Origin of the sequence: Mesorhizobium sp. CA6 (assembly GCF_020165035.1) — a bacterium.
In the GTDB taxonomy this organism is placed as follows: domain Bacteria; phylum Pseudomonadota; class Alphaproteobacteria; order Rhizobiales; family Rhizobiaceae; genus Mesorhizobium.
The window spans coordinates 1-56305 of record NZ_JAIUHI010000003.1 but is presented as its reverse complement, the minus strand read 5'-3'; the positions used below and the strand labels follow the sequence as shown (position 1 = coordinate 56305).

Here is a 56305-nt window from a genome sequence, read left to right as displayed (position 1 = left end):
CATGTCAGCTATGGCTGTTTGCCTAATGATTTCAAACCCGAAGACAGGATTGCCCGTGCAGGTACTCGTCCGCGATAACAACGTTGATCAGGCGCTTCGCGCGCTGAAGAAGAAGATGCAGCGCGAAGGTATTTTCCGCGAAATGAAGATGCGCGGTCACTACGAGAAGCCATCCGAGAAGCGTGCCCGCGAGAAGGCCGAGGCCGTGCGCCGCGCCCGCAAGCTGGCCCGCAAGCGCGCCCAGCGCGAAGGCCTGCTGCCGATGACCCCGCGCCCGGCTCCGGCTGGTGCCGCCGGCGCATCGCGCTCGCCGCGCTCATAACGCCTATTTTTCGTCCTTTTCGAAGGATACCGAAGGTGGCGCGATGCGGAATCGCCGCCACCTTTTTGTTTATGTATTGGAGCCGGTTCGGAGAGGGAACGGACTGACGGCGCTGCGGCAGTGAGGACAAAGATGAACGCAATTACCGTGGAGCGCAAAACCGCTTTTCGCGGCTTCGCCCTGACGGCGGCCCTGCTTTCGGGTCTGACGCTTGCAGCATGCCAGACGACCCCGACGGGTGAGTTCAACTCGATCGACAAGGCGCAGGCGTCGAGCGAGAACATCTCCTCGCTTTCGGCGGTCATCCAGCGCAATCCGCAGGATCCCGAGGGCTATAACGTGCGCGGCTCGGCCTATGGCCGCGGCGGCCAGTACCAGGCGGCGCTCAAGGACTTCAACCAGGCGATCCAGCTCAATCCGAACTTCTACCAGGCCTATTCGAATCGCGCGCTGATCCAGCGCTTCCTCGGCAATCAGGAAGCCGCTTTGGCCGACTACAACCGCTCGATCCAGATCAACGCCAGCTACGACGCAGCCTATATCGGCCGCGGCAATCTCTACCGCAAGGCGGGCCGCACCCAGGATGCCTTCAACGACTTCCAGAAGGCGATCCAACTCGACACCACCGATGCCCGCGCCTACCACAATCGCGGCCTGATCTATCAGAGCCAGGGCCAGCACAAATTCGCCATCGAGGATTTCTCGACCGCGATCTCGCTGGCGCCGGACGCCGCCGAGCCCTACAACGGCCGCGGCCTCTCCTATCTGGCGACAGGCGACGAGGACAACGCCTTCTCCGACTTCAACATGGCCATCAAGCTCGACGGCAAGAACGCAGAGGCCTGGGCCAACCAGGCGCTGATCTACGAAAAGCGCGGCGACAAGGGAAGGGCCGCGAAGTCCTATCGCGAGGCTGTCCACCTCGACCCCAACTACCAGCCGGCTAAGGACGGTCTGTCGCGCACCGGCGGCAACGCCAGCTGATCAAGCCGACGCCGGAAGGGTGTATTGCACGGCGCCTAGGCGTCGTTCCCGGTCGCCGTCGGCGGCCGCGATGATGCGCTGCGGAGACGCCGATAGCGATCCGTTAACCGCCCAGGGCAATGCGGTAACCCTTGCCATGTTCGCGTCAAAGTTTCGGCGGAACGCTCCGTGCACCTCGATCGTTTAAGCCGGGGCCAAGATTTTCGCGAAAGGGACTTTCCAATGATCAAGACACTTGCCTGTGCCGCTGCCGCGCTTGCCGCCACGGTCCTCGCTTCTCCGGTCAGCGCCGGCACGCTCCGGCTCGGCACGCTCGATTGCACCATCGACGGCGGTGTCGGCTATGTCATCACGTCGAACAAGGGCGTCTCCTGCGTCTTCCGCCCCTCCCATCACGGCCCGGCCGAGATTTATACCGGGATGATCTCCAAGCTCGGCGTCGACGTGGGCAAGACGCATCAGGGCCAGCTCGTCTGGGCGGTGCTTGCCGCCACCCGCAGCCATGACGCGGGCGATCTCGCTGGCAGCTATTACGGCGTCAACGCCGAGGCGAGCGTGGTGACCGGCGGCGGCGCCAACGTCCTGGTCGGCGGCTTGGACAGCGCCTTCATGCTGGAGCCGCTCAGCGTCCAGGCACAGACCGGCCTCAACCTGGCCGTCACCGTAGCGTCGCTGGACCTCGTCCACTCCTACAAGTGAGCCCTCGGCTTTTCAAATTCATTGCGCCGCACTCGGCCCGGAACATCTGTTCCGGGCCGAGTGCTTTGGAAAGCCCTTCGGCGCCAATGGTGGCTTGCCTCGAAATCCGCGAAAAAGCCTCTTGAGCTCAACTGCGCTTGAGGTTCTACAAGCCCTGCCGAACTGGATCTTGCCCCTCGTTCGCAACGCGGATGAGGTGCGCAAAACAAGCAGGAGATCGGCGTGACGGCAGCGAGCGGCAACAAGGTGGCCAGCAACAGGGTGGCCAGCAAGAGGGTGGATTGGCGGGCGCTGTGGGCAAGTGGCGATCTGGCGCGCTTCTGCTTCGTCAGCCTCGGCATCCTGCTGCATGCCACCAACGAAACAATGGTGGCGACGGTGATGCCGGCCATGGTCGGCGAACTGGCGGGCGTCCAGCTGGTCGGCTGGTCGCTGGCGATCTACGAGCTCGGCGCGATCGTCGCCGGCGCCGCTGCGGGCCGGCTGGTCAGTTATGTCGCCCTGCGCTCCAACATGATGGTCGCCGCCCTGCTCTACGCGACCGGCGCGCTGATCTGCGCCGCCGCGCCTTCCATGCCCTTGTTCCTCATCGGGCGTCTGGTCGAAGGGCTTGGCGGCGGCGCGCTGGTATCGCTGGCTTTCGTCTCGGTCGAGCGCCTGTTTCCACGCAACATCTGGCCGCAGCTCTTCGGCATCATGTCCGCGATCTGGGGCGTCGCCGCCTTCAGCGGCCCGATGCTCGGCGCTCTCATGACCGAATTCCTGTCGTGGCGATGGGCTTTCGGCGTATTCACCTTCGGCGGCGCGGCGATGGCGCTGGCAAGCTTCGTCGTGCTCGACACGCCTGAAGCGAGGAAGCCGCAGGCGAGCGGCGGCAAGGCACCGCCCTTTCCCTATCCCGCGCTTGCCTGTCTCGCCCTCAGCGTCGTGCTGATCGCCGCCGCCGGCATCGATATCGCCCTGTTGCGCTCGTCGCTGCTCCTCTTCCTCGGCCTGATCGGCCTAGCGCTTTTCTTCCACGTGGATGCGCTTAGACCGCAATCCCGGCTCTTCCCGTCGCCTCTGTTTTCATGGCGCTCGCCGCTTGGCAGCGGCATGACGATGGTTGCGGCTTTCTCCGTGGCGACCTGCACCTTCACCATTTACGGGCCGCTGCTTCTGACCACGTTGCACGGCATTCCGATCCTGACCACCGGCTACATCATCGCCGCAGAATCGATCGCCTGGTCGATCCTGTCGATCCTCATCGCCAATGCACCGCTGGAGCGCGAGAGGCTGATCATCGTCGTCGGCGCCTTGATGATCGCCTCCGGCCTCGCCGGCTTCGCCTACACAATCCCGGCAGGCTCGATCCCGCTGATCCTGCTCTGCGCCCTTTTGCAGGGCGGCGGCTTCGGCGTTTGCTGGCCCTTCCTCACGCGCGTCATCGTCGCCTCGGCCCGCGACGGTGAGCAGACCATCGCCTCGGCCGCCGTGCCGACCATGCAGCGCATCGGCTATGCGGTAGGCGCAGCGCTTGCCGGCATCGTCGCCAATGCCAGCGGCTTCTCGGAAGGTCTGAGCCGTGAAGCGGCCGCAGGCGTCGCCAGCTGGCTGTTTCTGGCCTTCGTGCCCCTCGGCGTGTTCGGCTGCCTGGCGGCGCTGAGGATATTTTCAGCGACAAACCGCGCGAGATTGGCAGCGGGTTGACGGGGATGTCACGGCGGCCGCGGCCGAGGCGCCGGCTTGCCGCTCGGGCTCAGACGACCACAGTCTGCTGCAGCCGCTCGGCAATCAGCGCGGCGAGCCGCGCCGCCACTTCGTCCTTGCCCATTTCCGGCCATTCCTCGACGCCGGTCCTGGACACGATGCGCACCTTGTTGCGGTCGCCGCCCATCACGCCGGATGGACCGATGCCGCTTTCATGCGAAACGTCATTGGCGACGATGAAGTCCGCGCCCTTTTTCCTGAGCTTCGCCTCGGCATTGGCGATGAGGTCCTGTGTCTCTGCGGCAAAGCCGACGACGAGTCTGGGCCGCTGAACGTGATGGCCGATGCCGGCGAGGATGTCGGGGTTCTCGACCATCCGCAGCGAAGGCGGTCCCTTGCCCACAACCTTCTTGATCTTCTCGCCGGCGGCGTTTTGCGTGCGCCAGTCGGCGACGGCGGCAACGAACACGGCGGCATCCGCCGGCAGCAGGCTCTCGACCGCTTGCTTCATCTGCGCGGCCGTTTCGACGTGGGTGGTCGCGACACCGGCCGGATCGGCGACGGTGACCGGGCCGGAGACAAGCCTGACATCAGCGCCGAGCTTAGCCAGCGCGGCCGCGATGGCATGGCCCTGCTTGCCCGAGGAGCGGTTGGCGATGTAGCGCACCGGATCGATCGGCTCATGCGTCGGACCAGAGGTGACGATGATCCGGCGCCCGGCAAGCAGTTTCGGCTTCTCGTCGAGCATCGCCTCGATGGCAGCGACGATCTCCAGCGGTTCGGCCATGCGGCCCTCGCCCGCTTCGTTGCTTTCGGCCATCTCGCCCTTGGCGGGGCCGACAAAGGCGACGCCGTCCTTCTGCAAGGTGGCCCGATTGCGCCGCGTTGCCGGATGCCCCCACATCTTCGGGTTCATCGCCGGCGCCATCAGCACCTTCTTGTCGGTGGCCAGAAGCACCGTCGAGGCGAGGTCGTTGGCATGGCCGTTGGCGAGCTTCGCCATCAGGTCGGCGGTGGCCGGCGCGACAACCAGCAGATCGGCCTCGCGCGACAGCCTGATATGGCCGACATCGTGCTCGTCCTTGCGGTCGAACAGCTCGGTGAAGACATGGTCGGCCGAAAGCGCGCCGACCGACAGCGTGGTGACGAATTCCTGCGCGGCCGACGTCATCACCACCCGCACCGACGCGCCCCGCTCGCGCAACCGCCGGATCAGGTCGAGCGTCTTGTAGGCGGCAATGCCGCCGCCGATGATGAGCAGGATGCGCTTGCCGGAAAGAGAACCTCGCGAAACTGTTTTGGCGGATGCGGCGACAATCGGCGCCGCCCGCTCCTTTGAGCCTGTCAGCGCACGCAGCTTTTCTTCGATCTGACCGATGCGGTCGGCCTGCCCTGCCCGGCCTTCGACCGCGGCGCGTATCATCGCTCGTGCCTGCTCCTCCATCGAGCAGCCATTTTCGGCCGCGAGTTGCCGGAGCAGGTCCTTCACCTCGTCATCCAGATTGCGGATCGTGATGCTGGCCATGTGATTGCACTCGCGTGAGGTAGCGCTTGCAATGATAGCAATGCAATCAACCGGCGACAAGCCGCATGGCAGTCAGAGCAACTTCCAAGTGATATAGACCAGCGTCAGCGCGATCACCCACAGCGCGACTCGACCGGAGCGGGTGTGGCGCGCTTCCGCCCTGCCTATCGCGCGCGCGGTCGCTTCGTCGAAGCGCAGGCCGTTTTCCGCCATCAAATCGATCTCGCGCGACAGCCGCTCGGTGCGGGCCACAAGATCCGGCGCCTGCCTTGCCAGCGACACAAGGGCTCTGCCCGCGTCGCGCACGTCGGTGAGCATGCCGCGCGGGCCGAGATTGCCCGCGATCCAGTCGCTGACCACAGGCTCGGACGTCTTCCACATGTTGAAGGCCGGATCGAGCGTGCGGGCGACGCCTTCGACAACCACCATGGTCTTCTGCAAAAGCACCAGCTCAGTCCGCGTCGCCATATCGAACAGCTCGGTGACTTCGAACAGCAGCGTCAGCAGCTTCGCCATCGAGATGGTCTCCGCCGACTGGCCGTGGATCGGCTCGCCGATGGCGCGGATCGCCTGCGCGAAGGCCGAGACATTGTGTTGGCGCGGCACGTAGCCCGCCTCGAAATGCACCTCGGCGACGCGCTGATAATCGCGCACGATGAAGCCGTAGAGGATCTCGGCGAGGAAGCGGCGCTCCTTCCTGCCGAGCCGACCTGCAATGCCGAGATCGACGGCAACGATGGTGCCGTTCGCCTCGACGAACAGATTTCCAGGATGCATATCGGCATGGAAGAAGCCGTCGCGCAACGTGTGCCTGAGAAACGACTGGACCAGATTGGCGGCGATCGCCTTGAGGTCGTGGCCGGCGTCGGCAAGACCGGCGAGATCGTTCATCTTGATGCCGTCGATCCACTCCATGGTGAGGACATCGCGGCCGGTCCGCTCCCAGTCGACCGCCGGCACGCGGAAGCCCGGATCGTCCTTGGTGTTCTCGCCGAGTTCGGAAAGCGCGGCTGCCTCGAGCCTCAGATCCATCTCGATTCTGGTGGTCTGTGCCAGCGTCTCGGTCACTTCGACCGGGCGCAGGCGACGCGACGCGGGGATGTATTTCTCCTGCAGGCGGGCGGCAAGGAAATAGCTTTCGAGATCCTGGAAGAAGCGGTGCCGCACGCCGGGCCGGATAACTTTCACCGCCACCTGCGAAGCGCTACCCTCGCGCACGATTTCGGCGCCGTGCACCTGCGCGATAGAGGCCGCCGCCACCGGTTCGCCGAAGCTCGAATAGAGATCGTCGATCCTGCGACCGAGCGAGGCTTCGATCGCATGGACCGCCTCCGCTCTCGGGAAGGTATGCATCTTGTCCTGCAAGAGCGCGAGGTCCAGCGCCATGTCGTTGCCGACGACATCGGGCCGCGTCGCCAGGAACTGGCCGAGCTTGACGTAGGAAGGTCCGAGCCGCACCACCGCCCGCGCCAGCCTGTCGCCCCGCTGATAGCTCAGCGCCCGGCGGCGGGTGAAAAGCCGCGCCACGCGCCAGCCGAATTTCGGCATTCCGGAAAGCTCTTCGCCCGGCAGCGCCGCGACGACGCCCTCGCGGACCAGCACCCAGCCGGCCCTGGCGAGCCTGAAGGCGGCAGCGACGCTGCTCATAGCGCTGCCTGCTTCAAAGCGGCCTGCTGCAAGGTGCCGCGCCTCAAAGCTTCCAGCCGGAATGAAGGGCGGCGATGCCGCCCGAATAGTTGCGGAAGGTGACGCGGTCGAAGCCGGCGCGGGTGATCATTGCTGCGAAATTCTGCTGATTGGGGAACTTGCGGATCGATTCGACGAGATAGGAATAGGGCTCGCCATCGCCGGTCACCGCCTTGCCGATTTTGGGGATGGCGTTGAACGACCAGGCCTCATAGGCCTTGTCGAGTAGCGGCATGTCAACCTCGGAGAACTCCAGGCACAGAAACCGTCCGCCCCGCTTCAGCACCCGATAGGCTTCGTCAAGAGCGACCTCGATGCGCGGCACGTTGCGTATACCGAACGCAATCGTATAGGCATCGAAGCTGTCGTCCTCGAACGGCAATTCCTCGGCATTGGCCTCGACGAAGTCGGTGTTTGCGGCAAGCCCCAGCTTCTCGGCGCGGTCGCGGCCGACGGCCAGCATCGAGCCGTTGATGTCGAGCACCGTGGCATGGGCCTGGCGCTGGCTGGCCTCCACGATGCGAAAGGCGACATCGCCGGTGCCGCCGGCAACATCGAGCACCTTCCAGCCCGCACGCTTCGGCGGATTGAGCCAGGCGACCGTCGCGTCCTTCCACAGCCGATGCAACCCGGCCGACATCAGATCGTTCATCAGGTCGTACCGATTGGCCACCTTATGGAAGACGTCGTTGACCAGGGGCTGCTTCTCGCCTTCCCCGACCTTCCTGAAACCATAGGAGGTTTCCATGCCGCCCGCGGCCGTGGTTCTCTCAACCGACATTATTTTGATCCGCCATAAAACCGGCGGGACCATAGCCGATCGATGGTGCCGACGCTATTGTCCAAGGCGCGGTTTTCGGCCGCGCCTTCAAAACGCGGCAGGGAAAGGCCACGCATGATTTTCCGGCCAGAATCCGCGCGAGAGCAGCATATCGGACGGGATGACCGCATGATTTTGAAGGCCGAACTGCACTGCCACATCGAAGGGGCGGCGGCGCCCGAGCTCGTCGTCGCCCAAGCCCGCAAATACGGCAAGGACCCTTCGCCCTACATCCGGGACGGCTCCTTCGTCTGGCAGGACTTCACCTCGTTTCTCGCGGCTTACGATTTCGCTTCCGACCTGTTTCGCACGGAGGAGGACTATGCCCGCCTCGCCGACTACTATCTGACCAGCCTCGCCCGCGACGGTGCCATCTATTCCGAGATTTTCACCTCGCCGGACCATGCCAAAAAGGCCGGCCTGTCGCCAAAAGCCTATACGGATGCGCTGGGCGAAGGCATGACCCGCGCCAAGGCCAAGACCGGTATCGAGGGCCGCATGATCGTCACCGGCGTGCGCCATGTCGGGGTCGAGGCGATCGAGCAGGCGGCGCGCTTCGCGGCACGCTGCGGCCACCCGCTGGTGACCGGTTTCGGCGTCGCCGGCGACGAGCGCATCGGCGACTTCGAGGATTATGTCCGCGCCTTCGAGATCGCGCGCGAAGCGGGTCTCGGCATCACCATCCATGCCGGCGAGCTGATGGGCTGGGAAAGTGTGGCGGCGGCTCTCGACCACATCCGCCCCTCCCGCATCGGCCACGGCGTTCGCGCCATCGAGAACCCTGACCTGGTCCGCCGCATCGCCGCCGAAGGCGTGGTGCTGGAATGCTGCCCGGGCTCCAATATCGCGCTGAAAGTATTCGACAGCTTCGCCGACCATCCCTTTCCGGCGCTGCGCGCAGCCGGCTGCAAGGTGACGCTCAACTCCGACGACCCGCCCTACTTCTGGACCTCGCTGAAGCGCGAATACGATATCGCCGCCGAGCATTTCGCCTTGAACGACAAGGCGCTCGCCGGGATCACCAGAACGGCTATCGAAGCGGCCTTCGTGGACAAGAAGACCAAGGCGGTGCTGCTAAGCCGGTTGGACGCGAAGGTGCGGTGAGTGAGTAGGGGAGTAGTCGGTAGTCAGTAGTTATGCATTTGGCCGAGCGCGCATAGGTCGGTTGAAGGCCGGAGCTTTCCCCAGGCGAAGACTCGCAAATCGGCTCACTATTCACTACTCACTACTGACTACTGACTACTACCCCGAACCAGTCGGAGCACATCATGCAGGGCGTCACCGTCGTCGACCATCCCCTCGTCCAGCACAAGCTGACCATCATGCGCAAGAAGGAGACCTCGACGGCCGGCTTCCGGCGGCTGCTGCGCGAGATTTCACTGCTGCTCGGCTATGAGGTGACCCGCAATCTCGAACTGACCACGACCATGATCGAGACGCCGATCGAGGAGATGGAGGCACCGACGCTGGAAGGCAAAAAGCTGGTCTTCGCCTCGGTGCTGCGCGCCGGCAACGGCCTGCTCGAGGGCCTGCTCGACCTGGTGCCGGCCGCGCGCGTCGCCCATATCGGCCTCTACCGCGACCACGAGACGCTTGAAGCGGTCGAGTATTTCTTCAAGGCGCCGAGCGATCTTGCCGACCGCCTGGTGATCGTCGTCGATCCGATGCTGGCGACCGCGAATTCCGCGATCGCCGCGATCGACAAGCTGAAGGGGCGCGGCGCCACCAACATCCGCTTCCTCTGCCTGCTTGCCGCCCCCGAAGGCATCGAGCGTTTCACCAAGGCGCATCCGGACGTGCCGATCTTCACCGCCTCGATAGACCGGCAGTTGAACGACAAGGGTTACATCATGCCGGGCCTCGGCGACGCCGGCGACCGCATGTACGGCACAAAGTGAGCGCCGTTCTTAACTGGCCGTTTACGCAAGCTTGCGGTTTCCCACACGCGTTAAAGTCGCACACACCATATCGGCATAAGGATGGAGGCCTTCGGGAGCAATTCCAGCAAAAGTGTGAAGCGGTTTTCCTTTCGGGATTGCTCCAAACCAAAGGGATAAGAGCGGTTCAACGTTTTCGTGAAACGGTGAAAACGCTTTAGGGGCATCCATGCTGCGCAAGCTTCTCATCCTCGGCATCTTTGCCGGAACTTCGGCTTCGATTCCGATCGTCTATCAGGCTAACCCGCATCTGGTGGACGGCCTGCTGAAATCGGCCGTCGCCCCGCAGCCGGCAGCCCCGGAGGCTCAGCCCCTGGTCAATCTCGCTTCGGTCCCGAACAAACCAGCCGCGCCGATGCCGCTCGGCCGCCAGGTGCTGGTCAACGCCGATGCGCGCGGCCACTTCACGTCGCAGTTCAAGCTCAATGGCCGCCAGATCGATGGCATGATCGACACCGGCGCGACGCTGGTCGCCATCAACACCTCGACGGCGCGCAGGATCGGCGTCTCGCTCAATCCGTCCGACTTCAATCGATCGGTGAGCACCGCCAACGGCGCGGTAAAGGCCGCCGTGGTGACGGTCGACCGCCTGCAGATCGGCAAGATCTCGGTCGACAACGTCCAGGCGATGGTGCTCGACGACAGGGCGCTGCAGACCAACCTGATCGGCATGAGCTTCCTGCAGCGGTTGCAGAAATACCAGGTCCAGGACGGCTCGCTGCTGCTCGTTCAGTAAATCCGACGTAAACAATTCCAGGAAAAGTGCGCAGCGGTTTTCCGTCCGGAATTGCGTCAGCCACAAAGGATAGAGCAGTTCACCGTTTCCGCGAAACGATGAACTGCTCTAGTCTAGCGCGGCAGTATCCGCCTGAGCACGGTCTTTTCGGCGGGCGGTTTGGAACCGCCGATCGTATAAGCAGCTCGCACGGCCGCCGCTGCTACCTCGGCCTCCGCATTGGTACGGGCATGCACCAGCGCCAGTGCCTCGCCCGGGCGCAGCTCGGCGCCGACCGGCAACAGCCGGGTCAGACCGACGGCATGATCGATCTTGTCGTCCGGATGGCTACGCCCGCCACCGAGCGTGACGACGGCAAGCCCGATATCGCGCGTGGCGATGCCGGTCACGAACCCATCCTGTTCCGCCTTCACGGCCAGTTCGACCGGCGCAGCCGGCAAATATTTTTCCGCGTTCTCGATGAAATCGGCGGGACCGCCAAGTGCGGAAACCATTCGCGCGAAGACGGCCGCCGCACGGCCTCCGGCAAGCGCTTCGGTGGCGCGCCTGATGCCGTCCTGGTTGGACGAGACGAGCCCCGCCGACTGCAGCATCTCGGCCGCCAGCGCCAGCGTCACCTCCTCCAGCCGCCGGTCGCGATATCGCCCGGTGAGGAAATCGACGGCATTCTTCACCTCGACCGCGTTGCCGGCGGCCGAGGCCAGCGGCTCGTTCATGCCGGTCACCAGCGCTGAGGCGCTCAAGCCGGCGCCATTGGCGACCTCGACCAGGCTGTTCACCAGAGCGACGGCATCGCGCGACTTCTCCATGAAGGCGCCGTTGCCGACCTTGACGTCGAGCACCAGCGAGCCCAAGCCGGCGGCAAGCTTCTTCGACAGGATCGAGGCGGTGATCAGCGGCACCGATTCGACCGTTCCGGTCACGTCGCGGATCGCATAGAGCCTGCGGTCGGCCGGCGCGAGACCGGCGGTCTGGCCGATGATGGCGCAACCGGTCTCGAGAACCGTCTTGCGGAAAAGCGCCACGTCCGGCTGGCTGGCATAGCCGGGGATGGCATCCATCTTGTCCAGCGTGCCGCCGGTGTGGCCGAGGCCGCGGCCCGAGATCATCGGCACACAAGCGCCGCAGGCCGCGACGATCGGCGCCAGCATCAGCGAGACATTGTCGCCGACGCCGCCCGTGGAATGCTTGTCGGTGACCGGGCCCGGCAGGTCGGACCAGTCGAGCACATCGCCGGAATCGCGCATCGCGATCGTCAGCGCCACCGCTTCCTCGCGGCTCATGCCGTTGAGGAACACGGCCATCGCGAAAGCGCCGACCTGGCCCTCGGAGATAGTGCCGGCCGTCAGCCCCGCGATGAAGGCCGCGATCTCGTCGGCCGAGAGCCTGTGGCCGTCGCGCTTGCGGCGGATGATCTCCTGCGGCAGCATCAGTCGGGCAAGCCGTCCTGGAAGACGCGCCGCAGGATCGTCGCCAGCCGCGCGCCGCCGATGGGCGCCATATCCTTGGTTTCCTGGTGCGAGAGCTCCGCTCCGGTCATGCCGGCCGCCAGGTTGGTGATGACCGAGCAGGCGGCGACCTTGAGCCCGAGGAAGCGGGCAAGGATGACCTCCGGCACGGTCGACATGCCGACGGCGTTGGCACCCATGACGCGCGCCATGCGGATCTCGGCCGGTGTCTCGAAGCATGGCCCGGAAAACCACATATAGACGCCCTGATGCAGCGCAGTTCCCGTTGCCTTCGCCGCTTTCTCGATCGCGCCGCGCAAGCCGGCATCATAGGCCTCGGTGAGGCCGACGAAGCGGCGGTCGCTCGGCTCGCCGATCAGCGGATTGGAGCCGGAGAAATTGATGTGGTCGGTGATCAGCATCACCGAGCCCGGCCCCATTTCAGGATCGACCGAGCCGGCGGCATTGGTGAGGATCAAATGCGAGATGCCGATGCCGGCAAGCACCTCCAGCGCCGGCCGCATCGCCGCGGCATTGCCATGCTCGTAATAATGCGCGCGCCCCGACAGCATCAGCACCGGCGTGCCGGCGAAATGCCCGGCAACCACCTCGCCGGCATGGCCGGAAACACCGCTGCGCGGGAAGCCCGGCAGTTCGGCATAGGAGATGCGCCTGGCATCCTTGACCTGGTCGACCAGCCCGCCCAGGCCCGAGCCCAGCACGAGCGCCGCGGTCGGCGCCAGTCCGTCCAGTTTCTCGACCAGATGATCCAGCGCTTCCTTCATTTCAACCCCTCTTCATTTCAAGATGTCGCCCCTGAAGCCGTAGGGCAGCATGTCGCCCATGGTCACCGTCTCGGCCACGCCGGCGTTGTCGCAGAGATAAAGCTTCGTGTCCGGCCGACAGAATTCCGCCAGCCGCTGCCGGCAGCCGCCGCATGGCGAGCATTTGGCCATGCGTTCGGCGATCACCGCGATCTCCACGATCCTGCCGCCGCCGCCCATGATGTAATGGCCGAGCGCCGTCGTCTCGGCGCACCAGCCTTCCGGATAGGATGCCACCTCGATATTGGCGCCGGCGAAGACGCGCCCGTCCTCGGTGCGCAGTGCTGCCCCCACAGGGAACTTCGAATAGGGCGCATAGGCCTTTGCCATCGCCGTCTTCGCCGCCTCGAAAAGATCATGCGACATCCGGTTCTTCTCTCCCACGATCTTGTTCAAATACCGGTCGCCGCCGCACGAAAATCCGCCCGGCATTCTCCGACTTCAGCGTTCCTTCACATAAGGCACGCCGCCGGCGCGCGGCGGGATGGCTTTGCCGATGAAGCCGGCGAGCAGGATGACGGTCAGCACATAGGGCAGCGCCTGCATGAATTGCACCGGCACCTTGCCGATGATCGGCAGCGGCGAGCCCTGCAGGCGGATCGCCGCAGCATCGAGGAAACCGAACAACAGGCAGGCGAACATAGCGTTGACCGGCTTCCATTTGGCGAAGATGAGCGCGGCCAGCGCAATATAGCCCTTGCCCGCAGTCATGTCCTTCACGAAGCCGCCATTCTGCACCATGGAAAGATACGCGCCGGCGACGCCGGTGAGGATGCCGGTGCAGATCAGCGCGCGGTACCGCAGCCAGGCGACCGAAATGCCGGCGGTGTCGACCGCGGCCGGGTTTTCGCCGACCGCGCGCATCCTGAGACCGAAGCGGGTGCGAAACAGCACCCACCAGGTGAACGGCACCATGGCGAAGGCGAAATAGACCAGGATCGAATGGCCGGAGATCAGCTCGGCATAGATCGGGCCGATGATCGGCACGTCCTTGATCGCCTCGGCGCCGGGCCAGACGATCGCCTCGAAGCGTTCGGCCGGCTGCAGCGCCGGCGTGCGCCCGCCCTGTTGGAACCACGCCTGGCCGAGGATGATGGTCGATCCGGCGGCGATGAAATTGATCGCCACGCCGGACACGATCTGGTTGCCGCGATGCGTGATCGAGGCGAAGCCGTGCACCAGCGCGAAGGCGACGGAGATCAGCACCGCCGTGCCGAGGCCGATCAGCGCCGAATGGAAGACGGCGGCGGCCGAAGCGCCGGCAAAGGCGCCGACCAGCATCTTGCCTTCCAGCCCGATGTCGAAGATGCCGGCCCGTTCCGAATAGAGGCCGGCCAGGCAAGCGAGCAGCAGCGGCACCGAAAGGCGGATGGTCGAATCCAGCACCTGGATGATGGCGTTGAACATGTCCATCTCAGGCCCCCTTCCCGTTCACTGCCTGCATGCCGACCGATTTCGGACTGACCGAGGCGAACAGCGCCTGGATGTAAGGCCTGAACATGTGTTCCAGCGCGCCGGCAAAGAGGATGACCAACCCCTGGATGATGACGATCATGTCGCGGCTGATCGCCGGCATTTCGAAGGCAAGCTCTGCGCCGCCCTGGTAGAGCATGCCGAACAGGATCGCCGCCAGGACGATGCCGACCGGATGCAGCCTGCCCATCAACGCAACCGCGATGCCGACATAGCCGGCGCCGGACACGAAATCGATCGCGACATTGTGCTGGTCGCCCATCACCGGGTTGAGCGCCATCATGCCGGCCAGCGCGCCCGAGATCATCATCGCGGTGATGATGATGCGGATTTCCGAAATGCCGGCATAGCGCGCCGCCTTCGGGCTGTGGCCGTAGGTGCGCATTTCATAGCCGAGCCTGGTGCGCCAGATCAAAAGCCAGACCAGGAAGGCCATGACGAGCGCCAGCAGGAAGCAGATGTTGAGCGGCGCCGAGCGGATCTTGGCGCCGAACAATTCGATGATCCAGTTGAGCTTCGGCAGCTCGGCGCCGGCCAGGAAATTGCGCGTCTGCGGCGCCTGCGAGCCGGCCGGCTTCAGCGGGCCGACCAGCAGATAGACCATCACCGAAGCGGCGATGAAGTTGAACATGATGGTGGTGATGACGATGTGCGATCCGCGCTTGGCCTGCAGATAGGCCGGGATCAGGCCCCACAGCGCGCCGAACGCCGCCGCGGCCACGATCGCGATCGGAAAGATCGCCCACCAGGGCAGCACGCTGTCGAAGCTCAGGCAAACGAGCGCGATGCCCAGGCCGCCTATATAGGCCTGCCCCTCGGTACCGATGTTGAACAGGCTGCAATGCGCCGCCACCGCCACCGACAGCCCGGTGAAGATGAAGGTCGTGGCGTAGAAGAGCGTGAAGGCGATGCCCGTGCCCTTGCCGAAGGCGCCTTCGACCAGGATGACGGCGGCACGAAACGGATTTTCGCCGACCAGCATGACGACGAAGCCGGCAACGATGAAGGCAACCGACAGATTGATCAGCGGAATCAACCCATAATCGGCCCAGGCAGGCAGCTTGGCGTAAGGCGTGCTCATTCGGCGGCCTCCTGGTGCTCGACGCCGGCCATGAGCAGGCCGAGCTCGCCTTCGGTCGCGTCAGGGCCGCGCTCGCCGACGACACGGCCGGCGAACATCACCAGGATGCGGTCGGACAGCGAGCGGATCTCGTCGAGCTCGACCGAGACCACCAGCACGGCCTTGCCCTGGTCGCGCATGGCGATCAGCCGCTTGTGGATGAATTCGATGGCGCCGACATCGACGCCGCGCGTCGGCTGACCGACGATCAGCACGCCCGGATCCTGCTCCATCTCCCTGGCCAGCACGATCTTCTGCTGATTGCCGCCGGAGAAGTTCGCCGTCTTCAGCCGCGGATTGCCGGGGCGGATGTCGTATTTCTCGATCTTGTCCTTCGCGTCGGCCATGATGGCATCGACGTCGAGGAACGGCCCCCTCAGATAGCGCTCGTCGTCGTGATAGCCGAGGATCGAATTCTCGTTTTCCTCGAAGGCGAGCACCAGCCCGACATGGTGGCGGTCCTCCGGGACGTGGGCAAGCCCACGGTCGCGCAATTCGCCGGGATCGGCCTTGCCGGTGAGATCGATCGGCTTGCCGTCGAGCATAACCTCGCCGGAAACCGCATGCCTTATGCCGGAGATTGCCTCCAACAGTTCGGACTGGCCGTTGCCGGCAACGCCGGCGATGCCGACGATCTCGCCGCCGCGCACGTCGAAGGAGACATTGTCGACCATGGTGACGCCGCGCGAATCCTTGACCGTCAGGTTCTTGACCGAGAGTTTTACAGCGCCGGCTTCCGACTGGCCCTTCTCGACCCTGAGAAGCACCCGCCGGCCGACCATCAGCTCGGCCAGTTCGCCGACAGTGGTTTCCTTGGTCACCCGGGTTGCCACCATCGTGCCCTGGCGCATCACCGAGACCGTGTCGGTGATGGCCATGATCTCGCGCAGCTTGTGCGTGATGAGCACGATCGTTTTTCCCTGCTCCTTCAATTGCTTGAGGATGCGGAAAAGGTGGTCGGCCTCGGCCGGCGTCAACACTCCCGTCGGCTCGTCGAGGATCAGGATCTCGGCGCCGCGATAGAGCGCCTTGAGGATTTCGACACGCTGCTGCAGGCCGACCGGCAGCTCTTCGATGACGGCGTCGGGATCGACCTCGAGCCCGTATTCGCGCTCCAGCCGGTCGAGTTCCGAGCGCGCTTTGGCGATGCTGCTCTTCAGCAGCACATCGTTTTCGGCGCCGAGGATGACGTTCTCCAGCACCGTGAAATTGTCGACCAGCATGAAATGCTGATGCACCATGCCGATGCCGAGTGCGATGGCGTCGTTGGAGGTGTTGATCGACACCGGCTTGCCGCCGACGTGGATCTCGCCGCTGTCGGCCTGGTAGAAGCCGTAGAGGATCGACATCAGCGTCGATTTGCCGGCGCCGTTTTCGCCGACGATGCCGTGGATGGTGCCGCGCGCCACTTCCAGGTTGATATCGCGGTTGGCGCGCACTGCGCCAAAGCTCTTGTTGATGCCTATGAGCTCGATTGCGGCTTGCGCCATGCAGCCTGTTCCCACTGTTATTTTTTATCGCTTGGTCAAAAGGCCTAGCATGATGCCCCGCTTATGCCAATCGGCCGTTCACTCTCGACAAATCGCCGCGCCCTTGTCAATTTCGAACCTGAGCAAGTTCCGCAAAACTGTCCACGGTTTTGCGATCAGAACCTGCGAGAACCAACAGGGCCTAAGCAGATATTCGGGCATCCAGGAATATCTGCTGAGGCGGAGGCTTCACATTCGCAAGGATCGGTTTGCATGACCATGCCTGACGATCGGCTGACGGCGCTGGAAATCCGCGCCGCCGAGCAGGAAAAGACCATCGAGGAACTGTCCGGCCAGATCGCCGAACAGTGGAAGGTGATCGAGCGCATGGAGCGCAAGCTCGCAGCCCTCGCCGACCGTTTCCTGGAATTGGAGGAGCAGACCGCCTCCGACGCGCCGGTGACCAAGCCGCCGCATTGGTGAGAAGCCATGGGGAAAGACGGCCATGTCCAGTGAAAGCGACAATGTCGCCAGGGCCGGCGATTATGTCTTTGGCCTGATGAACGACAGGGAACGCGCCCGCGCCGAGCGCGACCTCGAGATTGATCCCGCCTTTCGCGACACGGTGCTACGGCTGGCCGAGCGCTTGCGCGCCTTCGATCCCGCGGCACCTGAAGGGCGCGACAATCGCTGGGAGCTGGTCACGCAGCGCCTTGCCGAATTGCCGCAGATGCAGGCACGGCTCGCCGGCATTGCCGCCGAGGCCGAACCGCCGCCGCCGATGATCCACCGGCTCGAGCGCAAGCCCTATCGCGTCGGCCTCCATCCGCGCGGCAGGCTTGGCTTTGTTATTGTGCTTGCCCTGCTGGCCGCCTTTGCGCTCGGCTATCTCGCCGGCACGCTATAGCTCATGCGACATGAGAAGCATCGGCGCGCCGTCCTGCTCGAAGGTCTCGACCGCCGTCCATCCAAGCGCCTCGTAGAAGCCGCGCGCCTGCCAGGTGTAGAGATAGAGCTTGCCGATACCGGCCGAGACAGCATGAGCCTCAACGGTTCTGACCAGCGCCGTGCCAACGTCGCTGCCGCGATATCCATCCTCGACGATCAGCCCGGCCAGCCATGGCGAGAAGTCGTGCGGCGAACTGATTTCGCTGCGGACGAGCAGGCAGCTCCCGATCGGCCGGCCACGGTCGCGCGCAACGAAGGCTGCCTCGGAGCCGTCGCCGGCGATCAACCCGCGCAACCCGGCCATGTCCTCGTCGAGTGTCCGGTCCGTGCCTTCGAAGAAAGCCGCGAGGCGAAGCCCCGCGATTGCTTCGACGTCGCCTTCAGCCATGGCCTCGATCGTCGGCCGCATCGTTCCCTCTCCAAAGCGAAACCGCCGGGCGTTGGCCCGGCGGTTCAAACCTTGCTTCAGCCGCAGATCAATACGGGCAGGCGTTGTCGGTGGTGTAGTCGTGCACCTGGACCTTGCCCGAGATGATGTCGGCCTTGGCCTTTTCGACGGCCGCCTTCATCTCATCGGTCACCAGCGCCTTGTTGTTGTCGTCCATGGCGTAGTCAACGCCGCCTTCCTTGAGGCCGAGATTTTCGACGCCGCCTTTGAAGGTGCCGTTCTTGCCGTCCATGAAGGCATTGTAGACGGCAACGTCGACGCGCTTCAGCATCGAGGTCAGCACCTTGCCGGGCTGCAGGCCGTTCTGGTTGGAATCGACGCCGATGCCGAGCTTGCCCGCATCCGCCGCCGCCTGGAGCACGCCGACGCCGGTGCCGCCGGCAGCCGCGTAAACCACGTCGGCGCCCTGGTCGATCTGCGTCTTTGCGATCTCGCCGCCCTTGGCCGGGTCGTTCCATGCGGCCGGCGTGTCGCCGGTCATATTCTGGATGACGTCCGTCGCGCCGGCCGACTTGGCGCCGCCGACATAGCCGCATTCGAACTTGCGGATCAGCGGGATGTCCATGCCGCCGACGAAGCCGACCTTCTTCGACTTCGACGCCATCGCCGCCAGGATGCCGACGAGGTAGGAACCTTCATTCTCCTTGAACACCAGCGAGCGGACATTGGGCAGGTCGACGGCATCGTCGATGATGGCGAAGTTGAGATCGGTATATTCGGCCGCGACCTTCTTCAGCGCGTCCTCCCAGGCAAAGCCGGCCATGACGATCGGGTTGCGGCCGTCCTCGGCGAAGCGGCGCAGCGCCTGCTCGCGCTGCGAGGCGTTGGAGACCTCGAATTCGACATAGGCGATGCCGGTCTCAGCCTTGAACTTCTCGGCGCCATGATAGGCGGCCTCGTTGAAGGATTTGTCGAACTTGCCGCCCAGATCATAGAGGATGGCCGGCTGGACATCCGCGGCGAAAGCCGGAAGAACCATTGCGGTTGCGGCCAGAAGGCCGAGAACGATACGTTTCATGTGATCCACACCCTGTCGGTTATTTTTCCGTTATGCGCCGCCTGCCCGCCCGGTTCTCCGGCAGGCTTGCGGTGCCAGGCAGGAAGTGTTTTGCCCCTCCCGCTCGCGGTCAATCTGGCACGGCGCGAAACAAAATTCACGTGGAATTTTGACCTGTTGGAAAAAGCGGTTACCCGCGGTTTCGCCGTGGCCGTCCGTCCGCAACAGCGTCAAAACAAGGGCCTTCAGGGACTTGGAGCGAATTCCGCGCCGCGGCGCTTGCGCCGGTAGCCGATGGCGTAGAGCAGGAAGGCCAGCACCGCGAAAACAGCAAAACCTGGTTGTGCGAGCACCCATACGACGGCGCCGTCCCAGACCAGCGGGCTTGCCTTGGCGCGCACGAAAGTCTCGAAGGCCGCACGGGTATCGGGCGAGACCGCGAGCCAGCTTGCATTGAGCGGCGTCAGCACCAGCGAGGAGGCTGCGACCGAGCGTGTCGTATCGATCACCGCCATGATCACCGAGATCGACAGCGCAACCATGGCTGCCAGCCGAAAGATGAAACGCAACATCGACGCTCTCCCCGGGAACGCTCCCGCCTGCCCCGTAAACCGACATAGAGCGTGCGTGGTTTCCGCGCAATCGCGGCCCGTGAAATTAGCGAGCCCGCGCAGGCTTGCGCCGGTTCACCCGCCAGATGGCGAAAATGCCGCCGGCGACCGCGCCGACGATCAGGCCGCCCAGGCCGACAAAAGCCGCGAAAAATCCGCAGGCGCCCTCGAAACAGCTCATATGCGTCAGGTCCGCTATCAACGAACCGGCGAAGAAACCGGCGCAGGCGCCGATCGCGCCGCCAAGGATGATGCCGAGCAGCGCGGCAAGGATCGAGACGAAGACCGGCGGCCGCTCGGTCTCCGGATTGGCGTAGATCGTCTCGGCGCCGGCCCCGTTGCGCAGCAGGTAAATGCAAAGTAGGCCGATGGCGATCTCGGCGACGGTGAAGCCCAGCGCCTCGGCCGAGAAGACGAAGTCGGACACGAGCAACACATAGGCCTGGCGCACCAAAAGCCAGATGATGATGGCGATCTGCCAGATCGTGTAATGGCGCGGGAAGCGGGCCGACCGGTTGAAGGCAAGGCCAAGCAGGTACAGCCCCCACAGGATGGTGATGACGCCGCCGGTAAGGCCGCCATAGACCAGGAAGAACACGCTGTCGGGCAGGCTGAAGTCGCCGATCAGCCGCCAGGAGGAGATCAGCCCGTAGGCCGACAACCCCATGACGATGACGAGCCACGCCACCGGGATGAGGGAAAGCCCGCCGTCCGGCCGCCCCGCGGGTTGCTGGTCGATCGATGCCATGTCGGGACGATGCCCCTCGCCCAGGCAATTCCGGGAAAGCCGCCTGGCGACTTCCGGCGGGAACTGCAAAACCGAACCGGCAATTCCAGGGAAAGCTCGCAACCGTCCACCGGGACTGCATGAAAACAAGATTGGCGCAGTCGACAGCCGGGCGGAGGCGAAGTCAAGCGTCGCCGGCGCGCCGCCATCGGCCTGTGCACATCATTCGAACGCATCGCCCCCTGGACCCGCCTTTGCGCCCATACACGGCAAAAGCCGCGGCAATGCCAATATGGCTTGGCATTCGCTTTAGGATCGACTAGATGAGCCCCGCGCCTGTTTGCCTAGACGGCTAGCGGTGCCGGGAAGGGTTGCCTGCCGGTTGAGGGCACACCAGATATCCGTTGAGGACTTCCCATGGGAGCATCTCCCCAACCCGCGCGGCAAAACCGGCCGACGCGAGATGCCAAGACGGAGAGGTGGCCGAGTGGTTGAAGGCGCACGCCTGGAAAGTGTGTTTACGGGAAACCGTAACGCGGGTTCGAATCCCGCTCTCTCCGCCATTTAACTTCATTGATTTCTATATTTTTTCGGAGCAGGCCGAGTCTTCATGCTCGACCAGGTGATATCTGAAACGGTCGCGAACGAATTCGTTGAAGAACTGCCCTTTTGAGAAGGCCGCCTTGAAAGCCGTGTAGACCTCGGGTCCTACGTCCTCATAGTCATAGCGCTTGCCGGTCGGGACGAACCATACCGAGAGGACCCGCCTCGACGGATCGTAGCGAATGTTCTGGATCGCGGTGGAAGGCATGTGCCGCCTCCTGCTTCCAACGCTTAATTCTTCGTGCGCCGCGAGGTTCCGCCGTGCCGGCTTGCACAAGGAGCCCGATTGCCTATCTGAGCCGCATGACATCATTGAAAAACCGAGCTGCCGGCGACGCTTTCCAGGGCGATCTGTTCGGTGGGCCTGCAAGCCAGCCGCCCATGCCCGTAGGCTTCTCCTACCAGCCGGACCTGATTGCCCGCGACGAAGAACACGAGCTGGTCCGTCATATCCGGGGCCTGCCCTTCAAGCCGTTCGATTTTCACGGCCATCTTGCCAACAGGCAGGTCGTCGGCTTCGGCTTGCGCTACGATTACGAACGCCGCCAGGTCGTCGAAGCGCCGCCCATACCGGACTTCCTGCTGCCGCTTCGCGCCAAGGTCGCCGCTTTTGCGTGCATCCCCGCAACAGAGTTCGCGCAAGTGCTGATCAACGAATATCGCCCGGGCGCGGGGATAGGCTGGCATCGGGACAAGCCGCATTTCGAGCTGGTCGCCGGCGTTTCCCTGCTGGCGTCCTGCAGCTTCCGGCTGCGCCGCAAGAACGGCGCGGCGTGGGACCGTGAAACGATCGAGGTCGAGCCCAGATCGCTCTACCTCATGGCAGGGCCGGCCAGGCACGAGTGGGAGCACAGCATTCCGCCAGTCGAACGCCATCGCTATTCGGTGACGTTGCGGATAATGCGGGCTCTTTAAGCAGCCGCGCCGGCGATTATCCGGGAACCATCGCCGGGCGCCTGGGTTGTGTCGTCAGGTTTTCCAGATGGAAAGGAAAGACGATGCGCATGTTGACGATGGTCCTGACGCTGTCGGCAATGGCATTGGCGCAACCCGCTTCCGCTCAACGCGCCGATCCGCAGCCGCCGCAAGCGACGCCCCCTGCCCAGGAACCCATCCCCGGCCAGCCGCAGCCCGGCCAGGACGATGCCGCCCAGAACGTCACCAACATCGTCGTGGTGGCGATGGAGGACCTGCCCTCGGAAGTGAAGGCGCAGGCCGAAGCCATAGTCACCAGGACGACCGCCAAGGAACTGGCCAAGCTGCAGAACTCGGTCGACGCCTCGCCCGAGGCGACGTCGGTTCTGCATGCGAACGGACTGAATTCCTCGCAGGTCGTTGCCGCCAACATCGACGGTGACGGCACGCTGACGCTGATCATCCAGACGACGGCTTGACCTTTGGGGGCATGACGCAGCCGAACGGCGGCCGACGGGCCGCGGTTCGCCTTCGATCCTCACTCTTGCGGAGGCTGTCATGACCGAAGCCGCGGTCCGCAACTTCATGCTCAACTTCGGGCCGCAGCACCCGTCGGCGCATGGCGTGCTCAGGCTGGTGCTGGAACTGGACGGCGAGATCGTCGACCGCGCCGATCCGCATATCGGCCTGCTCCATCGCGGCACCGAAAAGCTGATCGAATACAAGAACTATCTGCAGGCCCTGCCTTATTTCGATCGGCTCGACTACGTCGCGCCGATGAACCAGGAGCATGCCTTCTGCCTTGCCGCTGAAAAGCTGCTCGAGCTGTCCGTTCCCCGGCGCGGCCAACTGATCCGCGTGCTGTTTTGCGAGATCGGGCGGCTCTTGTCGCATCTTCTCAACGTCACCACGCAGGCCATGGATATCGGCGCCCTGACGCCGCCGCTATGGGGTTTCGCCGAACGCGAGAAGCTGATGGTGTTTTATGAACGCGCCTCAGGCGCGCGTATGCACGCGAACTATTTCCGCGTCGGCGGCGTCCACCAGGACCTGCCGGAAAAGCTGCTCGACGACATCTGGGATTTCTGCGATCCGTTCCTGAAGGTCTGCGACAATCTCGAGGGCCTGCTCACCGACAACCGCATCTTCAAGCAGCGCAATGTCGATGTCGGCGTGATCTCGCTCGACGACGCCTGGGGCATGGGCTTCTCCGGCCCCATGGTGCGCGGCTCGGGCGCCGCCTGGGATTTGCGCAAGGCGCAGCCCTATGAATGCTATCCCGAAATGGATTTCGACATCCCCATCGGCAAGCACGGCGACTGTTACGATCGCTATCTGGTGCGCATGGAAGAGATGCGCCAGTCGGTGCGGATCATGCGGCAGTGCCTGGAAAAGCTGCGCTCATCCGATGGCCGGGGCCCGGTCGCGGTGCCCAACCAGAAGATCACGCCGCCGCCGCGCGCCACCATGAAGCGCTCGATGGAAGCGACCATCCATCATTTCAAGCTTTATACCGAAGGCCACCGCGTGCCGCCCGGAGAGGTCTATGCCGCGGTCGAGGCGCCGAAAGGCGAGTTCGGCGTCTATCTGGTCTCGGACGGCAGCAACATTCCCTATCGCTGCAAGATACGCGCGCCATCCTTCGCCCATCTCCAGGCGATGGATTTCCTGTCGCGCGGGCACATGGTGGCCGATGTCGCGGCGATCATCGGCTCGCTCGACATCGTGTTCGGCGAGATCGATCGCTGACGCGGAGGAGAGCCCGGCGCCTCTCCTTCGTCTGCGTCAATCAGCGAGCCCGACGCGATCCCGCCGACGGACCCGCTCTAGCGCATGAACACCGCTCTCAGCCACGCAAGAATGCCGGCGCCCGGGGAGATCGCCGCCCGCACGCGCGAGGCCGCCCAGCGGGCCGGCATGTTGGCGCCGACATGGCAATGGCAGACGACTTCATGCAGCTGCCAGTCGCTCATTTCGAAGAAGCGCTTGGCTTCGCCGTAAGTGTCGTCCCGCAGGCCTTGCGCGCGGAAGATCGGATCCTCGAAAGCGATGGTGATCGCCGAGCCGTCGATACGCATTCTTTGGCGCACATCGGCTGAGGCGTATTCGGTGCCCGCCAGCGCCGTGAGGCGGCGGCCGGGATTTTGTTCAAGAAGCTGCGCCCAGCGCTCAAGGCGCTGACCGCGATTGGCGATGAGAGCCGGTGCTTCGGTATGAACGTCGGCAACGGCGTTGATCTGATCAAGGGTTTGGTGCTTCACGGCCGTCTCCTGTGTCGGCAGATGGCCCCCGTCCACAACGGGATTTAAGGCGCCGACCGACGCCGGCAAGAGCCGAAATAGGCAGGTGGAATCATTTGATCATTGTCTGCCGCCGTCGCGCGCCGCGATCGTGTTGGAACCATCCGCGGGCGTGGCCGTTCTGCCAGCTTGCGCCGCCGATCGCTCCAGACGAAGCGTCCGAATGCAGCGGTCACCTCCATCAGTTCAGGTCGGGCAGGACATCCCGGTTTTTGGGATTCGCAGCAGGCCTTGCCAAGGCATCGAACGGAAGGAAAACGCGATGGCCATTCTCCCCAATCCGGACCCATCTCCCACGCCCGTGCCCACGCCGCCGCCCATCCCGGAACCGAAACCGGTGCGCGAGCCGGAGCCGGACCGGCTGCCCGACGAGGAGCCGATCCCCAATCCCGATGAGAATGACGCGCCGCCCAGGCATTCCGCAACCAGGCGGCGCCGGATCTGAGCGGCTCGCGAGAGGCGCCTGATGCGCCTCCCGCAGCCTGATCATTCCCCGCGCATCGTCGCCTGGAAGGTCGGCAGGTGCTTCTTCTGCGCCTCGATCATGCGTTCGCGGTAGACGCCGTAGATGACGTCGGTGTCGTGCAGCGTCACGCCCGCAATGGTCGGCGAGGCGAAGACCGGCAGCTCGATGCCGCGCTTCGACAATTGCTCGGCCGTGCGGGCGAGCAACTCATGCGCCATGATCATCGCCAGCACCGTCGACGAGCCCGACACCGGGCGGCTCCAGCCTTCGATCGGCACCACCGCGTCCTCGATCGGCGAGCAGGTGTCGATGACGAGGTCGGCGGCGTCCGCCAGCCGCTTGCCGGAGGAATGCGTGGCTGGCTTGTCGAGATTGTTCTTGCTGGTGACCGCTACGACGAAGATGCCGCGCTTCTTGGCGTAGAGCGCGGTGTCGATACCCGAGGAATTGCGGCCGCTATGGCCGAAGATGATGATGGAATCGCCCGTGTTCAGCGGCTGATGGTCGAGGAACTTCTCGGCATATTTCTCGGTCCGCTCCAGCCACAAAAGCTCGCGCACGCCGCCGGCGCCGAGCACGTTGTGCCACATCACACGCGGGTCGGTCAGCGGATTGAAGCCGACGAAGCTGCCATAGCGCGGAAACATCTCCTGCGCCGGCAGCACCGAATGGCCCGAGCCGTAGAGATGGACCAGCCCGCCATTTTGCAGCGTGTCGGCGAAGCGGCTCGCCGCCTGGCCGAACGCTTCTTCATTGGCCTTCGATGCCTGTTCGAGGAGGGCGGCGAGACGGGGAATGTAGAGATCGGACACTTCGGTACTCCTGTTGATCGTGTCAGCTTCTGGTGTTTGGGAGACGGCCGGCGCGCAGCGTCGAGCGTATCTCGTAGCGGTCGCCGCGCATGATCGAGACGGTGAATTCGAACGGGCCGCGCTCGTCGATGGTGATGCGCTCGACGACGAAGGCGGGACTGCCCGCGGGCAGGTCGAGCAGCTCGGCGTCGGCGGCGCTGACCGCGCCGACGCGGTAGTTCTCGCGCGCCTCGGCCGGCACGATGCCGTACTGACGCTCCAGCGCCTCGTAGAGCGAGCCCTTGAGCAGGCCGGCATCGAGAAAGCCCGGCACGCGCGCGGCCGCCAGTTGCGCCGTCTGGATGCCGATCGGCTCGTTATTGCCGAGCCTCAATCGCCGGATCCGCACGACAGGGTCGCCCTCCTCGATCTCCAGCGCGCCGGCCGCCGCCGCACTCGCCGTCGTCAGGCTGCAGTCGAGCAGGCGCGAGCCGGCGACCACGCCGATATTGCCCATCTCCTGGGTGAAGGAGGTGAGCTCGCGCGTGCCGGCGACCAGCGTCGCCGAGCGCACGAAGGTGCCCCTCCCATGCTCGCGCCTGAGCAGTCCGCTTTCCTCAAGATTGCGCAGCGCGTGGCGAAGCGTGATGCGGCTGACGCCGAATAGCGCGCAGAGCCGGTCCTCGGCCGGGATCTGGTCGCCGGTCGCCCACTCGCCGCTCTTGACGATGGCGCGGATCGCCTCCTCGACCTGATACCAGAGCGGCTCCGGTCGCCTGCGGTCCGGCTGCTGAAAGCTCGCTTCGCTCATCGGATCTGTCTCCACCCGCTTCCCGCCTGTCCGGCAAGCGCAGCACCAACCAGGCCGGCGCGGGAGCCGAATTTTCCAGGCTTAAGTTCGATGCCGCGCAGATGCGGCGGCAATTGACGCCGTAGCGCCGCAAGCAAAGGCGGCGCGATCACATCCAGTACGTCGGCCAGGCCGCCCGAGACCAGGATGACGCCTGGATCGAGCAACCCGACCGCGCCGGCCAGCGCCGTGCCGAGTTGGCGCGCCGGCACCTCGAGCAGGGTCTGCGCGGCAAGCTGGCCCGCCTTGGCGGCGGCGATCAGCTGGCGGCTGTCGGCCAGTCCGATCTGTGCGGCAAGGGCGTCCAGCGCACGGCCGGAGGCGACACGTTCCAGCCAGCCGCTGCGATCCTCGCCGTGGTCCCTGACGTCGGCGCTGGCCCAGCCAAAGGAACAGGCGCCGCCATGCGCGCCGGCGACGATGCCGCCATTGGCCAGCACCGCTGAGCCAATGCCGGTGCCGATGGCCAGTAGGATCGCATCGGAGACGCCCTTGGCCGCGCCGTGCGCCGCTTCCGCCAGCAGCGCGATCTGCGCGTCATTGCCGACCGCCACGCGAAGGTCGGGAAACAGCGCCGCGACGTCGACGCCGTCGAGCCAGGGCAGATTCGGTATCCAGCGGCATGCGGAGCCCTCGACAAGTCCCGGCACGGCCAGCCCGAGCGCTTCGGCCTCGCCTGCGGCCGCAAGCGTGCGGACGCGCGTCACGAACGCGTCGAGGCTCGCCGGCGCCGACTCACGGACCTGGGGCACAAGTTCGCCGATATCGCCCGTATAGACCGCGGCGCGCAGATTGGTGCCGCCGAGATCGATGGCGAGAACCCGTGTCATGTATGGCGGCTCCGGTCAGCTTTTTCAGATGTCATTATAACGACATGATGCCGCTCGCAAGAGCCGCAAAGACGTCGACGGCTGCTTATTGATCGGTGATCGGCCAGAAAACCGCATCATATCCTTCTGATTTATTTACGTAAACTTGACTGGATCGACATAATCGAGTTTTTCATCTGCAAGCATGATCCGCACGTCCATGTGCGAGGGGGCTTGCGCCTTTGCTCAAAGTTGTCATAACGTCATCCACTCTGGTATGGCTTATGTGGAGGACGCCGATGTCGCTTGCCTGGATCTCGAAGCTTGGATTCGCCGCGGGGCTTATTGCGCTGCCCGCGACCGGCTGGGCGCAATCGGTCAACATCTCCTACCTGACGCATTGGTCGCCGGAGACGGTGGCCCTGCTCGAAGCGGCGGCCAAGGATTTTTCCAAGGAGCACCCGGATGTCGCCATCACCGTGCGCGCGGTTCCGTTCGGCGACCTCTTGACCACGCTGCGCTCGCAGGGCGGGTCCTCCGACGGTCCGACGATCGGCGGTATCTACGATCTGTGGCTGCCGGAACTGGCAAAGGACAAGCTCGTCGCCCCCGCTCCCGATGCGGTGGCAGCCGAGGTGAAGAGCGCCTGGCCGGCGGGCGTCGTCAGCGCCGCCTCGGTCGGCGGGACGCTCTACGGCATTCCGAACGAGATCGACGTCTACGCGCTGAACTACAACAAGGAACTGTTCAAGGAAGCGGGCATCGCCGCTCCGCCCAAGACCTGGGCCGAACTCAAGGATACCGCCGCGAAGCTGACCGACAAGGCCAAGGGCCAGCAGGGCTTCGGCATGATCAACTCATGGGCGGCGGGCGTGGTCCATCCTTTCGCCTCGCTGCTCGTCTCCAATGGTGGCAACCTGGTCAAGGACGGCAAGCCGGCGCTGGACAGCTCCCAGGCCAGCGAAACCTTCGCGCTCTATGAAGACTTGATAAAGTCCGGCGCGAGCAATCCGGCGATGGCAACGGCGGACGCCAACACCACGGGCCCGTTCCTCGACAATTTCGTCTCCGGCAAGACCGGCATGATCATAATGGCCAACTGGTGGGAAAGCGCGCTCAAGACCGGCATGGGCGACAAGTTCGCAAACATCGCCACAGCGCCTATCCCTGTCGGCCCGAGCGGCGACAAGCCGCATTCGATTTCCTATTCCTGGATGACCGTCGTCAACGCCAAGGCCGGCGAGGCCGAGCAGAAGGCGGCCTGGGAATTCCTTGCCTGGCTGAACAGCCCGAAGTCGGGCAAGAACGGCGCCTCGGCCATGTCCGACATATTGATGTCGATGGGCATCCTGCCGTCACGCACCTCCGACATCGAAGCGCATAAGGACAAGCTCGGTTCCGAATTCCTGTCCGGCTACGTCTCGGTGCTTGCCGATGCGCGCCCCTTCCCTGTGGTGCTCGGCGGCCAGGAATTCTCAGAATCCCTGCAGCAGACGCTCGAGGCGTTGCAGTATGGCCAGGTCTCGGCCAAGGATGCGCAGGCGAATGCGCAGGCCGACGCCACGTCGATCCTGGAGCGCGCGGCGAAATAAGCTCGGGTCTTTGACCCGGAGCCATCGGAAGCAGGTGAATGGCCAAAGCTTTTCGTGCCTCGGCGGGCATCATGCTTGCGCCCGCCGTGACATTGATCGGCGTGTTCGTGCTGCTGCCGATGCTGCTGACTGTGTGGCTGTCCTTCCAGGACTGGTCGACGCAGACGCCCTTTTCCGAGGCGAGCTTCACCGGCCTCGGCAATTTCCAGGAAATCTTCGGCCCGACCTCGGTCGGCCGTGATTTCAAGACGGCGCTGCTCAACACCGCAATCTACACCGCGCTGTCCGTCGTTCTCATCCTGCCGCTGTCGGTCGTCTTCGGACTGCTGGTCTACCAGCGCGACGTCGCCGGCGGCACGGCGCTGCGCACGGTGCTGTTTTCGACCTACATGGTGCCGATGATCGCGGTCGCGCTGGTCTGGTCGAAGCTTTATTCGCCGAGCGAGGGACCGCTCAACCAGCTGCTCGGCCTGGCCGGAATCGATCCGCAGCCCTGGCTCTCCTCGCCGCGCTCGGCATTGATCTCGATCGTGCTGCTCAACGTCTGGCAGCAGGTCGGCTATTTCACGGTGCTCGCCATCGCCGGACTGACGCAGATCCCCGGCAGCCTCTATGAGGCGGCGACGCTCGACGGTGCCAAGGGCCGCGAGCAGTTCCGCTTCATCACCCTGCCCCTGCTTCGCCGCACGCTTCTCTTCAGCGCCGTCATCGCCATCATCAACGCCGTGCAGGTGTTCGAGCCGGTGGCGCTGATCACGCAAGGCGGACCGGTCGGCTCGACCAATGTGCTGACCTACCATATCCGCCGCGTCGGCATCGAACGCGCGCAGGGCGGGTTGGGCTCGGCCATGGCGGTGATGCTGATGCTGTCGCTGATCGTCTGCGTTTCGGCGCTGTTTGCCTTCGCCAACCGCAAGGACAGCGAATGAGCGTGACTGCCCGATCACTGTCCCTTAGGCGCCCTTCGGGCCGCAAGGCGCTGCTTGCCACCGCAATGCTTCTGGTCGCGGTTGCCTCCGCCTTTCCCCTTGCTTGGATGGTGCTCTCCAGCCTGAAGACGCCGGCCGAGACCATGCAGGTGCCGCCGGTGTGGATCCCGCATACGCCAACCCTGGAGGCCTATGGCAAGGTCGCCGGCGTGATCAATGTCGGACGCTCGATGTGGAATTCCTTGGTCATCGCCACGATCACCACCGCCGGCATCCTGGTCACCAGCATGATGGCCGGCTACGCCTTCGCCAAATATTCTTTCCCCGGCCGCCCGCTGCTCTTCTCGCTGCTGATCGCCACCATGTTCCTGCCGCCGGTCGTGACGCTGATCCCGCTCTACCGCATGGTCGGCTCGATCGGGCTGAGCGCCAGCCTTGCCGGCATCATCGTGCCCAACCTCGCCAACGCCTTCGGCATCTTCCTGATGCGCCAGTTCATCGCCGGCGTGCCGGACGAGTTGATCGACGCCGCCCGCATGGACGGCGCTTCCGAGCTGCTCATCCTGTTCAAGATCGTGGCGCCGAGCGTGGCGCCGGCCATCGCGGCGCTGGCTCTGTTCGCCTTCGTCTATCACTGGAACAGCTATCTGTGGCCGCTGACCGTGCTGCAGGGCAACGCCGACGCCTATCCGATCGTCATCAGCCTGAGCCGGCTGCTCAGCTACAACCGCGGCGCCGTCAACACCGGCCTGGTGATGGCCGGCGCAACGCTCGCCGTACTGCCGCCGCTCATCCTCTTCGTCTTCCTGCAGCGCTTCTTCATCGATTCGATCGTGGGCTCGGCAATCAAGGGGTAGCTTGCGAGAGTCGCTCAGCCAGCCTCATCGACATTCGGCAATTCAAGCGCGGAACGTAGTAAGCCGCGATCCCGGCGGTAGAGAGTAGAATATGTGATCGGCTCCAACAAATCGGCGTGAGGCCGGAAATCCGCGATGCGCTTGTTGAAGGGTATGGTCCCGCAGCCTGGAACCAGACAATCCCGATTTCCCTTCGGACAGCGGTTGAAGGAGCAAAGCCGGCCAAGGTAACGGTCAGTGCCGGGCTCGAACAGGAAGACGTCGAGCTGATGGTCAGCGACACTGATGCCAAGCCCGGCCTCGAACGCCTGCCGCAGCGCCGCGGCGCCCTTACGGCGCAACTCGCCAAGCCGGTGTTGCGAGTCGACCCAGACAGCGAGGTCGAGGTCGCTGCATTCATGCCAAACTTCGATACGCGCGCGGCGGAAGTCGCTGAACCTCGGAATCTCCTTCCAGAGTGGTTTTGCCACTGATCCTATGACAGCGATCGCCTCGATCTCGGGGAACGCCATCCAGGACTGCGTGACGACATCGGCCGCTTGGCGGAATTCGCGCTGGCGCCGCAGGAGGTAACGGTTCTGCTCTTCGAACTGCGCGCGCTTCATGGTTAACCGAGGCAGCTTCATTCAACTGCGTTTGCGGCCATCGGAGACTGAGTTCGGCAACGCCGTCAAGAGTGCGACTGTCCTCACCCAAACCTCGCCGCCGTCCAAGCTCCTCCCGCCGCGTTCGACTCCACCGCGGCGGCGACAAACTTCACGCCGCGCGCGCCGTCGACGACATCGGGTACCTGCGCCGCGCGCGCGGCATCAACCGCACCGCCCGATCGATGCGCGCGAATAATCTCGGCGGCGTCGCGGTAGAAATTGGCGAAGGCCTCGATATAGCCTTCCGGATGCGCCGCCGGCATGCGCGAGACGCGCCGGGCTTCCGCCGTCGAGCCATGGCCCCCGCGCACCAGGGTGCGGGTTTCCTCGCCATAGGGCGAGAAGCGCAGTTCCTCCGGCCGCGATCCAAACCATTCGAGCCCGGCCTTCTCGCCATAGATGCGCACCGAAAGGTCGTTGTAGTGGCCGGGCGAGGTCTGGCTGGCGAGGATCGTGCCGTGCGCCCCGCCCGCCCAGCGCAGCAGCACATGCGCGTTGTCGTCGAGCCGCCGTCCCGGCACGGCGGTGAAGAGGTCAGCCGAAACCGCCTCGGCCTCGAAGCCGGAGACGAAGCTTGCCAGGTTGAAGGCATGCACGCCGATATCGGCGAGCACCGCCGACTGTCCGGCGCGCGCCGGATCGGTGCGCCATTCCGCCTGCTTCTGGCCCTCGGCGTCGATCGGCCTGGTTAGCCAGTCCTGGATGTAGGCGCCATGCACCGAAACGATCCGGCCGAGCTCGCCCGCCGCCACCATCTCGCGCGCCTGGCGCACCATGGCATAGCCGGTATTGTTGAGCGTGACGACAAAACGGCGCTGCTTCGCTTTTGTCAGCGCAACCAGCGCCTCGGCCTCGGCAAGCGTCGTCGACAGCGGCTTGTCGCAAATGACGTCTATGCCGGCCTCGAGGAACGCCGTGGCGATCGGCGCGTGCAGATGGTTGGGCGTGACGATGACGACCGCCTCGATGCCGTCAGCTCGCGCCGCTTCGGTCTTCGCCATGGCGTGGTAGTCGGCATAGCTGCGCTCCGGCGCGATGCCGATCTCCGCGGCGGAGGCTGCGGCATTTTCCGGATCCGAGGACAATGCGCCCGCGACCAGCGCGATCTGGTCGTCAAGCCGCATCGCCAGCCGGTGCACGGCGCCGATGAAGGCGTTGCGGCCGCCTCCGACCATGCCCACCCGGAGACGTTGACGCGAGGTTCCGTCAGCAGTTGCATAGACCATGCTTCGATTCCTCGCGGATAACTGTCATCGGCAGCGCGCGAGTATACGGGGCTTCCCACCAATTTCGAACAGTTTTTCCAGATTTCGTTTTGTAAAACGATCGTGCCGCACTAGGCTTGTAGGAAAGACGGAGGGTCTGGGTGATGAAGCGTCGGATGGCTGCCCTTTTTCCGGGCGCTGGAGCCGCCCCTCACCTGCCTGCCGGCATCCTCTCCCCGTATGGTGATGGAGAAAGGGGCGCTCTCATCACCGGTTTCGCCAATCGCCAGTGTCGCGGAAAAGGCGCCAAGGCTGCGGCCGCTCCCCTTCTCCCCGTCACCATACGGGGAGAAGGTGCCGGTAGGCGGATGAGGGGCGGCGCCAACGTAGAAAATTGGCGGTCTTCACCTTCCCGCGCGGTACTTCAAACCTGGCCCATGCCATGAGCGGCGTGCGAACCTCACCCGGCCAGGCCGGTGACAGCGCTCCCGGCAAACAAGGCCGTTCGCTGGCAGCACTTGGCTACACGAAACCGCAAACCTACGAGGAATTGCGGGCGGTGCTTGCGTCGGGGACCGTGCATTTCCCAAAACGGCTTCGCCAGGTGGCGATCTTCCTCTGGCAGCATCCGAGCGAAGTGGCGTTGGGAACGATCGCGCAAGTGGCGGACCAAGCCGGCGTGCAGCCTTCGACCCTGGTGCGCTTCGCGCAGATCTTCGGCTATTCCGGCTTTTCCGATTTCCAGCTCCTGTTCAAGGACCGCATGAAAGGCTCCTGGCCGGACACGCAAGGCGGCCAGGACAAGGCCGCGGAGCCGAACGCCAACCTGCATTTTCTCAATGGCATGATCGGCGCCTGCCAGACCTCGCTTGGCCGCATCGGCAATGATTTCGATATCGCGGCTTTCGAGACGATGATCGATCATCTGGCGGCGGCCGAGCTGATTTATGTCATCGGCAGCAAGCGCGCCTTCCCCGTCACCACCTATCTGTCGCTGACGCTCTCGCAGCAGGGCGTGCGCAACGTGCTGGTCGACAATGTCGGCTCGACCGCGCTCGACCAGGTCGGCTGCATCACGCCGCGCGACGCGGTGCTGGCCGTCTCCTTTAGCCCCTACAACTCGATCACGCCCGATCTCGTCGCCGTGGCGCATGAGCGCAAGGCGCGCATTCTCACCATCACCGACAGCACCTTTTCGCCGCTGGCAAAACTCTCCGACACCTGGCTGGAAGTGGTCGAGCAGGACTTCGGCGGCTTTCGCTCGCTTGCCGCCTCGCTCGCGGTCGGCATGGCGTTGGTCCACGGCGTCGTCGCGCAACGGACAGGCTGACAAGAGCAATTCCAGGAAAAGTGTGAGCGGTTAAGTTCGGCGTCTTCGCCGTAACCTTCCGTCCGGAATTGCGAAAGGCAAGGAGATAGAGCGGTTCACCGGTTCCATAGAAAACGGTGAACCGCTCTAGCACGATTGACTAAAGAGAACCGTTGTTCCATATTTGGAAAAATGGAAACTTTGTTCCGGGAGGAGGAATGGAGGTTCGTCTCGACGGCAAGGTGGTGCTGGTCACCGGCGCGACGCAAGGCATCGGCCGGGCGATCGCCGAGACGCTTGCTCGCTCCGGCGCCGCCGGACTGCTGATCACCGGGCGGGACCAGAAGCGTGGCAATCCTGTCACCGCCGAACTCTCGGCCATGGGCACTCCCGCCGCCTTCGCTGCTGCCGATCTCGGCGATCCCGAGGCCCCGGCGCTGCTGGCGCAAGCCTGCATCGACCACTTCGGTCGTATCGACGGCCTGGTCAACGCCGCCGGCCTGACCGATCGCGCTTCTTTCGTCGATGGCACGCTCGACAACTGGGCGGCGCTTTTTGCCGTCAACGCCCGCGCGCCTTTCTTCCTGATGCAGGCGGCAATCGCCGATATGAAGAAACGCGGACAGGGCGGCTCGATCGTCAACATCCTGTCGATCAACGCGCATTGCGGCTCGCCGGAGCTTGCCGTTTATTCCGCCACCAAGGGCGCGCTGGCGACGCTGACCAAGAACGCCGCCAACGCCCACCGCTTCGACCGCATCCGCGTCAACGGCATCAATGTCGGCTGGACCGACACCCCGGCCGAGCGCGTCATGCAGGCCGAGACGCTCGGCCACGGTCCGGGCTGGCTCGACGCGGCCAATGCGACGCAACCCTTCGGCCGGCTTTTCTCCGTGACCCACATCGCCAATCTTGCCGTCTTCCTGCTTTCCGACGCGGCGGGCCCTATGACCGGCGCGCTGATCGACCAGGAGCAATGGGTGATCGGAGCCAATCGGTGAGCGCCGAGAAGCTCAGCCCTGCCCTGCTCGGCCGATTGCCGTTAGAGGTCCGCAAGCCGGCTTACGACCGCGCTGCGCTGAAGCCAGGCATCGCCCATATCGGCGTCGGCGCCTTCCACCGTTGCCATCAGGCCGAATACACCGACGATCTTCTGGCGAAGGATTTCGACCGCTGGGGACTGGTCGGCATCAACATTCGCCCTCCCCTGCTGGCCGGCACGCTGGGGCGCCAGGACGGTCTCTACACGCGGCTCATCCGCCAGAACGACGAGGTCGAGGCGCGCGTCATCGGCAGCATCGTTCGCGTCGTCGACAGCCAGGACAGCGCGGCGCCGGCGCTGGATGTGCTCGCCTCGCCCGACATCGAGACGGTCACCATGACGGTGACTGAGAAAGGCTATTGCCACATCCCCTCGATCGGCGCGCTCGACCTCGACCATCCCGATATCGCGCACGACCTCGCCAATCCCGAGGCGCCGCGCAGCGTGCCCGGCATCCTGGCGCGCGCGCTGGAATTGCGCATGGCCACGCATGGCAGGCCGGTGACGCTGCTCTCCTGCGACAACATCCCGACCAACGGCATCATCCTCGGCAATGTCGTACGCAAATTCGCCGAACGGCGCGGCGGCAAGCTGGCGGACTGGATCGAAGCCAATGCCGCCTTCCCCTCCGCCATGGTCGACCGCATCGCTCCGGCGACCACCGCAGCCGATGTCGGTACGGTCGAGCAGCGCTTCGGCTACCATGACAGCGCGGTGGTGGTGGGCGAGCGCTTCCGCCAATGGGTGATCGAGAACCGCTTCGCCGGCCGCGTGCCGCGCTGGGATCTTGTCGGCGCGACCTTCGTCGACGACGTGACGCCATTCGAACACCTCAAGATGCGCGTGCTGAACGGCGCCCAGACGACGCTCAGCTATCTCGGCGTTCTGGGCGGCTTCGAGCACACGTTCGAGACGATTGCCGACCCGCTTCTGGCCCGTTTCGTCCGCCGCATGCTCACCGAGGAAACACTGCCGACGCTGATGCCCGTGCCCGGCATCGCGCCGGCCGCCTATGTCGAGCAGAGTCTGTCGCGCCTCACCAACACGGCGATACACCACCGCAACCACCAGATCGCCACCGACGGCTCGCAGAAGATCGTGCAGCGCCTGCTCAACCCGATCCGCGATCGGCTGGCGAAGGGCGAGGGAATTGCGCTCCTCTCGGTGCCGGTCGCCGGCTGGATGGCTTATCTGATCAAGGCTTCTTCCCGCTTCGGCCGCGCCTGGCAGGTGTCCGATCCGTTTGCCGACAAGATTGCCGCCATCGCCGACCGCATCGGTGCCGACAGCAAAGCGCTCGTCGATTCGATCCTCGCCATCGACGCTATCTTCGACCCGGCCTTGGCCGCCAACGCCAAATTCCGTGCCCATGTCGTCGCCGGGCTCGATGGTTTGCTTTCGGGCGATCCGATGGGCTTTGTCGGACAGGTCTGCGCTGGGCCAACCGATGCGCGGTTGAAGCAGCCGACGCGATCTGCATAGTTAGCAACCGGGAGGGATCATGAAGCTTGGACTGCTGACAGCACCATTCCCCGACACGCCGCTCGGCGAAGTCGCCGACTGGGCGTGCTCTACCGGCTTCGAGGCGCTGGAAATCGCCTGCTGGCCGAAGACTTCCGGCGCCAGCCGCCGCTACGCCGGCACCAGCCATATCGACGTGGACGTCCCGGGCGCTGAGGCCAAGGACATCGCGGCCGAGCTTGCCGGCAAGGGCCTGGCCATCTCAGGTCTCGGTTTCTATCCCAATCCGCTCCATCCCGACCAAGCGCATCGCGAAGCAGTGATCGACCATCTGAAGAAGGTGATCGTGCTTGCCAGCCGCATGGGCGTGCCGCTCGTCAACACCTTCTGCGGCGGTGACGCTTCGAAGACTATCGACGCCAACTGGGAAGATGCGCAGAAAATCTGGCCGGCGATCATCGCCCATGCCCGCGAGCATGGCGTAAAACTCGCCTTCGAGAACTGCCCGATGATCTTCAGCTATGACGAATGGCCGGGCGGGCACAACATCGCCTACTCGCCCTATGTCTGGCGCCGCATCCTGGAATCCTGGGGCGGCGATGTCGGCATGAACTTCGATCCCTCGCATCTCGTCTGGCAGATGATCGACAAGGAGCGCTTCATCCGCGAGTTCGGCGCAAACATGCTGCATGTGCATGCCAAGGATCTGATGATTGATCATGATGGTTTGTACGAGCGCGGAATCCTTTCCGCTGGCATAGGCTGGCAGGTGCCGCGCATGCCGGGGCTTGGGGATATCGACTGGAGCAGGATTTTTTCGGGCCTCTACCGGGCCGGCTATGACGGACCGGTCGTCATCGAGCATGAGGACCGGCGCTTCGAGGGGACGGATGAAAAGGTCAAGCGCGGCTTCCTGCTGGCCCGCGACGTGCTGCGCCCCTTCATCAAATGACGAAAGCTTGGCTCCGACTGAATCAGAGCCTGGAACCGAACTGAAAAGATCAATGTGGAGGAGTACTGAAATGAAAAGACATCTGACCGTGGCCTCGCTCCTTGCCGGCGCCGCGCTGCTTGCCTCGGCGGGCGCCTCGGCCGCCGCCGGCAAGTACACGATCGGCATTTCCAACACTGTGCAGGGCAATGGCTGGCGCGAGGAAATGATCTGTGCGATGAAGGCGCAGGCGCTCGCTTCGGGCGAAGTGGCGAAGCTCAACATCGCCCACCGCAACACCGACGCTGCCGGTCAGTTGGAAGACATCCGCAACCTGATCAGCGCCAAGGTCGACGCCATCGTCGTCAACCCGGCCGATCCGGCAGGCATCAAGGCCGGTCTCGAGGAAGCGACGAAGGCCGGCATCGTCGTCGTCGCCGTCGACCAGGCGGTGACCGAGCCGTCCGCCTACATCATCTCCAACAACCAGGAACAATATGCCTATCTCGGCGCCAAGTGGCTGTTCCAGCAGATGGGCGGCAAGGGTGAGGTGCTCTATATGCGCGGCGCCGCCGGCGCTTCGGCCGACTCGGACCGCGACAAAGGCTTCAAGAAGGCGCTCGCCGAATTCCCCGACGTGAAGGTCGCGCAGGAAGTCTTCACCGGCTGGCAGCAGGATCAGGCCAAGCAGCAGATCCTGTCCTTTCTCGCCACCGGCACCCCGATCAACGGCATCTGGACCTCGGGCATCGACAACGTCATCGTCGACGCGCTGGTCGAGCAGCAGGCGCCGATGGTGCCTGTGGTCGGCGCCGACAATGCTGGCTTCGTCGGCCAGTTGAGCTCGGTCAAGGGCCTGGTGGGCGCGGCCGTCACCAATCCCGGCTCGATCGGCGGCGCCGGCGTGACGCTGGCGCTCCAGATCCTCGACGGCAAAAAACCGGCGCAGCAGACCGTTCTGGTCGAACCGCAGCTTTGGGAAAACGCCACGGAGGAAGGCAAGGCCAAGCTGAAGAGCGTCGTCGATCCCTCGCTCAGCCCCGAATGGCCGGTCTCGATCTCGATCCCGGACTGGACGACCTACACCAAGGACCAGATCATCGCCTGCAAGGGCCCCGGCGAATAGGAGACGAGACGCCCTTCTGCCTTCTCCCCTTGTGGGAGAAGGTGGATCGGCGCGATAGCGCCGAGACGGATGAGGGGTGTTCCAGGAACGCCAACGTCCCACTCCGCTGGAACACCCCTCATCCGTCGCCTTCGGCGACACCTTCTCCCACAAGGGGAGAAGGAGGAGGTCAGCCGCGGCCTGCATCGGTTTTTGGAACGAGAACCACACGATTTGACAACAAACCCGTTGCCGCAAAGCCCTCTCCTCGACGCCACCGGCGTAGCGAAGAACTATGGTGCAGTTGCCGCGCTGCGTAACGCCTCGCTGTCCGTGCTGCCGGGCGAGGTGCATGCGCTGATGGGCGCCAATGGCGCCGGCAAGTCGACGCTGGTGAAGATCCTGACGGGTGCGATCAAGGCGGACGCCGGGCGCATCCTGATCCGCAGCCAGCAGCTCGATGTCCGCTCGCCCGCCGCCGCCCGCCGCGCCGGCCTGCTGCCGGTCTACCAGGAACCTTCGCTGATCCCCGACCTCGATGTCCTATCCAATCTGCGGCTCACCGGCACGCCGGTCGAGCCGTTCCGTGCATGGGTGCGCGAGCTCGGCATTCCCGACCTCGATATCCGCGAGACGGCGCGTCATATCCCCTTGGCCATCCTGCGCGTGCTTGACTTGGCGCGCGCGCTCGCCGTCGAGCCCGACGTGCTTCTTCTCGACGAGATGACCGCCGCACTACCGGCGAACCTCGCTGAGAAAGTGCTGGAAGTCGTGCGCCGCCAGGGCGACGCCGGCCGCTCCGTCATCTTCATCTCGCACCGTTTCGTCGAGATCTCCGCGCTCTGCGACCGCGCCACCGTGCTGCGCGACGGCGCAACCGTCGGGGTCGTCGACATCGAGCCGGGCATCGAGGAAAGAATAGTCGAGATGATGCTCGGCACCCGCATCGAGAAGACGCGCGTCGCCGCGCGCGCGGCGAATGAAGGGGCGGTTGCCGGCGACGGTTGTCCGCGATTGTCGGTCCGCAACCTGCAGCTAGGCACCAAGCTCAACGACGTCTCCTTCGATCTCGCCAATGGCGAGGTCGCCGGCGTCTTTGCACTCGAAGGTCAGGGCCAGGACGAGCTCTTCGCCGCGCTTGCCGGCTCGATCCGTCCGACCGGCGGCAGCATCGAAGTCGACGGCGCGCCCGTCAAATTTTCGCATCCGAGCGACGCCATCCAGGCCGGCATCGCCTATGTGCCGGGCGACCGCGCCGAGGCCTTGGCCATGCAGCGTTCGGTGCGCGAGAACATTGCGCTGCCCTTCAGCGCGGCGCCGCGTAAATGGGGCCCGATCCGCATGCGCCGCGAGCAGGTGGTGGTTTCCGGCGCCATCGGCAGGTTGCAGATCGACACCCGCGCCCAGGGCGAAGTGCAGCGCCTGTCCGGTGGCAACCAGCAGAAGGTGACCATCGCTCGCTGGATCGCCGCCAACGCCCGCACCATCCTTTGCTTCGACGCGACGCGCGGCATCGATGTCGGCACCAAGCAGGAGATCTACAAGCTGCTGCGCGAGCTCGCCGGCCAGGGTAAGTCGGTGCTGTTCTACACATCCGAGATGGAAGAGGTGCAGCGTGTCTGCGACCGCGTCATCGTCATCTTCGGCGGCCGCGTCGTCGACACTTTCCCGGTCGAAGACGCCGACGAAGCGGCTTTGATGCGGGCCGCCTACGGCCTGCCGCGCGGCGCCAGGGCGGATGTCGGCATCCTTGCCGAGGTCAAACCTGGTTCCAGCGCCGAGGCCGCGTCATGAGCCGCTTCTTGCGCAACCAAGGCTGGGTGGCAGGCCTGTTCGCCCTGCTGATCTTTGTCTTCGTCGTCACCAAGCTGATCCAGCCGAGCTATGGCAGCGGCGACTTCGGTTCGCTGGCGCGGGCGGTTCTGCCTTACGCCTTTGCCGTCGCGGCCCAGACCGTCGTCGTCATCGCCGGCGGCATCGATCTGTCGGTCGCCGCCATGATGGCGCTGACAAGCGTGACCGCTGCCTCGATGATGAACGGCGCCGGCGAGGAATATGCATTGTTCGTCGTGCCCTTCGTGCTGGCCATGGGGCTGGTGCTCGGCGCGCTGAACGGCGTGCTTATCGTCGTCACGCGGGTGCCCGACATCGTCGTCACCTTGGCCATGCTGTTCGTGCTGCAGGGCGCGGCGCTGCTGGTGCTTGGTGCTCCCGGCGGCGCCGCCGCCGAGTGGCTGAAGGCAAGCGTCATCGGCACCGCGCCCATCCCCGGCCTGCCGGACTGGGCCGACGCCTGGGTTCCGAAAGCCCTGGTGCTGCTCGTCGTCTGCCTCTGCATCGTGTGGATTCCGCTTAGGCGCTCGCGGCTTGGCCTCTCCATCTATGCCATCGGCAGCGATGAGCTCGCCGCCTTTCGCAGCGGCGTGCCGGTGGCGCGCACCAGGATCGTCGCCTATGCGCTCTCCGGCCTGTTCGCCGCGATGGGCGGATTGTCTCTCACCATCAGCACCGGCATCGGCGCGCCCATTCCCGGGCCTTATCTGCTCGCCAGCGTCGCCGCCGTCGTGCTGGGCGGCGTCGCGCTCGGCGGCGGCAAGGGCGGCCTGCTCGGGCCGATCATCGCCGTCTTCGTGCTGCGGCTGGTGCGCACCGATCTGACGCTTCTGGCCATCGATCCGAACGTGACCGCCATCATCGAAGGCGCGATCATGGTCGCGGTCGTGATGTTCGGCGCCTTCATCACCATCCGCGGCCGTCCGGTAGGAGCAACGCCATGACCGACATCGCGACCATGCCCCAGCCGGTCTCGTTCGGGCGCCGCTTGAAGCGCTTCATGGCGGACCGGCCGCTCATCCCGCTGATCATCCTTTTGATCATCCTCGTGGCGATCCTGCAGGTCCTGCGTCCGGGCATCGTCAACGAGCGCTGGATCGCCAACACGGCGAAATTCGCCATCCCGCTGGCGATCCTCGCCGGCTGCCAGACCATGACCATGCTGACCGGCGGCATCGACCTTTCGGTCGGCACCGTGGCGACGATGAGCGCCTTCATCATGGCGACGCAAATCGTCAACCAGGATCCCGCGGTGGCTTTCCTGCTGGCCATGCTGCCCGCCGTGCTGATCGGCTTCGTCAACGGCATCGGCGTCGGCGTGTTTCGGGTGCATCCGCTGATCATGACGCTCGGCACCAGCCTGATCGGCACCGGCTTCCTGCAGGTCTACCAGCGCACCGTCATCGCGTCCGGCGCGAAAATCCCGGATTTCCTCAACTGGTTGGGCACCGGCCTCACCTACGGCTTTCCCAACGCGCTCTTCCTGTTCGTGCCGGTGGCGGTGCTGATCGTCTTCATGCTGAACCGCACCGGATTCGGCCGCCTGCTCTATGCCGTCGGCGACAACGAACGCGCCGCGCGCCTGTCAGGCGTCCGCTACTGGCAGGTGATCACCGCGCTCTATGTCCTCTCCAGCCTGCTCGCCGGCATCACCGGCCTGCTCTATATCGGCCTGATCAAGGCGCCCTCGCTGTCGCTCGCCGAGCCGCTGGTGCTGCCTTCGGTGGCGGCGGCCGTCATCGGCGGCACCTCGATCTTCGGCGGCCGCGGCGGCTACACCGGCACCATCGTCGGCGCGCTGATCCTGACGGTGCTGACGACGCTGCTCACCATCCTGCAGATGCCCGAAGGCGGCCGCCGCATCCTGTTCGGTTTCATCGTGCTGTTCGTGACGGCGGCGTATTTGAGGATCATCGAGGATCGGTAGTATTTGAGCTAAGGCATGTCGCGCAAAAGTGTGCAGCGGTTTTGCGGCAACGACATGCACAAAATAAGCGGCTCATCCCTGTCGCATCGGAGAGGCACCCCTTATGGCCGAGCGTTCGCGTGCTGCTGCAAACAGTCCCGCCGACGATGACCCTCGTCTTGCGTTCATCTACCAGGAGGCGGTGAGAGGTCTCACCCATCAGCAGACCGTGGTGGAGAACATGAGCACCCGCGCCGGGAGCCTGATCTTCGCCACAGCATTCGCGAATTCGCTGCTCGGCGGCGCGGCCCTTTCCGACGGGCTCGGGCTTTGGGAATGGATTGCGGTGTCCCTGCTGTTCAGCATCGGCGGGCTTATCGTCTTCATGCTTTGGCCTTATCACCAATACTCATTCCGCTTCGATCCGGAAGAACTGTTGCATCAATATGTCGATGGCGACGGGCCTGCATCGATGTCGGCGATGCACCGCGCCCTTGCTCTTCGCATCAAGGCGGACATGGCCGCGAACTAGCGAATTATCCAGCGCCTGCGCGTGGCTCTGCAGATCGCGCTGCTCTTTCTGCTGCTCGACATTCTGGCCTGGCTCTTGGCGATCGCGGGCGTCTGAGCCGAAACCGCGCTGTAGCCTTATGCGGGACCAGTGCAGAAAGACCCGGAGTAGAACGTTTCGAAGCCGGCGACGGCGACACGCATGAATTACTCGGCTGCCTGCACACGGCGGGCGTCGATGATCGCCCTGATCTCCGAGCGGCATGAGCCGCAATTGGTGCCCGCGCGCAGCGTCGAGCCGATCGCTTCGAGGCTGTCGCATCCCGAGGCGACCGCCGAAGCGAGCTGGTTGGCGCCGACATGGAAGCAGGCGCACACGACGCGCCCGATCGCAGGCACGGGCACCGGCGAGCGACCGGACAGAAGCGCGTGCCGGTCTGTAGCCGAGAGCGGCTGGCGCGTGGCGAGCAACGACACCAGCCAGTCCCGCATGGGCAACTGGTCCGGAGCGGCGACCAGCAGGGCTTCGGCCATGGCGCCGCCTTCGTCGATCGCAGCGGCACGATAGGCGAGCCCGCGACGGTCGGTGTATTCCAGGAGCTGATCCCGTCGCTGCGCGCCGAGCAGCTTGCGCGCCAGGAGAATGCCCTGGTCCGGCGGCTCGGTTCCGGTGAGCTCGTAAACCCATCCGCCCTCGACAGCATGCCGGCTCCAATGGACGAAACCGGTCGGCCTGAGATCGCGCCGCGTGATGAGCACACCCGCCCAGCCAGCCTCTTCCCGCGCGATCCTGGCGGGGACATGCTTGAGCTCCGGCTGGCCGGAATGCGGATCGGTGACCGGTGAGGACAAGAGGCCGGCTGCTGCCCTGGCCGCGAACTGGCCGCTCCAATGCATGGGCATGAAGGCTTGGCCGCGCCGCTGCGCGTCGGCCACGCGCACCCTGGCGCGGACAAAGCCGAAGCGGGTTGAAAGATGAGCGAGATCGCCATCCTTGAGCTGATGCGCGGCCGCGTCCGCCGGATTAAGATCGACCGCGGGCTCCGGCGCATTCGCCATCAAACGCGGCACGTTTCCGGTGCGCGTCATGGTGTGCCACTGGTCGCGCAGCCGGCCGGTGTTCAGGGCAAGCGGATAGTCCGCGTCGACCGTGAAGGCCGTCGCCTCCTGCCGCACCGGCACGAAACGCGCGCGGCCGTCTTGTGTCGCGAAACGGCCGTCGGCGAACAATCTCATCTGGTGGCCGCCTCGCTCCGACGCGGGCCAATGGCGCGGCACGAAGGCGGAATAATCTTCATCGCTGAGATCAGCCACGCCGCCAAGGTCGAACAGACGCTTGCCGTCGTTCTCAAAGGCGGAGAGTGCTGCATGCTCGCGGAAGATCGCGGCCGGCGTCCGGTAGGCGAAGGCCTCGCCAAAGCCCATGCGCGCGGCGACCTCGCAGATGATACGCCAGTCGGCTTTCGCCTCGCCGGGCGGCGGCAGGAACGGCCGCTGGCGCGAGAGGCGCCGTTCCGAATTGGTGACCGTACCGTCCTTCTCACCCCAGGCGGCGGCCGGCAGCAGCACGTCGGCATAGCGCGTGGTGTCGGTGCGGGTCACATCCGAGACGGCGACGAAATCGCATTTGGACAACGCAGCGCGCACACGCGAAGCGTCGGGCATCGAGACTGCGGGATTGGTGCCCATGACCCACAAGGCCTTGACGCGGCCGTCCGCGACCGCCTGGAACATGTCCACGGCTTTCAAGCCGCCGCGCCGCGCGGCGTTTGGCGCATTCCAGAAGCGGGAAACCCGGTCGATATTGGCCTCGTCCCCGAAGTCCATGTGCGCGGCGAGCTGGTTGGCCAGCCCTCCGACCTCGCGCCCACCCATGGCGTTCGGCTGCCCGGTGACCGAGAACGGCCCCATGCCGGGCCTGCCGATGCGGCCGGTGGCGAGATGGCAGTTGATTATGGCGTTGACCTTGTCGGTCCCGTGCGCCGACTGGTTGACGCCTTGGCTGTAGACGGTCACCGCTCGCTCGGTCTCGACGAAGAGATCATAGAAGGCCTGGACGTCGGCTGCCGCCAGCCCGCAGCCCTTTGCCACGCGCGCGACCGACGGCGCATCGGCACCGGCCAAGGAAGCTGCGGCATCAAAGCCCGAGGTACTCTCGCGGATGAAATCGGCATCGATCTTTCCGGCCTGCATGAGATGCGCAAGCAGCCCGTTGAACAGCAGCACATCCGTGCCCGGATCGAGCGCCAAATGCAGGTCGCATTCGTCGGCGGTTGCGGTGCGGCGCGGGTCGATGACGACGATCCTGGTTCCGCGTTCCTTTCGCGCCGCGAGCATGCGCTGATAGAGCACCGGATGGCACCATGCGGTGTTGGAGCCGGTGAGCACGATGAGGTCGGCGCACTCGAAATCCTCATAGACACCGGGAACGAGGTCCTCGCCGAAAGCGCGGCGATGACCGGCGACGGACGACGCCATGCAGAGCCGTGAATTGGTGTCGATATTGGCCGAGCCGATGAAGCCCTTCATCAGCTTGTTGGCGACGTAATAGTCCTCGGTGAGCAACTGGCCGGAGACATAGAAGGCGACAGAGTCCGGGCCGTGCTCGGCTACAGCCTGCGAGAATTTCGCGGCCACAAGGTCGAGCGCTTCGTCCCAGCTCGCCGGCCTGCCGCCGATTTCCGGCTGCAGCAAGCGGCCTTCGAGGCCGAGCGTCTCGCCGAGAGCCGAACCCTTCGAGCAGAGCTTGCCGAAATTGGCCGGATGATCGGGGTCGCCGCGGACGGTCGTCGTGCCGTCCGCGGCGACCTCGGCGAGCACGCCGCAGCCCACCCCGCAATAGGGGCAGGTGGTCCTCACCTCGCGTGCTTCTTGCATGCCTCAGGCCGCTTTCGAGGACAGCGCTTCGAGCGCGATGAACAACCGTTCGCCCTCGACCTTGACCGGGATAGTCCGGACCGAGCCTTCGTCGGCACCAAGCGCCTTGCCTGTCTCCAGCGAGATCACCCAATTGTGCAGCGGGCAAGTCACGGCAGCGCCATGGACGATGCCCTGGCTGAGCGGCCCGCCCTTGTGCGGGCAGTGGTCGTCGATGGCAAACACCTTGTCGTCTGCCGTGCGAAAGACGGCGACCTTGCCTTGCGGTGTCGCAACGCAACGCGCACCGCGCGGCGGAATATCGGTGATGGAGCCGATGGCGATCCAGTTCATATTGGTCACTCCGCCGCCTCCGCGAACCCGACCGACGCCATCGGCCTGAACTCATGCTTGTCCTTGCCGGAGACGCGCTCCGACCACGGATCGACCTGCGCGAATTTTTGGCTGAAGACGAAGCGGTCGAAGAGCGTCCTGCGGCGCTCGGCATCGTCCAGGATCTGCTTCTTGATCTCGGCGGTGCCGATCCGCTTGGCCCATTTGTAGATGCGCTCCAGATAGCGGGCCTGCTCGCGGTACATCTGGACGAGCGCCACGATCGCCTCCAGCGCCTCGTCCTCGGTCTTCACCAGCCCCAGCACTTCCGTGCCCTTGATGTCGAGGCCGGCGGCGCCCGCGAAGTGGATCTCGTAGCCAGAGTCGACGCACACCACGCCGACATCCTTGCAGGTCGCTTCCGCGCAGTTGCGCGGGCATCCCGACACCGCCATCTTCACCTTGGCCGGCGTCCAGGAACCCCACATGAACTTCTCGATACGGATGCCGAGCCCGGTCGAATCCTGCGTGCCGAAGCGGCACCAGTCCGAGCCGACGCAGGTCTTCACCGTGCGCAGGCCCTTAGCATAAGCATGTCCGGAGACGAAGCCCGCCTTGCCGAGATCGGCCCATACCGCCGGCAGGTCTTCCTTGCGGATGCCGAGCATGTCGATGCGCTGGCCGCCCGTCACCTTGACCATCGGGATATCGAACTTGTCGACCACGTCGGCGATGGCGCGCAATTCGCCGGCGCTGGTGACGCCGCCCCACATGCGCGGCACCACTGAATAGGTGCCGTCCTTCTGGATGTTGGCGTGCACGCGCTCGTTGATGAAGCGCGACTGGTAGTCGTCGGCATATTGATCCGGCCAGTCGCAGACGAGATAGTAGTTGAGCGCCGGCCGGCACTTGGCGCAGCCGCAGGAGGTCTTCCACTCCAGCTCCTGCATGACAGCGGGGATCGTCTTCAGGCCCTTTGCCTTGATCAGACGCCGCACATCGTCATGGCCGAGGCTCGTGCAGCCGCACATGGGCTGCACCGCCGCCGGATTGTAAGCCTCGCCCAGCGTGAGTTTCAGCAGTTGCTCGACGAGACCCGTGCACGAGCCGCACGAGGCCGAGGCCTTGGTGTGGGCGCGCACGTCGTCGAGGCCGGTCAGCCCCTTGGCCGTGATCGCGCCGGTGATCTTGCCCTTGCAGACGCCGTTGCAGCCGCAGATTTCCGCATCATCCGCCAGTGCCGCAACGGCCGCCAAAGGGTCCGAGGAAACGCCTCCCTGGAACGCCTGGCCGAAGATCAGCGTGTCGCGCATCTCCGATATGTCGGTCGCCTTCTTCTTGAGGTCGTTGAACCACGCGCCGTCGGCCGTCTCGCCGAACAAGACGGTGCCGATGATGCGGTTGTCCTGCAGCACCACACGTTTGTAGATGCCGGCCGACGCGTCGCGCAGGATGATCTCCTCGCGGTCGTCGCCGTCGGCGAAGTCGCCCAGCGAATAAAGGTCGATGCCGGTGACCTTGAGCTTGGTCGGCGTATCGGAGTGGACGAAGTGCCTGTCCTCACTGTCCGTCAGTTTGGCTGCCGCCACCCGTGCCATCTCGTAGAGAGGCGCGACCAGCCCGTAAACATGGCCGCCGACTTCGGCGCATTCGCCGAGCGCCATGATGGCGGGGTCGGAAGTCCGCATGCGGTCGTCGACGACGATGCCGCGATTGACCTCGAGCCCAGCCTCCTTGGCTAAAGCGGTGCTCGGCCGGATGCCGACCGCCATCACCACCAGCGTCGCCGGAATGATCGTGCCGTCCATAAGCTCGACACCCTCGACCTTGCCGTTGCCGACAATGGCCTTGGTGTTGGCCTTGGTCATGACCTTGATGCCGCGCGCCTCGACGGCTTTCTGCAAAAGGTAGCCGGCGGCGGGATCGAGCTGGCGTTCCATCAGCGTCGGCATGACGTGCAGCACGGTGACGTCCATGCCGCGCTCTTTCAGACCGGCCGCGGCTTCGAGGCCGAGCAGGCCGCCGCCGATGACGACCGCTTTGGCGCGCGACTGCGCGGCAAGCAGCATGGCGTTGACGTCGTCGAGATCGCGGTAGCTGAGCACGCCGGGCAATTCCTTGCCCGGAACCGGAATGATGAAGGGAACCGAGCCGGTGGCGATGACCAGCCTGTCGTAGCTCTCGGCGACGCCGTGGTCTGAGGTGACGGTCTTGGCCTCCCTGTCGATGGCGACGATCCGGTGACCCTTGTAGAGGGTGATGCCGTGCTTGATGTACCAGCCGTCGCCATGGATGACGATTTCCTCGAACGCCTTCTCGCCCGAAAGCACCGGCGACAGCATGATGCGGTCGTAGTTCACGCGCGGTTCGGCGTTGAAGATGGTCACGGCGTAGCGGTCGGGCGCGGCTTCCAGCAGGTGCTCCAGCATCCTGCCCGGCGCCATGCCGTTGCCGATGATGACGAGTTTCTCGGTCATGTCGCTCTGCTCCGATCTATTCGGCGGCGTAGGAAAGGGATGCGTTGTTGACGGCGGCGGCGCGCTCCATCCGGCGGATGGTGACGTGCATCCAGACCAGGCAGGAGACGACGATGAGGAAGAGCAGCATGAAGCAGCTCGACCAGACCCCGGTGAGATCGTTCAGCGCGCCGAAGGCGATCGGCAGGATGAAGCCGCCGAGCCCGCCGATCATGCCGACCACGCCGCCGACCGCGCCTACGCTCTGCGGATAATAGGCGGGGATGTGCTTGTAGACGGCCGCCTTGCCGAGGCTCATGAAGAAGCCGAGCACGCAGGCGACGCCGATGAAGGCGAGCGGGCCGATCTCGAAATGGAAGGGGATCGGCCCGCTGATGCCGCGCACGACATAGTCTGCCGAGGGGAGAGACAGAACGAGTGTCGCGACGGCACAGACGCTGAAGGTCCAGTAGAGCACGGTGCGGGCGCCGATGCGGTCGGAAAGCACGCCGCCATAGGCGCGGAAGATGCTGGCGGGGATCGAATAGGCGGCGCCGATCATGCCGGCGGTGGCGATGCCGAAACCGTAGACGCCGATCAGGTAGCGCGGCAGCCAGAGCGACAGCGCCACGAACGCGCCGAAGGAGAAGAAATAGTAGAACGCGAAGCGCCAGACCCGCAGGTTCTTCAGCGGCGCGAATTCCTGCCAGAAGCTTCTTGCGGGCATCGCCTTGCCGGCGCGGCGCTCGCGGATGACCGGATCGTCGCCGGTGGTGAACCAGAAGATGACGGCCATGACGACCAGCGCCGCGGCCCAGATCAACGCCACCGACTGCCAGCCCCAGGCGAGCAGCACGAAGGGCGCCAGGAACTTGGTGACAGCGGCGCCGACATTGCCGACGCCGAAAATGCCGAGCGCAGTGCCTTGTTTTCCGGCCGGGAAGAAGCGCGAGACATAGGCGACGCCGACGGCAAAGGAGCCGCCGGCAAGGCCGACGCCGAGAGCGGCCAACAGCATCTGCTCATAGGTATGCGCAAAAGCGAGCAGGAAGGTCGCGATCGCCGCGGCGAGCATGGTCGCTGTGTAGACCAGGCGTCCGCCATAGCGGTCTGTCCAGACACCGAGCACCATGCGCACGAGCGAGCCCGTCAGGATCGGCGTGCCGACGAGCAGGCCGAACTCGGTCTCGTTCAGGCCGAGCTCCTGCTTGATACGCACGCCGATGATGGAAAAGATCGTCCACACCGCAAAGCACACGGTGAAGGCGATGGTGGACATCACGAGCGCCTGCCTTGAAGCACTGTCCTGGCTGGGCGCGGCTGGGAGGTTTGCGGTCATCTTGGGCTCCGGTTTGCGGCGTGGGAGGCGCCGCGCGTTGTGTTGATCAGAGGCGCGGCATCAGTCAGCGGGGCGAGACCGGGACTTGCGCGGTCACCTGCGGGCTTTTGCCTTCGGTTTGGTGATTGGCGGGAAAGAGCAGGAGCGCGGCAGTGAAGAGAGCCGCGGTCAGCGCGCTGCTCGCCAGGAAATCGCGACGGGTGAAATCCTTGAGCAATGTCGTTGCGATCCGCTTGGTCATCGTCGTCTCCGGTCCAAAACGAAAAAAGCCGCCGTCCAGGCCTCGCGCGTCCGTACATCCGGGATCGCGCATTGACCTGAGCGGCAGCTTTGCCTGTGGCGCCCGCCATTGGACGCCTGTTCCATTGCCCGCGAACGGGCTCGATCACTTCAAAGCACGAAGCGTGCCAGTTTCGTTCGGAAGCGGAATTTCAAGGAAAATCAATGACGTGGGAGCTTTGCCCTTCGACCGGACCGAGCGGCGGCGCGATCAAACATTGATCAATGGCACAGGCATTGCGCATAAATTTTGTGCAATGCACAAGAATGGCGCGCAAATGATCAGGCGCGCCGCTGGCCGGCAATATAGGCGTCTATCCGGTCCGGATCGAAGATCTGGCCGTCGAAAAATCCGTCGGGGCCAAGGACCAGGCTTGCTCCCGCGGAGCCGACCGGCGTTGCCATCCTCAGCGCGCCCTCCACCTTGGCATTGGCACCGGGCAAGGCGACGCCAAGCGGCCTCAATGCCGCGCGGTAGAGATCGGGCCGATAGCAGTCGCGGGCGATGGCGAGGTTTTGCGGCGTATGCGGCAACTGCCCCCAACGCACCATCTGCGTGTAGAACCAGAGCGCATGGCTCTTCCAGGGAAAGTTGGCCGCCTTGTCGAAGGGCAAGAAGAAATCCTCGACGCGCCGTGCCGCGCCCCCGCCAAGTTGAAGCTGCCCGGTCAGGGCCGGCATCTGGATCGCCTCCGGCTGGCCAAGAAAGTCGGGCCGCGCCATCAGCGCCGCCAGCTCACCGCGGTGTGCCGGGTCCTGACACCAGCGGGCGGAATGATGCAGCGCCCTCAGCAGCGCCGCCAGCGCGTCTGGGTTCTGTTCGGCCCACATCTTGCGCACCCCGATCACCTTTTCCGGGCTGTTGCGCCACAGCAGCGCCTTCACGGTGACGATGTGGCCGGTGCCCGCCGCGACGGCGGCGCTGTTCCAGGGCTCGCCGACGCAATAGCCGTCGATGCGGCCGGCGGCCAATGCATCGGCCATGAAGGGCGGCGGCACGATGACAATCTCGATGTCGCGGTCGGGATCGACGCCGCAGGCGGCGAGCCAGTAGCGCAGCTCGTAATTGTGCCCGGAATGCGGATGCACGACGGCGAAACGCAGCGGTTCGCGGCCGGCGGCCGCCCGCTCGCGGATCAGTGCGCCGAGCGCTGCTCCGGCGCGCGCCGGATCGAGGTCAGGTGCTGCGCCATGCGCCGCCATGCCTTGCCACACCGCATTGGAAACAGTGACGCAGTTGCCGCCGAGCCCGAGCGAGAACGGCACGATGGTCTCGGAAGCAAGCGGCGTGAGGCCGAGGCTGCAGGCGAGCGGCATCGGCCCGAGCATATGGGCGACATCGAAGTGGCCGATGGCGATGCGGTCGCGGATATTGGCCCAGGAGGTCTCGCGATGCAGCTTGAGCTCGATGCCCTCGAGCGCGGCAAAGCCCATCTCGCCGGCTGCGACCAGGACGGCGCTGTCGAAGAGCGGCATGAAGCCGGCGGTGATCTGATGCGCTGCCGACATGCTCATTCGCCCTCCAGCGGTCCCAGCAATCCCGCCGCCGTCACCAGGCTCTGGGCGATGTCGGCGATCTTGCGGTTCTGGTTCATCGCGGTCTTGCGCAGCAGCGCATAGGCCGCCTCCTCGCTTAAGCCCCGCGACTTCATCAATATACCCTTGGCCCGGTCGATGACCTTGCGGTTCTCGAGCTCGCTGCGCGCCTCCTCCAGTTCGCGCGCCATGCGCGAGAAAGCATTGAAGCGACTGATCGCCATGTCGAGGATCGGCTTGATGCGCTCCTTCTTCAGCCCGTCGACCACATAGGCGGACACGCCGGCATCGACGGCTGCTTCGATCGAGGCCTGGTCGGAGCGGTCGACGAACATCGCGATCGGCCGCTTCACCACGCGCGACAGCTGGAACATGTTCTCCAGCATGTCGCGGTTGGGATTTTCGAGATCGATGACGATGACGTCCGGCTCGATCTCGGCGATGCGCCGGGCGATGCCGGCGACGTCATGGACGACCGTGACATGGCGATGGCCGGCGTCCCGCAATCCGGCCTCGATGATCGAGGCACGGATGCGGTTCTCGTCGATAACAAGGATGGTCAACGAACCGGCGGACATGCGCCTATTGTGCAGGCCGGGCGGAATTGTGCAATGCGGCAATCGACTGGGGTGGATCGCAACCGCCCCCAATGAATGAACTGCTGCGCTATCGCGCCCAACCCTGTGTTGCGGCCAAGGGAGGTTGGCCGCCTTTCTCACTCCTCTCTGAAGGCGTGAGCAAAACTGTCGGCGACCGGCTGGAAGAGATACTCGAGCATGGTTCGCTTGCCTGTAACAACGGAGACCTCCACCGGCATTCCCGGATATAGCTTCACTTGCGGAAGCTTCTTAAGCTCATCGGCGCCCACCTCGACGGTCCCCCGGAAAAAAGTCGCGCCGCTGCGCTCGTCGATCTCTGCGTCGGCCGAAACACGGGTAAGGGCGCCCTTCACCGTGGGCGTGGTTCTCTGCTTATAGGCGACCAGCCGCACCGTCGCCGGCAGACCGGGGCGAACGATATCGATATCCAGGGGCTGAAGCTTGACGTCCAGCACCATCTTGTCCTGATCGGGAACGAGATCGAGAATAATCCCGCCGGGAGGTACAACTCCGCCCGGCGTGAAATATCGAAGGTTCATCACCGCCCCATCTTCCGGCGCAACGACATCGCGGCGCGCCGCGCGCGCGTCGGTCTTCTGAAGCGCCTTTTCGAGCTCGGAGCGTTTGGTCTGGACGTCACGAAGGTCCTCAGCCGCCTTCTTGATGTACGAAAGCCGGCCATTGTCGATCTGCGCATTGGCCTCGGCGATCTGCTGCCGCAAGCTTTCTATGTTCCCACGGTTCGACTCAGCCTCGCCTTGTGCTGCGATGATCTGCCGTTCGAGCTGGAGCACGCGGGACTTCACCCCATAGCCTTTCTTGAGAAGCGTGCGGGCGTCGGCCAACTCTTCCCGCAGAGACGGCAACTGGATCTCGAAGGCCGCAACTCTCGCAGCGAGGGCCGACATCTGGGCATGATACTGGGCGATCCGCTGCTGCCAGACCTCGACCTCCGAAGCCTGAACCTTGGCCTGGTCGCGGAAAATGCGCTCCTGACCGGCAAGGGCCTCGGCGACGGTCGGTTCGCTTCGCCGGGCCGACAGGTCTGCCGGGAATGGAATCGTGCTCAGGCCGTCGCGCTGCGCGATCAGGCGGGCTTCGCCGGCGAGCGCCGCATCGAGTTCACCGCGCACGGCATCGCGGTCGGATTCCGCGTCGAGCCCGTCGAGGCGGACCAGTATCTGGCCCTGCCTGACCTGGTCTCCTTCCCGGACCAGGATTTCCCGGATGATGCCGCCTTCCAGGTGCTGTACGGTCTTGCGGTTGCTGTCGACCTTCACCACCCCGGGCGCGACCGCCGCGCTCGTCAGCGGCGCGGTGGCTGCCCAGAGGCCGAAGCCGCCGAACAGCAGGCCGATGACGGCCAGGCCGCCGAAGACATGGGCGCTCACCGCCGGCCAGGCGGGCGGTGGCGGCGGCATTTCCAACGACAAGGTAGCTTCCGTCACGATCCGGTCCTTTCGGAGCTCACGACCCGAACCTGCGGCGAGGCGGACTGCTGCTCGGGACGGCGCAGTTGCGCAAGCACGCCGTCGCGCGGGCCGAACATCTGCGACTGGCCTTCGTTTAGCACCAGGACGCAGTCGACGTTCACCATCAGCGACGGGCGATGGGCGACGATCACCACGGTCGAACCTGCCTCCTTCATCGCGGCAATCGCCTGGTTCAGGGCTTCCTCGCCGACGGCATCGAGATTGGAGTTCGGCTCGTCCAGCACCAGCAGCGCCGGACGGCGATAGAGCGCCCTGGCAAGCCCTATGCGCTGGCGCTGCCCCCCGGAGAGCACCGAACCCTGCTCGCCTATCTCGGTATCATAGCCATTTGGGAGCCTGAGGATCATCTCGTGCACGCCCGCCATCCGGGCGGCGGCCACGATCTCGGCCGGATCGCCTTGCTCCATGCGGGCGATGTTCTCGCGGACGGTTCCGGGAAAGAGTTCGACGTCCTGGGGGAGATAGCCTACATAGGAGCCGAAATCGGCGCGGTTCCAGGCAAACACGTCGACACTGTCGAGCCGAACCCGCCCCTGCTGCGGCGAAAGCATGCCGACGATCAGGCGGGCAAGCGTCGACTTGCCGGCGGCCGACGGCCCGATCACCGCAAGCACCTGGCCCGGCGGCACGGCGAAGGAGAGGTTCCTGAGCACGGGCTCCTTTGCGCCAGCCGGCATATATGTGACGGCGTCGACCGAGAGCTGCCCCTGGGGACGCGGCAATTCCATCCCCGGCGGGCGCAGCGACGGAGTCTCGAACAGCCGGTCCAGCCGGCGCCAGGCCTCGCGCGCCGCGGTGGTCTGCTTCCAGGTGGCGATAGCCTGCTCGACCGGCGCGAGCGCGCGCGACATGATGATTGACGCCGCGATCATGGCGCCGGGCGAGACTTCGTGGCGCAGCGACAGCCAGGCGCCGAGCCCCAGCACCGCGACCTGCAGGAACATCCGGAATGGCTTGGTGAATGCATTGATCAGGCCGGCCCAGTCGCTGGCAGTTGTCTGCAGCGCGAGCACGGACGCATTGGCCGCGTCCCAACGCCGGGCGAGCACCCCGCCCATGCCCATCCCGTCGATGACTTCGGCATTGCGGAAACCGGCATCCGCCGCTTGGTAGGCGCGCGCGGAAGCGGCGTTGGCCTGCTTGAGCGTGTTGGCCGTCAGCGCGTTGTTGGCAAGGGCGAGGCCGAACAAGATGATCGCACCGCCCAGCGCCAGAAGTCCGAGCAGGGGATGCAGCAGGAAGACGAAGCCGAGATAGAGCGGCATCCATGGCGCGTCGAACAGCGCCATGATGCCGCCGCCGCCAAGATAGCCGCGCAACGTGGCGAGGTCGCGCAGCGCCTCGGTGCGGTAGGAGGAGCCGCGCAACGCGTTCTCAAGCCCGCGGCCCAGCACCTGCGGCGACAGCATGCGGTCGATCCAGGTGCCGAGCTGCACCAGCAACCGGGAGCGGAAGAATTCGAGCGCGCCCATTGCAGCCAGCGCCGCCGTCGTAATCAGCGTCAGATAGACGAGCGTTTCCACGCTGCGTCCCGTCAGCACGCGATCATAGACCTGCAGCATGTAGATCGAGGTCGAGAGCACGAGCAGGTTGATGACGAAGCTGAACCCCGCCACCGCGGCGAAACCGCCGCGGCAGCGGGAGAGAGCAAGCTTTAGGGGAGAGAGGCCTTGCATCATCTTATCTGCCGCCCTCTGTCACTTTTCATGGTTGTCAGGCGCTCAGGTTGAAGTCGTTGGCAGTGAGCGTGGATACCCCCATCAGATGGATTTCAATGATGTGGGCTCCGCCCGCCACACTCTCGGCCGAGGTTCCGGTATTGGCATAAACGACCGTGTTGCCACTCCCGTCGCTCTGCCAGGCAACGGTATGAGCGGCCAGATTTCCACCCGAGACCGTGCCGGTTGCCGTTAGGCCAAGGGCGCTCGCAAAGTCGATGAAGTCGTGACCCGTTGCCGCCGTCCCGTGCTGGAAATCGAGAATGGTGTCGAAGGCCGCACGGGTTGACTCGCTCACCGCCTCGAACCGGAAATGATCATCCCCGGCTCCGCCGCTCAACCAATCGGCGCCGCCAAGACCCTTGATCGTATCGTTGTCGCCTCCGCCGAAGATGTAGTCGACGCCGCTGGAACCTGTCAGCCCGTCGGCGCCGGCGCGACCATCAGCGATGTTCGGGTTCGTGCTGCTGAGAATCATTGTATCGTTCGCCGACCCGCTGTTGCTGTGCCCGATCCAGACGTTAAAGGTCTGGGAGGTAGCTGTTGCGTGAGCGTCTGTTGCAGTCACCGTGAGAGTGCCACTGGCGTCAGACCCTAGGCCAATGCCGGTCGCGGTCAGTTCCCCAGACGTCGAGTTTATATTCCATGTGCCACCCGATATGCTGAACGTTCCTGAGTAAGTAATGCTGTCGCCAGCATCCGGATCAGTGGAAAAGAAATGGCCGAGATCGATGGTGTTTCCATCGGTTGAAGCGGCTGTACTCATGACGAATACGGGTGCCGTCGGCGCATGATTGGTCACTGGCTCGTCGGCACCGTTCACCGTGATGTCGATGACGTGGTCCGTGCCATCTACCGACGTTACATGAATCTGATCATGCGGATGGTCCGCGGAGGTCAGCGCCTGAACGTTGGCGGCCCCATTGTTGAGCGTATAGACCCAGTTGCCGGTGGCATCGATGGTCAATGACCCGTATGTGCCCGCGATCGGATTGCTGCCGTTGTGCACCTGGAACGAACTCTGGCCTGCGTCAGGGTCGTTGACGGTCAGAGCACCGTTTACGGTCAGCACGGCGTCCTCGGTCACCGAACCGCTGCTGGTGCCGGTGATCACCGCCGCGTCGTTGGTGCCGTGGATGGTGACGGTGAGCACCTTGCTGGTGCCGTCCGCG

55 protein-coding genes and 1 tRNA gene are annotated in these 56305 nt (G+C 64.7%); 26 read left to right on the top strand and 30 right to left on the bottom strand.

Annotated elements, in window-relative coordinates; translation table 11 throughout:
• The first annotated feature begins 55 nt into the window (after positions 1 to 55).
• The 4 genes from rpsU (at position 56) to LB526_RS04720 (ending at position 3694) form a co-directional block, all read left to right on the top strand.
• Positions 56 to 322, top strand: coding sequence for a 30S ribosomal protein S21 (gene rpsU / locus LB526_RS04735; RefSeq protein WP_027165252.1), 267 nt, complete (start codon positions 56 to 58; stop codon positions 320 to 322).
• Positions 323 to 454: 132 nt separating this feature from the next.
• Positions 455 to 1306 carry a tetratricopeptide repeat protein gene (locus LB526_RS04730; RefSeq protein WP_224626492.1) on the top strand — a complete coding sequence of 284 codons (852 nt, stop codon included), beginning with the start codon at positions 455 to 457 and terminating at the stop codon, positions 1304 to 1306.
• A gap of 222 nt (positions 1307 to 1528) precedes the next feature.
• Positions 1529 to 2005 carry a DUF992 domain-containing protein gene (locus LB526_RS04725; RefSeq protein ID WP_140541919.1) on the top strand — a complete coding sequence of 159 codons (477 nt, stop codon included), beginning with the start codon at positions 1529 to 1531 and terminating at the stop codon, positions 2003 to 2005.
• Between the two features lie 222 nt (positions 2006 to 2227).
• The gene (locus LB526_RS04720; protein ID WP_224626490.1) at positions 2228 to 3694 is read left to right on the top strand and encodes an MFS transporter; all 1467 of its coding nucleotides are present in this window, start codon (positions 2228 to 2230) and stop codon (positions 3692 to 3694) included.
• 49 nt (positions 3695 to 3743) lie between these two features.
• Here the strand turns inward: LB526_RS04720 and coaBC are convergent, their stop codons facing one another.
• From coaBC to ubiE, 3 genes are all read right to left on the bottom strand, one after another.
• Positions 3744 to 5219: a bifunctional phosphopantothenoylcysteine decarboxylase/phosphopantothenate--cysteine ligase CoaBC gene (gene coaBC / locus LB526_RS04715; protein WP_224543455.1), complete on the bottom strand. Its 1476-nt coding sequence runs from the start codon at positions 5217 to 5219 to the stop codon at positions 3744 to 3746.
• A 72-nt stretch (positions 5220 to 5291) separates the two neighbouring features.
• On the bottom strand, positions 5292 to 6866 hold the full coding sequence (gene ubiB / locus LB526_RS04710) for a 2-polyprenylphenol 6-hydroxylase (RefSeq protein ID WP_224543456.1): 1575 nt from the start codon (positions 6864 to 6866) through the stop codon (positions 5292 to 5294).
• Positions 6867 to 6909: 43 nt separating this feature from the next.
• The gene (gene ubiE, locus LB526_RS04705) at positions 6910 to 7686 is read right to left on the bottom strand and encodes a bifunctional demethylmenaquinone methyltransferase/2-methoxy-6-polyprenyl-1,4-benzoquinol methylase UbiE (RefSeq protein WP_224543458.1); all 777 of its coding nucleotides are present in this window, start codon (positions 7684 to 7686) and stop codon (positions 6910 to 6912) included.
• Positions 7687 to 7854: 168 nt separating this feature from the next.
• Between ubiE and LB526_RS04700 the strand changes: the two genes are divergently transcribed.
• The 3 genes from LB526_RS04700 (at position 7855) to LB526_RS04690 (ending at position 10398) form a co-directional block, all read left to right on the top strand.
• Entirely contained in the window at positions 7855 to 8829 is a 975-nt protein-coding gene (locus LB526_RS04700; protein WP_224543460.1) for an adenosine deaminase, read from the top strand.
• Between the two features lie 164 nt (positions 8830 to 8993).
• The gene (upp, locus tag LB526_RS04695) at positions 8994 to 9623 is read left to right on the top strand and encodes a uracil phosphoribosyltransferase (protein WP_027165262.1); all 630 of its coding nucleotides are present in this window, start codon (positions 8994 to 8996) and stop codon (positions 9621 to 9623) included.
• Between the two features lie 208 nt (positions 9624 to 9831).
• A complete protein-coding gene (locus LB526_RS04690) occupies positions 9832 to 10398 on the top strand; it encodes a TIGR02281 family clan AA aspartic protease (RefSeq protein ID WP_224543461.1) in 567 nt (188 codons plus the stop codon).
• 113 nt (positions 10399 to 10511) lie between these two features.
• Here LB526_RS04690 and deoA read toward each other — a convergent pair whose 3' ends face one another.
• The 6 genes from deoA to LB526_RS04660 form a co-directional block, all read right to left on the bottom strand.
• Complete coding sequence (deoA, locus tag LB526_RS04685; protein ID WP_224543462.1) at positions 10512 to 11828, bottom strand: thymidine phosphorylase; 1317 nt, start codon at positions 11826 to 11828, stop codon at positions 10512 to 10514.
• Positions 11828 to 12631, bottom strand: a complete 804-nt coding sequence (locus tag LB526_RS04680) for a purine-nucleoside phosphorylase (RefSeq protein WP_095766262.1) — start codon at positions 12629 to 12631, stop codon at positions 11828 to 11830. Before LB526_RS04680 ends, deoA begins: the two co-directional genes overlap by 1 nt.
• Positions 12632 to 12643: 12 nt before the next feature.
• A complete protein-coding gene (gene cdd / locus LB526_RS04675) occupies positions 12644 to 13036 on the bottom strand; it encodes a cytidine deaminase (RefSeq protein WP_224543463.1) in 393 nt (130 codons plus the stop codon).
• A 75-nt stretch (positions 13037 to 13111) separates the two neighbouring features.
• Positions 13112 to 14083, bottom strand: coding sequence for an ABC transporter permease (locus LB526_RS04670; protein ID WP_140846328.1), 972 nt, complete (start codon positions 14081 to 14083; stop codon positions 13112 to 13114).
• A 1-nt stretch (position 14084) separates the two neighbouring features.
• On the bottom strand, positions 14085 to 15224 hold the full coding sequence (locus tag LB526_RS04665) for an ABC transporter permease (RefSeq protein ID WP_224543464.1): 1140 nt from the start codon (positions 15222 to 15224) through the stop codon (positions 14085 to 14087).
• Positions 15221 to 16753 (bottom strand): ABC transporter ATP-binding protein, encoded by a 1533-nt coding sequence (locus LB526_RS04660; RefSeq protein ID WP_224626487.1) that lies wholly within the window; start codon positions 16751 to 16753, stop codon positions 15221 to 15223. The genes LB526_RS04665 and LB526_RS04660 overlap by 4 nt, the downstream gene beginning before the upstream one ends.
• A 252-nt stretch (positions 16754 to 17005) precedes the next feature.
• On the opposite strand from LB526_RS04660, the gene LB526_RS04655 reads away from it, so the two are divergent.
• Positions 17006 to 17215 (top strand): SlyX family protein, encoded by a 210-nt coding sequence (locus LB526_RS04655; RefSeq protein WP_224626484.1) that lies wholly within the window; start codon positions 17006 to 17008, stop codon positions 17213 to 17215.
• A 22-nt stretch (positions 17216 to 17237) separates the two neighbouring features.
• A complete protein-coding gene (locus LB526_RS04650; protein ID WP_095766258.1) occupies positions 17238 to 17639 on the top strand; it encodes a hypothetical protein in 402 nt (133 codons plus the stop codon).
• Here LB526_RS04650 and LB526_RS04645 read toward each other — a convergent pair.
• The 4 genes from LB526_RS04645 to LB526_RS04630 form a co-directional block, all read right to left on the bottom strand.
• Complete coding sequence (locus tag LB526_RS04645) at positions 17634 to 18089, bottom strand: GNAT family N-acetyltransferase (RefSeq protein WP_224626482.1); 456 nt, start codon at positions 18087 to 18089, stop codon at positions 17634 to 17636. The two genes, LB526_RS04650 and LB526_RS04645, sit on opposite strands and share 6 nt — an antisense overlap.
• Positions 18090 to 18156: 67 nt before the next feature.
• Positions 18157 to 19146 (bottom strand): BMP family protein, encoded by a 990-nt coding sequence (locus LB526_RS04640; RefSeq protein WP_095766256.1) that lies wholly within the window; start codon positions 19144 to 19146, stop codon positions 18157 to 18159.
• A 224-nt stretch (positions 19147 to 19370) separates the two neighbouring features.
• On the bottom strand, positions 19371 to 19697 hold the full coding sequence (locus tag LB526_RS04635) for a hypothetical protein (protein ID WP_224626479.1): 327 nt from the start codon (positions 19695 to 19697) through the stop codon (positions 19371 to 19373).
• A gap of 85 nt (positions 19698 to 19782) precedes the next feature.
• The gene (locus LB526_RS04630) at positions 19783 to 20484 is read right to left on the bottom strand and encodes a DUF2569 family protein (protein WP_140846322.1); all 702 of its coding nucleotides are present in this window, start codon (positions 20482 to 20484) and stop codon (positions 19783 to 19785) included.
• Positions 20485 to 20936: 452 nt separating this feature from the next.
• On the opposite strand from LB526_RS04630, the gene LB526_RS04625 reads away from it, so the two are divergent.
• Positions 20937 to 21026, top strand: a tRNA-Ser gene (locus LB526_RS04625).
• A 17-nt stretch (positions 21027 to 21043) separates the two neighbouring features.
• Here LB526_RS04625 and LB526_RS04620 read toward each other — a convergent pair.
• Positions 21044 to 21274 (bottom strand): KTSC domain-containing protein, encoded by a 231-nt coding sequence (locus LB526_RS04620; RefSeq protein WP_224626477.1) that lies wholly within the window; start codon positions 21272 to 21274, stop codon positions 21044 to 21046.
• 95 nt (positions 21275 to 21369) lie between these two features.
• Between LB526_RS04620 and LB526_RS04615 the strand changes: the two genes are divergently transcribed.
• The 3 genes from LB526_RS04615 to LB526_RS04605 all read left to right on the top strand — a co-directional run bounded on the left by LB526_RS04615 (position 21370) and on the right by LB526_RS04605 (position 23730).
• Positions 21370 to 21981, top strand: a complete 612-nt coding sequence (locus LB526_RS04615) for an alpha-ketoglutarate-dependent dioxygenase AlkB (protein ID WP_224626474.1) — start codon at positions 21370 to 21372, stop codon at positions 21979 to 21981.
• Between the two features lie 83 nt (positions 21982 to 22064).
• The gene (locus tag LB526_RS04610; RefSeq protein WP_095766251.1) at positions 22065 to 22460 is read left to right on the top strand and encodes a hypothetical protein; all 396 of its coding nucleotides are present in this window, start codon (positions 22065 to 22067) and stop codon (positions 22458 to 22460) included.
• 79 nt (positions 22461 to 22539) lie between these two features.
• Positions 22540 to 23730, top strand: coding sequence for an NADH-quinone oxidoreductase subunit D (locus tag LB526_RS04605; protein ID WP_140846319.1), 1191 nt, complete (start codon positions 22540 to 22542; stop codon positions 23728 to 23730).
• Between the two features lie 77 nt (positions 23731 to 23807).
• Here LB526_RS04605 and LB526_RS04600 read toward each other — a convergent pair whose 3' ends face one another.
• On the bottom strand, positions 23808 to 24242 hold the full coding sequence (locus tag LB526_RS04600; protein WP_095766690.1) for a hypothetical protein: 435 nt from the start codon (positions 24240 to 24242) through the stop codon (positions 23808 to 23810).
• Between the two features lie 301 nt (positions 24243 to 24543).
• Between LB526_RS04600 and LB526_RS04595 the strand changes: the two genes are divergently transcribed.
• The gene (locus LB526_RS04595) at positions 24544 to 24726 is read left to right on the top strand and encodes a hypothetical protein (protein WP_095766249.1); all 183 of its coding nucleotides are present in this window, start codon (positions 24544 to 24546) and stop codon (positions 24724 to 24726) included.
• Positions 24727 to 24767: 41 nt separating this feature from the next.
• Here LB526_RS04595 and LB526_RS04590 read toward each other — a convergent pair whose 3' ends face one another.
• The 3 genes from LB526_RS04590 to LB526_RS04580 are packed head-to-tail and all read right to left on the bottom strand — an operon-like array spanning position 24768 to position 27218.
• The gene (locus LB526_RS04590) at positions 24768 to 25559 is read right to left on the bottom strand and encodes a sugar isomerase domain-containing protein (protein ID WP_140846318.1); all 792 of its coding nucleotides are present in this window, start codon (positions 25557 to 25559) and stop codon (positions 24768 to 24770) included.
• A gap of 22 nt (positions 25560 to 25581) precedes the next feature.
• Entirely contained in the window at positions 25582 to 26349 is a 768-nt protein-coding gene (locus tag LB526_RS04585; protein ID WP_140846317.1) for a GntR family transcriptional regulator, read from the bottom strand.
• Positions 26346 to 27218, bottom strand: a complete 873-nt coding sequence (locus tag LB526_RS04580; RefSeq protein ID WP_224626471.1) for an ROK family protein — start codon at positions 27216 to 27218, stop codon at positions 26346 to 26348. Before LB526_RS04580 ends, LB526_RS04585 begins: the two co-directional genes overlap by 4 nt.
• A 278-nt stretch (positions 27219 to 27496) precedes the next feature.
• Here LB526_RS04580 and LB526_RS04575 point away from each other — a divergent pair, with 278 nt between their 5' ends.
• Genes LB526_RS04575 through LB526_RS04565 form a run of 3 tightly spaced genes read left to right on the top strand, consistent with a single transcriptional unit; the run spans position 27497 to position 30575 of the window.
• Positions 27497 to 28789 (top strand): ABC transporter substrate-binding protein, encoded by a 1293-nt coding sequence (locus tag LB526_RS04575; protein ID WP_224626468.1) that lies wholly within the window; start codon positions 27497 to 27499, stop codon positions 28787 to 28789.
• 38 nt (positions 28790 to 28827) lie between these two features.
• Positions 28828 to 29718, top strand: coding sequence for a carbohydrate ABC transporter permease (locus tag LB526_RS04570; RefSeq protein ID WP_224626465.1), 891 nt, complete (start codon positions 28828 to 28830; stop codon positions 29716 to 29718).
• Positions 29715 to 30575 (top strand): carbohydrate ABC transporter permease, encoded by an 861-nt coding sequence (locus LB526_RS04565; RefSeq protein ID WP_224626463.1) that lies wholly within the window; start codon positions 29715 to 29717, stop codon positions 30573 to 30575. Before LB526_RS04570 ends, LB526_RS04565 begins: the two co-directional genes overlap by 4 nt.
• 14 nt (positions 30576 to 30589) lie before the next feature.
• On the opposite strand, the gene LB526_RS04560 is transcribed toward LB526_RS04565, so the two are convergent.
• Both LB526_RS04560 and LB526_RS04555 read right to left on the bottom strand, forming a co-directional pair.
• Positions 30590 to 31180 (bottom strand): hypothetical protein, encoded by a 591-nt coding sequence (locus LB526_RS04560; RefSeq protein ID WP_224626461.1) that lies wholly within the window; start codon positions 31178 to 31180, stop codon positions 30590 to 30592.
• 83 nt (positions 31181 to 31263) lie between these two features.
• Positions 31264 to 32448, bottom strand: coding sequence for a Gfo/Idh/MocA family protein (locus tag LB526_RS04555; RefSeq protein ID WP_224626458.1), 1185 nt, complete (start codon positions 32446 to 32448; stop codon positions 31264 to 31266).
• Positions 32449 to 32869: 421 nt separating this feature from the next.
• On the opposite strand from LB526_RS04555, the gene LB526_RS04550 reads away from it, so the two are divergent.
• The 9 genes from LB526_RS04550 to LB526_RS04510 all read left to right on the top strand — a co-directional run bounded on the left by LB526_RS04550 (position 32870) and on the right by LB526_RS04510 (position 42546).
• Positions 32870 to 33757, top strand: coding sequence for a MurR/RpiR family transcriptional regulator (locus LB526_RS04550; RefSeq protein ID WP_224626456.1), 888 nt, complete (start codon positions 32870 to 32872; stop codon positions 33755 to 33757).
• Positions 33758 to 33954: 197 nt separating this feature from the next.
• Positions 33955 to 34737: an SDR family oxidoreductase gene (locus LB526_RS04545; protein WP_224626453.1), complete on the top strand. Its 783-nt coding sequence runs from the start codon at positions 33955 to 33957 to the stop codon at positions 34735 to 34737.
• Entirely contained in the window at positions 34713 to 36260 is a 1548-nt protein-coding gene (locus LB526_RS04540; protein ID WP_224626450.1) for a mannitol dehydrogenase family protein, read from the top strand. The genes LB526_RS04545 and LB526_RS04540 overlap by 25 nt, the downstream gene beginning before the upstream one ends.
• A gap of 19 nt (positions 36261 to 36279) precedes the next feature.
• On the top strand, positions 36280 to 37191 hold the full coding sequence (locus tag LB526_RS04535; protein WP_224626447.1) for a sugar phosphate isomerase/epimerase family protein: 912 nt from the start codon (positions 36280 to 36282) through the stop codon (positions 37189 to 37191).
• 52 nt (positions 37192 to 37243) lie between these two features.
• A complete protein-coding gene (locus LB526_RS04530) occupies positions 37244 to 38296 on the top strand; it encodes an ABC transporter substrate-binding protein (RefSeq protein WP_411967109.1) in 1053 nt (350 codons plus the stop codon).
• 228 nt (positions 38297 to 38524) lie between these two features.
• The gene (locus tag LB526_RS04525) at positions 38525 to 40069 is read left to right on the top strand and encodes a sugar ABC transporter ATP-binding protein (protein WP_224626928.1); all 1545 of its coding nucleotides are present in this window, start codon (positions 38525 to 38527) and stop codon (positions 40067 to 40069) included.
• Positions 40066 to 41052 carry an ABC transporter permease gene (locus LB526_RS04520; RefSeq protein ID WP_224626442.1) on the top strand — a complete coding sequence of 329 codons (987 nt, stop codon included), beginning with the start codon at positions 40066 to 40068 and terminating at the stop codon, positions 41050 to 41052. The genes LB526_RS04525 and LB526_RS04520 overlap by 4 nt, the downstream gene beginning before the upstream one ends.
• Positions 41049 to 42035, top strand: coding sequence for an ABC transporter permease (locus LB526_RS04515; RefSeq protein WP_140846303.1), 987 nt, complete (start codon positions 41049 to 41051; stop codon positions 42033 to 42035). Before LB526_RS04520 ends, LB526_RS04515 begins: the two co-directional genes overlap by 4 nt.
• 103 nt (positions 42036 to 42138) lie before the next feature.
• Positions 42139 to 42546, top strand: a complete 408-nt coding sequence (locus tag LB526_RS04510) for a hypothetical protein (protein ID WP_224626440.1) — start codon at positions 42139 to 42141, stop codon at positions 42544 to 42546.
• A gap of 185 nt (positions 42547 to 42731) precedes the next feature.
• Here LB526_RS04510 and LB526_RS04505 read toward each other — a convergent pair whose 3' ends face one another.
• The 10 genes from LB526_RS04505 to LB526_RS04460 all read right to left on the bottom strand — a co-directional run.
• Positions 42732 to 45401 (bottom strand): nitrate reductase, encoded by a 2670-nt coding sequence (locus LB526_RS04505; protein WP_224626438.1) that lies wholly within the window; start codon positions 45399 to 45401, stop codon positions 42732 to 42734.
• Between the two features lie 3 nt (positions 45402 to 45404).
• Entirely contained in the window at positions 45405 to 45734 is a 330-nt protein-coding gene (gene nirD, locus LB526_RS04500; RefSeq protein ID WP_224524629.1) for a nitrite reductase small subunit NirD, read from the bottom strand.
• Positions 45735 to 45739: 5 nt separating this feature from the next.
• Positions 45740 to 48190, bottom strand: a complete 2451-nt coding sequence (gene nirB / locus LB526_RS04495; RefSeq protein WP_224626435.1) for a nitrite reductase large subunit NirB — start codon at positions 48188 to 48190, stop codon at positions 45740 to 45742.
• A 16-nt stretch (positions 48191 to 48206) separates the two neighbouring features.
• Positions 48207 to 49508: an MFS transporter gene (locus tag LB526_RS04490; protein WP_224626432.1), complete on the bottom strand. Its 1302-nt coding sequence runs from the start codon at positions 49506 to 49508 to the stop codon at positions 48207 to 48209.
• A 64-nt stretch (positions 49509 to 49572) separates the two neighbouring features.
• Complete coding sequence (locus tag LB526_RS04485) at positions 49573 to 49749, bottom strand: twin-arginine translocation signal domain-containing protein (RefSeq protein WP_224626430.1); 177 nt, start codon at positions 49747 to 49749, stop codon at positions 49573 to 49575.
• 320 nt (positions 49750 to 50069) lie between these two features.
• Positions 50070 to 51296, bottom strand: a complete 1227-nt coding sequence (locus tag LB526_RS04480) for a CmpA/NrtA family ABC transporter substrate-binding protein (protein WP_224626926.1) — start codon at positions 51294 to 51296, stop codon at positions 50070 to 50072.
• Between the two features lie 2 nt (positions 51297 to 51298).
• Positions 51299 to 51901, bottom strand: coding sequence for an ANTAR domain-containing response regulator (locus LB526_RS04475; protein WP_140727844.1), 603 nt, complete (start codon positions 51899 to 51901; stop codon positions 51299 to 51301).
• A gap of 137 nt (positions 51902 to 52038) precedes the next feature.
• Positions 52039 to 53355, bottom strand: coding sequence for an HlyD family type I secretion periplasmic adaptor subunit (locus LB526_RS04470; RefSeq protein WP_224626429.1), 1317 nt, complete (start codon positions 53353 to 53355; stop codon positions 52039 to 52041).
• An 11-nt stretch (positions 53356 to 53366) separates the two neighbouring features.
• A complete protein-coding gene (locus LB526_RS04465) occupies positions 53367 to 55091 on the bottom strand; it encodes a type I secretion system permease/ATPase (protein WP_224626924.1) in 1725 nt (574 codons plus the stop codon).
• Between the two features lie 37 nt (positions 55092 to 55128).
• Positions 55129 to 56305 (bottom strand): VCBS domain-containing protein (locus LB526_RS04460; protein ID WP_224626427.1); only part of this gene is annotated, 1177 nt, incomplete at its 5' end.

Coding starts and splice junctions, on each gene's coding strand:
- LB526_RS04480 (WP_224626926.1), bottom strand. CDS start 51,296: ATGTCGGCAGCGCATCAGATCACCGCCGGCTTCATGCCGCTCTTCGAC.
- LB526_RS04535 (WP_224626447.1), top strand. CDS start 36,280: ATGAAGCTTGGACTGCTGACAGCACCATTCCCCGACACGCCGCTCGGC.
- LB526_RS04515 (WP_140846303.1), top strand. CDS start 41,049: ATGACCGACATCGCGACCATGCCCCAGCCGGTCTCGTTCGGGCGCCGC.
- coaBC (WP_224543455.1), bottom strand. CDS start 5,219: ATGGCCAGCATCACGATCCGCAATCTGGATGACGAGGTGAAGGACCTG.
- LB526_RS04505 (WP_224626438.1), bottom strand. CDS start 45,401: ATGCAAGAAGCACGCGAGGTGAGGACCACCTGCCCCTATTGCGGGGTG.
- LB526_RS04660 (WP_224626487.1), bottom strand. CDS start 16,753: ATGGCGCAAGCCGCAATCGAGCTCATAGGCATCAACAAGAGCTTTGGC.
- LB526_RS04560 (WP_224626461.1), bottom strand. CDS start 31,180: ATGAAGCGCGCGCAGTTCGAAGAGCAGAACCGTTACCTCCTGCGGCGC.
- LB526_RS04520 (WP_224626442.1), top strand. CDS start 40,066: ATGAGCCGCTTCTTGCGCAACCAAGGCTGGGTGGCAGGCCTGTTCGCC.
- LB526_RS04555 (WP_224626458.1), bottom strand. CDS start 32,448: ATGGTCTATGCAACTGCTGACGGAACCTCGCGTCAACGTCTCCGGGTG.
- ubiE (WP_224543458.1), bottom strand. CDS start 7,686: ATGTCGGTTGAGAGAACCACGGCCGCGGGCGGCATGGAAACCTCCTAT.
- LB526_RS04575 (WP_224626468.1), top strand. CDS start 27,497: ATGTCGCTTGCCTGGATCTCGAAGCTTGGATTCGCCGCGGGGCTTATT.
- LB526_RS04550 (WP_224626456.1), top strand. CDS start 32,870: ATGAGCGGCGTGCGAACCTCACCCGGCCAGGCCGGTGACAGCGCTCCC.
- LB526_RS04570 (WP_224626465.1), top strand. CDS start 28,828: ATGGCCAAAGCTTTTCGTGCCTCGGCGGGCATCATGCTTGCGCCCGCC.
- LB526_RS04610 (WP_095766251.1), top strand. CDS start 22,065: ATGCGCATGTTGACGATGGTCCTGACGCTGTCGGCAATGGCATTGGCG.
- LB526_RS04655 (WP_224626484.1), top strand. CDS start 17,006: ATGACCATGCCTGACGATCGGCTGACGGCGCTGGAAATCCGCGCCGCC.
- nirB (WP_224626435.1), bottom strand. CDS start 48,190: ATGACCGAGAAACTCGTCATCATCGGCAACGGCATGGCGCCGGGCAGG.
- LB526_RS04640 (WP_095766256.1), bottom strand. CDS start 19,146: ATGAAACGTATCGTTCTCGGCCTTCTGGCCGCAACCGCAATGGTTCTT.
- LB526_RS04620 (WP_224626477.1), bottom strand. CDS start 21,274: ATGCCTTCCACCGCGATCCAGAACATTCGCTACGATCCGTCGAGGCGG.
- LB526_RS04730 (WP_224626492.1), top strand. CDS start 455: ATGAACGCAATTACCGTGGAGCGCAAAACCGCTTTTCGCGGCTTCGCC.
- LB526_RS04475 (WP_140727844.1), bottom strand. CDS start 51,901: ATGTCCGCCGGTTCGTTGACCATCCTTGTTATCGACGAGAACCGCATC.
- LB526_RS04725 (WP_140541919.1), top strand. CDS start 1,529: ATGATCAAGACACTTGCCTGTGCCGCTGCCGCGCTTGCCGCCACGGTC.
- LB526_RS04630 (WP_140846322.1), bottom strand. CDS start 20,484: ATGGCATCGATCGACCAGCAACCCGCGGGGCGGCCGGACGGCGGGCTT.
- LB526_RS04690 (WP_224543461.1), top strand. CDS start 9,832: ATGCTGCGCAAGCTTCTCATCCTCGGCATCTTTGCCGGAACTTCGGCT.
- LB526_RS04585 (WP_140846317.1), bottom strand. CDS start 26,349: ATGAGCGAAGCGAGCTTTCAGCAGCCGGACCGCAGGCGACCGGAGCCG.
- upp (WP_027165262.1), top strand. CDS start 8,994: ATGCAGGGCGTCACCGTCGTCGACCATCCCCTCGTCCAGCACAAGCTG.
- LB526_RS04665 (WP_224543464.1), bottom strand. CDS start 15,224: ATGAGCACGCCTTACGCCAAGCTGCCTGCCTGGGCCGATTATGGGTTG.
- LB526_RS04595 (WP_095766249.1), top strand. CDS start 24,544: ATGGCCATTCTCCCCAATCCGGACCCATCTCCCACGCCCGTGCCCACG.
- LB526_RS04635 (WP_224626479.1), bottom strand. CDS start 19,697: ATGTTGCGTTTCATCTTTCGGCTGGCAGCCATGGTTGCGCTGTCGATC.
- LB526_RS04565 (WP_224626463.1), top strand. CDS start 29,715: ATGAGCGTGACTGCCCGATCACTGTCCCTTAGGCGCCCTTCGGGCCGC.
- LB526_RS04545 (WP_224626453.1), top strand. CDS start 33,955: ATGGAGGTTCGTCTCGACGGCAAGGTGGTGCTGGTCACCGGCGCGACG.
- LB526_RS04605 (WP_140846319.1), top strand. CDS start 22,540: ATGACCGAAGCCGCGGTCCGCAACTTCATGCTCAACTTCGGGCCGCAG.
- LB526_RS04645 (WP_224626482.1), bottom strand. CDS start 18,089: ATGCGGCCGACGATCGAGGCCATGGCTGAAGGCGACGTCGAAGCAATC.
- LB526_RS04510 (WP_224626440.1), top strand. CDS start 42,139: ATGGCCGAGCGTTCGCGTGCTGCTGCAAACAGTCCCGCCGACGATGAC.
- LB526_RS04485 (WP_224626430.1), bottom strand. CDS start 49,749: ATGACCAAGCGGATCGCAACGACATTGCTCAAGGATTTCACCCGTCGC.
- LB526_RS04650 (WP_095766258.1), top strand. CDS start 17,238: ATGTCCAGTGAAAGCGACAATGTCGCCAGGGCCGGCGATTATGTCTTT.
- nirD (WP_224524629.1), bottom strand. CDS start 45,734: ATGAACTGGATCGCCATCGGCTCCATCACCGATATTCCGCCGCGCGGT.
- LB526_RS04490 (WP_224626432.1), bottom strand. CDS start 49,508: ATGACCGCAAACCTCCCAGCCGCGCCCAGCCAGGACAGTGCTTCAAGG.
- ubiB (WP_224543456.1), bottom strand. CDS start 6,866: ATGAGCAGCGTCGCTGCCGCCTTCAGGCTCGCCAGGGCCGGCTGGGTG.
- cdd (WP_224543463.1), bottom strand. CDS start 13,036: ATGTCGCATGATCTTTTCGAGGCGGCGAAGACGGCGATGGCAAAGGCC.
- deoA (WP_224543462.1), bottom strand. CDS start 11,828: ATGCTGCCGCAGGAGATCATCCGCCGCAAGCGCGACGGCCACAGGCTC.
- LB526_RS04465 (WP_224626924.1), bottom strand. CDS start 55,091: ATGCAAGGCCTCTCTCCCCTAAAGCTTGCTCTCTCCCGCTGCCGCGGC.
- LB526_RS04700 (WP_224543460.1), top strand. CDS start 7,855: ATGATTTTGAAGGCCGAACTGCACTGCCACATCGAAGGGGCGGCGGCG.
- LB526_RS04530 (WP_411967109.1), top strand. CDS start 37,244: ATGTGGAGGAGTACTGAAATGAAAAGACATCTGACCGTGGCCTCGCTC.
- LB526_RS04540 (WP_224626450.1), top strand. CDS start 34,713: ATGGGTGATCGGAGCCAATCGGTGAGCGCCGAGAAGCTCAGCCCTGCC.
- LB526_RS04670 (WP_140846328.1), bottom strand. CDS start 14,083: ATGGACATGTTCAACGCCATCATCCAGGTGCTGGATTCGACCATCCGC.
- LB526_RS04580 (WP_224626471.1), bottom strand. CDS start 27,218: ATGACACGGGTTCTCGCCATCGATCTCGGCGGCACCAATCTGCGCGCC.
- LB526_RS04680 (WP_095766262.1), bottom strand. CDS start 12,631: ATGAAGGAAGCGCTGGATCATCTGGTCGAGAAACTGGACGGACTGGCG.
- LB526_RS04615 (WP_224626474.1), top strand. CDS start 21,370: ATGACATCATTGAAAAACCGAGCTGCCGGCGACGCTTTCCAGGGCGAT.